The organism is Spirosoma montaniterrae, assembly GCF_001988955.1.
Classification (GTDB): Bacteria; Bacteroidota; Bacteroidia; order Cytophagales; family Spirosomataceae; genus Spirosoma; species Spirosoma montaniterrae.
On sequence record NZ_CP014263.1, the window covers coordinates 2,707,874 to 2,765,544 of the forward strand.

At 54.1% G+C, this 57,671-nt stretch carries 46 protein-coding genes and 2 pseudogenes (2 of these 48 running past the window's edge); 23 read left to right on the plus strand and 25 right to left on the minus strand.

Annotation, left to right across the window (positions count from 1 at the left end; genetic code table 11):
* The 5 genes and pseudogenes from AWR27_RS11775 to AWR27_RS11800 form a co-directional block, all read right to left on the minus strand.
* Positions 1 to 284: the beginning of a glutathione peroxidase gene (locus AWR27_RS11775; protein ID WP_077131352.1), read on the minus strand. The gene continues 337 nt to the left of window position 1, outside the view; only the first 284 of its 621 coding nucleotides appear in the window; it begins with the start codon at positions 282 to 284; its stop codon lies off the left edge, out of view.
* 1 nt (position 285) lies between these two features.
* Complete coding sequence (gene argS, locus AWR27_RS11780) at positions 286 to 2,088, minus strand: arginine--tRNA ligase (protein ID WP_077131353.1); 1,803 nt, start codon at positions 2,086 to 2,088, stop codon at positions 286 to 288.
* Positions 2,089 to 2,162: 74 nt separating this feature from the next.
* Complete coding sequence (locus AWR27_RS11785) at positions 2,163 to 3,272, minus strand: aldose epimerase family protein (protein ID WP_077131354.1); 1,110 nt, start codon at positions 3,270 to 3,272, stop codon at positions 2,163 to 2,165.
* Between the two features lie 14 nt (positions 3,273 to 3,286).
* Positions 3,287 to 5,733 (minus strand): annotated as a pseudogene (locus AWR27_RS11790) (penicillin acylase family protein).
* A gap of 1 nt (position 5,734) precedes the next feature.
* Entirely contained in the window at positions 5,735 to 7,276 is a 1,542-nt protein-coding gene (locus tag AWR27_RS11800) for a serine hydrolase domain-containing protein (protein ID WP_077131356.1), read from the minus strand.
* Between the two features lie 151 nt (positions 7,277 to 7,427).
* Between AWR27_RS11800 and AWR27_RS11805 the strand changes: the two genes are divergently transcribed.
* Complete coding sequence (locus AWR27_RS11805; protein WP_077131357.1) at positions 7,428 to 7,949, plus strand: hypothetical protein; 522 nt, start codon at positions 7,428 to 7,430, stop codon at positions 7,947 to 7,949.
* Here AWR27_RS11805 and AWR27_RS11810 read toward each other — a convergent pair.
* A complete protein-coding gene (locus AWR27_RS11810) occupies positions 7,932 to 8,741 on the minus strand; it encodes a peptidoglycan-binding domain-containing protein (protein WP_077131358.1) in 810 nt (269 codons plus the stop codon). The genes AWR27_RS11805 and AWR27_RS11810 overlap by 18 nt on opposite strands.
* 112 nt (positions 8,742 to 8,853) lie before the next feature.
* Here AWR27_RS11810 and AWR27_RS11815 point away from each other — a divergent pair, with 112 nt between their 5' ends.
* Positions 8,854 to 11,163 (plus strand): alpha-L-rhamnosidase-related protein, encoded by a 2,310-nt coding sequence (locus tag AWR27_RS11815; protein WP_077131359.1) that lies wholly within the window; start codon positions 8,854 to 8,856, stop codon positions 11,161 to 11,163.
* A gap of 105 nt (positions 11,164 to 11,268) precedes the next feature.
* Here AWR27_RS11815 and AWR27_RS11820 read toward each other — a convergent pair whose 3' ends face one another.
* A complete protein-coding gene (locus AWR27_RS11820; RefSeq protein ID WP_077131360.1) occupies positions 11,269 to 13,677 on the minus strand; it encodes a bifunctional YncE family protein/alkaline phosphatase family protein in 2,409 nt (802 codons plus the stop codon).
* A 343-nt stretch (positions 13,678 to 14,020) separates the two neighbouring features.
* Here AWR27_RS11820 and AWR27_RS11825 point away from each other — a divergent pair, with 343 nt between their 5' ends.
* Positions 14,021 to 14,776: a DUF6733 family protein gene (locus AWR27_RS11825; protein ID WP_077131361.1), complete on the plus strand. Its 756-nt coding sequence runs from the start codon at positions 14,021 to 14,023 to the stop codon at positions 14,774 to 14,776.
* Positions 14,777 to 14,892: 116 nt separating this feature from the next.
* Positions 14,893 to 15,225 (plus strand): hypothetical protein, encoded by a 333-nt coding sequence (locus AWR27_RS11830; protein WP_077131362.1) that lies wholly within the window; start codon positions 14,893 to 14,895, stop codon positions 15,223 to 15,225.
* A gap of 1 nt (position 15,226) precedes the next feature.
* Here AWR27_RS11830 and AWR27_RS11835 read toward each other — a convergent pair whose 3' ends face one another.
* The 3 genes from AWR27_RS11835 to AWR27_RS11845 are packed head-to-tail and all read right to left on the minus strand — an operon-like array spanning position 15,227 to position 18,519.
* A complete protein-coding gene (locus AWR27_RS11835) occupies positions 15,227 to 16,738 on the minus strand; it encodes an ATP-binding protein (protein WP_077131363.1) in 1,512 nt (503 codons plus the stop codon).
* A gap of 7 nt (positions 16,739 to 16,745) precedes the next feature.
* Positions 16,746 to 17,543 carry a hypothetical protein gene (locus tag AWR27_RS11840; protein WP_077131364.1) on the minus strand — a complete coding sequence of 266 codons (798 nt, stop codon included), beginning with the start codon at positions 17,541 to 17,543 and terminating at the stop codon, positions 16,746 to 16,748.
* 25 nt (positions 17,544 to 17,568) lie between these two features.
* Positions 17,569 to 18,519: a DNA-methyltransferase gene (locus tag AWR27_RS11845; RefSeq protein WP_077131365.1), complete on the minus strand. Its 951-nt coding sequence runs from the start codon at positions 18,517 to 18,519 to the stop codon at positions 17,569 to 17,571.
* A 137-nt stretch (positions 18,520 to 18,656) separates the two neighbouring features.
* Here AWR27_RS11845 and AWR27_RS11850 point away from each other — a divergent pair, with 137 nt between their 5' ends.
* The 5 genes and pseudogenes from AWR27_RS11850 (at position 18,657) to AWR27_RS11870 (ending at position 27,893) form a co-directional block, all read left to right on the plus strand.
* Positions 18,657 to 20,126, plus strand: a complete 1,470-nt coding sequence (locus AWR27_RS11850) for an amidohydrolase (protein WP_077131366.1) — start codon at positions 18,657 to 18,659, stop codon at positions 20,124 to 20,126.
* A gap of 146 nt (positions 20,127 to 20,272) precedes the next feature.
* Entirely contained in the window at positions 20,273 to 21,301 is a 1,029-nt protein-coding gene (locus AWR27_RS11855) for a bifunctional heptose 7-phosphate kinase/heptose 1-phosphate adenyltransferase (protein WP_077131367.1), read from the plus strand.
* 78 nt (positions 21,302 to 21,379) lie between these two features.
* Positions 21,380 to 22,651 (plus strand): AGE family epimerase/isomerase, encoded by a 1,272-nt coding sequence (locus AWR27_RS11860; protein WP_077131368.1) that lies wholly within the window; start codon positions 21,380 to 21,382, stop codon positions 22,649 to 22,651.
* Between the two features lie 188 nt (positions 22,652 to 22,839).
* Positions 22,840 to 24,653, plus strand: a pseudogene (aspS, locus tag AWR27_RS11865) (aspartate--tRNA ligase).
* A 267-nt stretch (positions 24,654 to 24,920) separates the two neighbouring features.
* On the plus strand, positions 24,921 to 27,893 hold the full coding sequence (locus AWR27_RS11870; RefSeq protein ID WP_077131369.1) for a sialate O-acetylesterase: 2,973 nt from the start codon (positions 24,921 to 24,923) through the stop codon (positions 27,891 to 27,893).
* A gap of 10 nt (positions 27,894 to 27,903) precedes the next feature.
* On the opposite strand, the gene galU is transcribed toward AWR27_RS11870, so the two are convergent.
* The 5 genes from galU to AWR27_RS11895 all read right to left on the minus strand — a co-directional run bounded on the left by galU (position 27,904) and on the right by AWR27_RS11895 (position 32,982).
* Positions 27,904 to 28,770, minus strand: coding sequence for a UTP--glucose-1-phosphate uridylyltransferase GalU (galU, locus tag AWR27_RS11875; RefSeq protein WP_077131370.1), 867 nt, complete (start codon positions 28,768 to 28,770; stop codon positions 27,904 to 27,906).
* Between the two features lie 123 nt (positions 28,771 to 28,893).
* Positions 28,894 to 29,889: a mevalonate kinase family protein gene (locus AWR27_RS11880; RefSeq protein ID WP_077131371.1), complete on the minus strand. Its 996-nt coding sequence runs from the start codon at positions 29,887 to 29,889 to the stop codon at positions 28,894 to 28,896.
* A gap of 154 nt (positions 29,890 to 30,043) precedes the next feature.
* Complete coding sequence (locus AWR27_RS11885; protein WP_077131372.1) at positions 30,044 to 30,520, minus strand: hypothetical protein; 477 nt, start codon at positions 30,518 to 30,520, stop codon at positions 30,044 to 30,046.
* Positions 30,521 to 30,585: 65 nt separating this feature from the next.
* Positions 30,586 to 32,532, minus strand: coding sequence for a heparinase II/III domain-containing protein (locus AWR27_RS11890; protein ID WP_077131373.1), 1,947 nt, complete (start codon positions 32,530 to 32,532; stop codon positions 30,586 to 30,588).
* A gap of 81 nt (positions 32,533 to 32,613) precedes the next feature.
* The gene (locus AWR27_RS11895; RefSeq protein ID WP_077131374.1) at positions 32,614 to 32,982 is read right to left on the minus strand and encodes a helix-turn-helix transcriptional regulator; all 369 of its coding nucleotides are present in this window, start codon (positions 32,980 to 32,982) and stop codon (positions 32,614 to 32,616) included.
* Between the two features lie 283 nt (positions 32,983 to 33,265).
* Between AWR27_RS11895 and AWR27_RS11900 the strand changes: the two genes are divergently transcribed.
* The 4 genes from AWR27_RS11900 (at position 33,266) to AWR27_RS11915 (ending at position 36,399) form a co-directional block, all read left to right on the plus strand.
* Positions 33,266 to 33,904 (plus strand): hypothetical protein, encoded by a 639-nt coding sequence (locus AWR27_RS11900; RefSeq protein WP_077131375.1) that lies wholly within the window; start codon positions 33,266 to 33,268, stop codon positions 33,902 to 33,904.
* Between the two features lie 12 nt (positions 33,905 to 33,916).
* Positions 33,917 to 34,663: a PD-(D/E)XK nuclease-like domain-containing protein gene (locus tag AWR27_RS11905; RefSeq protein ID WP_077131376.1), complete on the plus strand. Its 747-nt coding sequence runs from the start codon at positions 33,917 to 33,919 to the stop codon at positions 34,661 to 34,663.
* A 74-nt stretch (positions 34,664 to 34,737) separates the two neighbouring features.
* Positions 34,738 to 35,085 (plus strand): hypothetical protein, encoded by a 348-nt coding sequence (locus tag AWR27_RS11910; protein WP_077131377.1) that lies wholly within the window; start codon positions 34,738 to 34,740, stop codon positions 35,083 to 35,085.
* Between the two features lie 126 nt (positions 35,086 to 35,211).
* Complete coding sequence (locus tag AWR27_RS11915) at positions 35,212 to 36,399, plus strand: DUF748 domain-containing protein (protein ID WP_077131378.1); 1,188 nt, start codon at positions 35,212 to 35,214, stop codon at positions 36,397 to 36,399.
* A gap of 9 nt (positions 36,400 to 36,408) precedes the next feature.
* Here AWR27_RS11915 and AWR27_RS11920 read toward each other — a convergent pair whose 3' ends face one another.
* Both AWR27_RS11920 and AWR27_RS11925 read right to left on the minus strand, forming a co-directional pair.
* Positions 36,409 to 36,714 carry a hypothetical protein gene (locus tag AWR27_RS11920; protein ID WP_077131379.1) on the minus strand — a complete coding sequence of 102 codons (306 nt, stop codon included), beginning with the start codon at positions 36,712 to 36,714 and terminating at the stop codon, positions 36,409 to 36,411.
* A 128-nt stretch (positions 36,715 to 36,842) separates the two neighbouring features.
* Positions 36,843 to 38,003, minus strand: a complete 1,161-nt coding sequence (locus tag AWR27_RS11925; RefSeq protein ID WP_077131380.1) for a CaiB/BaiF CoA transferase family protein — start codon at positions 38,001 to 38,003, stop codon at positions 36,843 to 36,845.
* A gap of 52 nt (positions 38,004 to 38,055) precedes the next feature.
* Here AWR27_RS11925 and AWR27_RS11930 point away from each other — a divergent pair, with 52 nt between their 5' ends.
* Both AWR27_RS11930 and AWR27_RS11935 read left to right on the plus strand, forming a co-directional pair.
* Complete coding sequence (locus tag AWR27_RS11930) at positions 38,056 to 38,640, plus strand: RNA polymerase sigma factor (protein WP_077131381.1); 585 nt, start codon at positions 38,056 to 38,058, stop codon at positions 38,638 to 38,640.
* Entirely contained in the window at positions 38,637 to 39,035 is a 399-nt protein-coding gene (locus AWR27_RS11935; RefSeq protein ID WP_077131382.1) for a hypothetical protein, read from the plus strand. The genes AWR27_RS11930 and AWR27_RS11935 overlap by 4 nt, the downstream gene beginning before the upstream one ends.
* On the opposite strand, the gene AWR27_RS11940 is transcribed toward AWR27_RS11935, so the two are convergent.
* From AWR27_RS11940 to rbsK, 3 genes are read right to left on the minus strand one after another with little or no spacing between them, the layout of a single operon-like run.
* On the minus strand, positions 39,032 to 40,039 hold the full coding sequence (locus tag AWR27_RS11940; RefSeq protein ID WP_077131383.1) for a nucleoside hydrolase: 1,008 nt from the start codon (positions 40,037 to 40,039) through the stop codon (positions 39,032 to 39,034). The genes AWR27_RS11935 and AWR27_RS11940 overlap by 4 nt on opposite strands.
* A 54-nt stretch (positions 40,040 to 40,093) precedes the next feature.
* On the minus strand, positions 40,094 to 41,104 hold the full coding sequence (locus tag AWR27_RS11945; protein ID WP_077131384.1) for a multidrug DMT transporter permease: 1,011 nt from the start codon (positions 41,102 to 41,104) through the stop codon (positions 40,094 to 40,096).
* Between the two features lie 13 nt (positions 41,105 to 41,117).
* The gene (rbsK, locus tag AWR27_RS11950; protein ID WP_077131385.1) at positions 41,118 to 42,056 is read right to left on the minus strand and encodes a ribokinase; all 939 of its coding nucleotides are present in this window, start codon (positions 42,054 to 42,056) and stop codon (positions 41,118 to 41,120) included.
* Positions 42,057 to 42,098: 42 nt separating this feature from the next.
* Between rbsK and AWR27_RS11955 the strand changes: the two genes are divergently transcribed.
* Positions 42,099 to 42,446: a hypothetical protein gene (locus AWR27_RS11955; protein WP_077131386.1), complete on the plus strand. Its 348-nt coding sequence runs from the start codon at positions 42,099 to 42,101 to the stop codon at positions 42,444 to 42,446.
* On the opposite strand, the gene AWR27_RS11960 is transcribed toward AWR27_RS11955, so the two are convergent.
* Positions 42,437 to 43,624, minus strand: a complete 1,188-nt coding sequence (locus AWR27_RS11960; protein ID WP_232326045.1) for an acyl-CoA dehydrogenase family protein — start codon at positions 43,622 to 43,624, stop codon at positions 42,437 to 42,439. The two genes, AWR27_RS11955 and AWR27_RS11960, sit on opposite strands and share 10 nt — an antisense overlap.
* A 203-nt stretch (positions 43,625 to 43,827) precedes the next feature.
* Here AWR27_RS11960 and AWR27_RS11965 point away from each other — a divergent pair, with 203 nt between their 5' ends.
* From AWR27_RS11965 to AWR27_RS11980, 4 genes are all read left to right on the plus strand, one after another.
* Complete coding sequence (locus AWR27_RS11965; RefSeq protein ID WP_232326046.1) at positions 43,828 to 44,475, plus strand: porin family protein; 648 nt, start codon at positions 43,828 to 43,830, stop codon at positions 44,473 to 44,475.
* A 173-nt stretch (positions 44,476 to 44,648) separates the two neighbouring features.
* On the plus strand, positions 44,649 to 47,672 hold the full coding sequence (locus tag AWR27_RS11970) for a glycoside hydrolase family 3 N-terminal domain-containing protein (protein ID WP_077131389.1): 3,024 nt from the start codon (positions 44,649 to 44,651) through the stop codon (positions 47,670 to 47,672).
* Complete coding sequence (locus AWR27_RS11975) at positions 47,669 to 48,124, plus strand: DinB family protein (RefSeq protein WP_077131390.1); 456 nt, start codon at positions 47,669 to 47,671, stop codon at positions 48,122 to 48,124. The genes AWR27_RS11970 and AWR27_RS11975 overlap by 4 nt, the downstream gene beginning before the upstream one ends.
* Before the next feature lie 38 nt (positions 48,125 to 48,162).
* The gene (locus AWR27_RS11980) at positions 48,163 to 48,600 is read left to right on the plus strand and encodes a copper resistance protein NlpE (RefSeq protein ID WP_077133948.1); all 438 of its coding nucleotides are present in this window, start codon (positions 48,163 to 48,165) and stop codon (positions 48,598 to 48,600) included.
* A 117-nt stretch (positions 48,601 to 48,717) separates the two neighbouring features.
* On the opposite strand, the gene AWR27_RS11985 is transcribed toward AWR27_RS11980, so the two are convergent.
* Together AWR27_RS11985 and AWR27_RS11990 are read right to left on the minus strand one after the other, a co-directional pair.
* Positions 48,718 to 50,067 (minus strand): sensor histidine kinase, encoded by a 1,350-nt coding sequence (locus AWR27_RS11985; RefSeq protein WP_077131391.1) that lies wholly within the window; start codon positions 50,065 to 50,067, stop codon positions 48,718 to 48,720.
* A gap of 5 nt (positions 50,068 to 50,072) precedes the next feature.
* Complete coding sequence (locus tag AWR27_RS11990) at positions 50,073 to 51,017, minus strand: acyl-ACP desaturase (protein ID WP_077133949.1); 945 nt, start codon at positions 51,015 to 51,017, stop codon at positions 50,073 to 50,075.
* A 198-nt stretch (positions 51,018 to 51,215) separates the two neighbouring features.
* Between AWR27_RS11990 and AWR27_RS11995 the strand changes: the two genes are divergently transcribed.
* From AWR27_RS11995 to AWR27_RS12005, 3 genes are read left to right on the plus strand one after another with little or no spacing between them, the layout of a single operon-like run.
* Positions 51,216 to 51,950: a lysophospholipid acyltransferase family protein gene (locus tag AWR27_RS11995; RefSeq protein ID WP_077131392.1), complete on the plus strand. Its 735-nt coding sequence runs from the start codon at positions 51,216 to 51,218 to the stop codon at positions 51,948 to 51,950.
* Positions 51,951 to 52,003: 53 nt separating this feature from the next.
* A complete protein-coding gene (locus tag AWR27_RS12000; protein WP_077131393.1) occupies positions 52,004 to 52,228 on the plus strand; it encodes a hypothetical protein in 225 nt (74 codons plus the stop codon).
* Positions 52,225 to 52,533 carry a type II toxin-antitoxin system RelE/ParE family toxin gene (locus AWR27_RS12005; RefSeq protein WP_077131394.1) on the plus strand — a complete coding sequence of 103 codons (309 nt, stop codon included), beginning with the start codon at positions 52,225 to 52,227 and terminating at the stop codon, positions 52,531 to 52,533. The genes AWR27_RS12000 and AWR27_RS12005 overlap by 4 nt, the downstream gene beginning before the upstream one ends.
* A gap of 11 nt (positions 52,534 to 52,544) precedes the next feature.
* On the opposite strand, the gene AWR27_RS12010 is transcribed toward AWR27_RS12005, so the two are convergent.
* Together AWR27_RS12010 and AWR27_RS12015 are read right to left on the minus strand one after the other, a co-directional pair.
* A complete protein-coding gene (locus AWR27_RS12010) occupies positions 52,545 to 53,912 on the minus strand; it encodes a sigma-54-dependent transcriptional regulator (protein ID WP_077133950.1) in 1,368 nt (455 codons plus the stop codon).
* 50 nt (positions 53,913 to 53,962) lie between these two features.
* Positions 53,963 to 57,671, minus strand: the 3' portion of a protein-coding gene (locus AWR27_RS12015; RefSeq protein WP_083732827.1) for an RICIN domain-containing protein. 107 nt of this gene lie beyond the right edge of the window; only the last 3,709 of its 3,816 coding nucleotides appear in the window; its start codon lies beyond the right edge, outside the window — the gene reads right to left on this strand; it ends in the stop codon at positions 53,963 to 53,965.

Below are 57,671 nucleotides of genomic sequence, written 5' to 3' on the forward strand. Positions count from 1 at the left end.
TTTTCCCAGTCGGCGTATTGGGGCGTGAAACCGCACTTGGAGGCTACGTTCAGCACAACCACTTTTTTACCTTTGAAACCACTCAGGGCTACGGGTTTTCCGTCAATGCTTTTTACGGTGAAATCGTACAGCGATTTGGTGGGAGCTTCTGCATTGGCCGGGGCCGCAGCCGAGGCTTTTTTGTCGCTGAAAATACCTTTAACGAGGGTTGATAATGACATAAAGCTGGTGAGCGCAACCACAACGGCCACGCCAGTTAGGGTGAGAATGAGGGGCTTTTTCATATTACATTTTCTCCGGGACTTCGATACCCAGTAAACCCATTGTTTGCTGAATAGTTTTCGCCACCAAATCCGACAGAACCAGGCGGGTTATCAATTTATCCGCATCAGTTTCTTTCAGAATCGGTAGTTTATCATAAAACTGATTGAACGTTTTTGCCAGGTCATACGCATACTGTGCCATGTATGAGGGTGCATAATCTGTACCCGCTTCGCGCAATCGCTGAGGATATTGGCTCAGCAGAAAAATCAGTTGCTGCTCAATCGGGTCAAGCGAGGTTGCCAACTGTCCACTGCCGACTGCCCACTGCCCACTTTCCTGGGCCTTTCGCAGCACCGACCGAATCCGGGCGTGAACGTATTGAATGTACGGGCCGGTATTACCATGCAGATCGACCGACTCGGCGGGGTTGAACTGCATTCGTTTCTGCGGGTCTACTTTCAGCAAATAATACTTCAACGCGCCTAAGCCCAGCATATGAAACAGGTTCGCTTTTTCGGCAGCACTAAACTCATCGAGTTTGCCTTTGGCAGCTTCATCGGCGGCAGTGGCGGCTGCTTCGGTGGTTTCGGCAATCAAATCATCGGCATCGACCACCGTACCCTCGCGCGATTTCATCTTGCCCGTTGGCAAATCGACCATGCCGTAGCTGAGGTGATACAGCCCACCAGCGTAGGGCCGACCCAACCGTGCCAGGATGGCAAACAGCACGTTGAAATGGTAATCCTGCTCGTTGCCCACGACCCATATTTGCCGGTCGGTGCCGAAGTCGGCGTACTTCATGTCGGTGGTGCCGAGGTCCTGCGTCATGTACACCGACGTACCATCGGAGCGTAGCACGAGTTTCTGGTCGAGGCCCGCGTCGGTCAGGTCAATCCAGACCGAACCCCGACCGGATGGTCCGTCGTCTTTGCGGAAGAATACGCCCTTTTCCAGCCCTTCGTCTACCACTTCTTTACCAAGCAGGTAGGTTTGCGACTCGTAATACGTTTTATCAAAGCTGACGCCGATGGCCTTGTATGTCTGGTCGAAACCGGCGTAGACCCAATTATTGAGCTTTTGCCAGAGGGCTACCGTTTCGGGGTCGCCCTGTTCCCAGAGCCGAAGCATCTGCTGTACTTCCTGCATAAGCGGAGCCGTTTTCTCTGCTTCTTCCTTCGGCTGACCGGCGGCCACCATCTCCTCAACCTGCGCTTTATACGCCTTGTCGAACAGTACGTAATACTTGCCAATCAGGTGATCGCCCTTCATACCCGACGACTCCGGCGTTTCATCACTACCGAACATCCGGTACGCCAGCATTGATTTGCAGATGTGAACGCCCCGGTCGTTGACGATGCAGGTTTTAACCACGTCGTAACCGTTGGCGTTCAGAATCCGGCTCATCGAGTCGCCTAAGAAATTATTGCGTAAATGGCCGAGATGCAGCGGCTTATTGGTATTGGGCGACGAAAACTCAACCATCACCGACTCACCCCGTTTCGGCAGCGTTCCGAAATTGGGGTTTTGGGCCATGTCGTTCAGTACGGTAAGCCAGGCGGCATCGGCAATGCTGATGTTCAGAAACCCCTGCACCACGTTGAAGCCACTCACCACTTCGCTGTTTTCAACCAACCACGCGCCAATAGCCTGCCCGATTTGCGCGGGCGGTTGCCGCAACGTTTTCGTGAGCGGGAATGTAACGAACGTGTACAACCCGTCGAACTCTTTTTTGGTGGGTTGCAGCGTTACCTCGCTGATTTCCTGTTGGTATAACTCGGCGATGGCCCGCTGAATGGCACTACTAACGGCTTCCTGAATATCCATGAACGACTGTTACCGCGCATACGGGCGGTTTTGCGGGGGCAAAGGTACGAAAACTCGCCAAACGCGGTTTGCTACTACCGCGCCGAGAATTTATATACCGTCGTTGACTGAAACGTTTGGCCGGGGCGGAGTACCGTTGTTGGGAAATTGGGTTGATTGGGCGAGTCGGGGAAGTGCTGCGTTTCTAAACAAAACCCGAACCGACGCCCGTAGGCAATACCTTCTTTACCAGTGAATTTGCCGTTCAGGTGATTGCCCGTGTACAGTTGTACGCCCGGCTCGGTGGTGTACATCTCCAGCACACGCCCGCTCGTAGGTTCGTAGGCCACCGCGCCTAATTTCAGCGACTTGTCATTATCAGCAAACACCCAGCAATGATCGTAGCCGTAACCGTATTTGATCTGCACATCGGTAGTATCATTAATGCGATTGCCGATGGGCGTCGGCCTGCGAAAATCGAACGGTGTTCCGGCTACGGGGCGCAGTTCGCCGGTCGGGATTTGTTTGGGCGTGGTGGGCAGGTAGCGGTCGGCGTTGATTTGCAGTTCGGTATTCAGCACGTCGCGTTTCATGCCACTCAGGTTGAAATAGGCGTGATTGGTCAGGTTGAGTACAGTCGGTTTGTCGGTGGTAGCGCGGTAGCCGATACGGAGGGCATTGTCGCGCTGAAGTGTGTAGCTGACCTCTACCGACAGATTGCCGGGATACCCTTCTTCACCATCGGGCGAGGTATATTGCAGTTTCAGCGTTGGTTCCTCACCGTCGATGACAGAGACCGACCAGTGTTTTTTGTCGAATCCGCCGGGGCCACCGTGAATGTGGTTGGTGCCATTGTTAGCGGCCAGCGTGTAGGTTTTGCCATCGAGCGTAAACGACGCGTTGGCGATGCGGTTGCCGTAGCGGCCAATCACCGGCCCAAAACTGGGCGTACCTTTCAGATAATCGGCAAACGTCGGCACGCCGAGCGTAACAGCTTCGAGTTTGCCGGTTCGGTCCGGCGTCCGTATCGCGACGATGTAGGCTCCGTAGTTCGTAATTTGTACTTCCATGCCCGATGCGTTGCGGAGCGTAAATAGGTCAACGGGCCGACCGTCGGGCATCTGACCGAACGGTGTTTTTTCGATGCCCGGTTTGAGCGGAGCAGGTACTTGAACTAAGAGCATAATGAGTAAGAGCGTTTGCATAGTTTTCGGAGGGTTTACTTTAACACCGTCGTGCTTTCAGCTACGGCGCGGATTTTCTCTTTCGAGAAAAAGACTGGAAAATAACCGTTTTCGGCCCAGAGCGGAAACAGGTCGGCGTAATGGGGGCCATCGGGATTGCCCGACTGGCCGGGGCTGTTGATACCGAGCGTTTTATCCCAGTCTTCGGTATCGACCAGAATACGAAACGATGCCCCATGGGTCTGGTTGAGGTCGTTGGCCGTGGCATTCACGGTTTCGCCGTAGCCACCCCGCGCCACCGGGCCGAGGTTGATGCGCTGCTGCATAGCCTTATCGACCAGCTTGCTGAGCGGGTGCGTGATGGTGATGTGTTTGTTTTTACGCTGCCCGTAGCTCCAGTCGTCCATGTCATTGCCGAGCCGTTCAGTTAGTTCCGCTACGGCCCGGTCGAGGCAGGTTAGCAATAGCTCGTCGCGGAGGGTGGTGCCGCCCTGTGGCGTTACTAACCAGTCGATTACCCGTTTGCTGGGTAGGCTTCGGAGGTAAGGCCGGGCGTTTTGCGGCACGTTGGTTTCATACAGTGCCTTCTTCAACTGCCCTTCCCAGGCGACGTAAATAGCTGCCGCCACCGATTCGGGTTTAAGCTGAAAATTCCACCGGCGCAGGTAGGTCAACGCCTGTTCCGTGCGGCTGTTGGGCGACGACAGATTTTGCAGCAACGGCACAAGCGTTCGCGCCGGAATGCTCAGATAGTCGGTCTGCAAGGCCATGAAATCGACTAAATTTTTGCGTGTCCCATCCGACAATACTTCTTCGATGCGGTGCGCCCGGCTTGGCCCGGCCCAGGTCCAGCCGATGGCGTTGCGGTTTGGAAAATTACTGGGCGTGAGGTTGTTATTGGCTGTTACGACATAGCCTTCGGGCGGATTCAGTTTGCTGGGCAGTTGCTGGATGGGCAGGTAGCCGCCCCACTCGAACCGCCCATCGCCCGGCACCGGCACCAAGCCCGAAAAATTCTTTCGGATAGGTGAAATGCCTACTGCCTGCCAGCCGATGGTGCCGGTTTTATCCGCCCACACCATGTTCTCGCCCGGAATCCGGCTGAACGAACATGCCTGCCGGAACTCGGCCCAGTTGCGGGCCTGATTCATCCGCAAACTGGCTAAATACGGCGCACAGCCCGTTTCGAGCCAGCCCGCCCGCACGGCGTAAGCTTTGTGATTCGGGGCGTCTTCAAACACCACCGGCCCGTGGTGGGTGTATTTCAACGTTGCCCGAACGGGTTGCCCGCCCTTTACCACAATCGTCTCGGCCAGTACGCGCATCGGCACCCAACGGCCTTTATACCGGTATTGATTCGGGTTTTTCGGGTTGGTATCATATACCAGCAGGTCTTCATTGTCGGTCTCGAAAATCGTCAGCCCCCACGCGCCGTAGTCGTTGTGCCCGATAGAAATACCCGGCAGCGTCGGTTCACCCGCGCCGACCACGTTCCAGCCGGGCGCGTTCAAATGCACCCAATACCGCAGCGAGGGCGTACTCTGCGCCCGGTGCGGGTCGTTTGCCAGCATGGGGTAGCCGCTGCTGGTTTTCCGACTCGACAGCACCCAGTTGTTCGAGCCTTCGTCTTCTGCGTTCGCCCTCACCCCCGGCCCCTCTCCCAAAACGGGAGAGGGTGCAGTGTACCCGGATGGCTCTCCCCTCTCCCCGTTTTGGGAGAGGGGCTGGGGGTGAGGGAAGGGCCGGGGCGGTTCGGCGTTCCCATGAAGGCCGCTTCGTCTTCATCGGCTTTGGTGGCCTGGCCCTGAAATTTGAGCGGCAACCGGAATGCTTCGTACAGGTCAAGAATGGGTTGAAACAGTTGGTCGCCGTTGACGTGCAGTGTCAGATCGGGTTCGGTGGGCTTCGTGGTCGGATGAAACCAGCTTAGCTCGCGGAGTTTTTCGGGACCGATGAGTTTCACCAACCGCCCGTAGTTCAGTTCGTCGCGGACATTGCCGAGCAAACCCTGATGGCGGCTGATAACGACGTCGGGCGTCCAGAAACCCGGCTTCATGTCGAGCACCCGAAACTCGAACGGTAGGTTTTCGGGTGTTTTCAGAATCTCGGCGATGTAGGCGTTGATGCCCTCCACAAACGCCCGCACAATCTGCGGCCCACGTGGGTGATAGTGCAGCAATTCTTTGTTCAGGTTGCCACGGAAGCGAAACAGCCGCGTCCCCACGTCGCGCTTCACTTCCTGCGGACCGAGCAGTTCGGCAACGGTGCCGGTGGCCTGCCTGCGCCAGATTTCCAACTGAAACAGCCGGTCCTGCGCGGCCTGATAGCCCTGCGCCCAGAACAAATCGTGTTCGTTTTTGGCGTAGATATGATTCACCCCCCACTGGTCGCGAATGACCTCAACGGGCTGTTGCAGCCGCTGGGCGGTAATGGAGTGAAAAATTAAAAGTGAAAAGTTAAGAGTAAGGGCGAGTTGGCGCATATTAGTGCGGTTCGGGGTGTTCGAGGGTGAACGTTACGGCTGGCAAACGCCCGCCGTTGGCTTGCCGGGCACGGCTATAGGCCCGAGCTACGAACGTGGTAATATCGGTGCCGTCGTTGCTCGGAAACCGGCCCGTTTGGCGGTGCAGCGCGTTGGTAAACAGCACAACGGTCATATTATCAGGCAGTTTCATCCAGATGGTGCGGAAGCCGTAATACGGCACGATATTATTGAAATACCACCAGCCGTCGTGATACGCGAAGTTGCCGAGATTAGATGATATGCGAAAACAGCCCATGTTGTTGAGCAGCAATGAATCTTTAAACGCCGTTGACAATACCGACTGATCGGGCGACGATAGCACGGTGGCGTAGAGCGTTCCGGCTTCGCGGGGCGTCATGTACCAGCCGTAGGCCCCAACAGTCGAAGAGAAATTGCCTGGATTCCAGCCTGCTGCCCCCGTGTGCGGATACGAATAGCCGTAAGTAATGTTGCCCGATGGGAACGTAGGTACAATATTCGTTAGCCCCACTTTTTCCAGTACGTTTTGCTGAATGTAGGCTACGTACCGTTGTTGCGTCTGCTGATCGTCGGTAGCGTCGGTGCCCGTGAAGGTATAGCCCGTCAGAGCCGGAATCAGCACCCGAAACAATCCGACGTTGGCGTTCTGGTAGCAATATTGCCCCCGGTTGGCTGCGGTTACTCCTTTGGCAATCAGTTGCTTCAGGCCCGTATAAATATTTTCTGAAAAGGCTCCATTCACGCAGTTGTTGCCCAATCCTATGATACCACTGCGGTGAGTCAGCAACTCGCGAAACGTAATCTGGTCGACGTTCGGGCCTTTAGGCCAGGAGGGCGGCAGATAGGCCGCAATCCGGTCGGTTGAGCGAATGCCTTTCTGCGCCATCAGTTGCACAAACGCCATAGCAGTCAGTGTCTTACTCATACTGGCCATGTGCATTTTCGAGTCGATTGTGTAAGGTCGTTGTCCTTCGGGGTCAGTCGTCCGCGACTGAAAACCGCCCGTACCCGATGCGGCCAGTGTATTGCCCTGAAAAATGGTAAAACCGTAGCCAATGTCTTTGTTTTGAAGCGAATCGGTCAGAGCCTGTGCAAAGAGCCTCGCCAGCGTTATATTCATCTGAAACGATACCACCGGGCCGTAAGTCGTGTTGCTACCAACCGTGACGTAGGCGCGGGCATAGTAGGTCGCGCCGTTGTCGAGACCCGTAAGCGTGGTTGTCAAACTCGCAGGCAGAGCCGTCAGGCTGAGCGTCTGCGTCGTTTTGTTATCGGTTAGCGTTGGCTGTGCATTCATTTTCGACCAGACGTATCCGACCGTAAGGGCCTGCCCCGTCGGTGCCGAGGTTAGCGTTGACGACACAAACGCCGTGGTCGTACTGCGCGGTTCGCCGATGGCCGACGGGCCGAATGTGATTATCACGGGTGGGGCGGGTTCGTCCTGTTCGCGCTTACAGCTATAAATAAGCAACAGACATACGCTTAACAGGGCGAGGTACGTAGTAAAACGTGCTAAATTCATACGAGTCAGGTCCAGGATGCCGGAATATAGTATAAATACGGCTGATTAGTCGTTTTTAATGCGTTTCTAACAAAGTCTAATCGCCTTTTAATGAACGGAATCTTTTCTATTTTTTATTTAGAGCTATCAAGCTAATCCCAACTCAATCGCCATGAAACCGCTCTTACTCCTTCTTTGCTGTGCGCTGCTCGGCACTGGCTGCGTTAATATGCAGTCGAACGTAAAACGCGATGCTGTTCCGCAATTCAAGCGCATTCTGGTTGTCACCAAAAGCCGGAAGGCTTTGGATACATACGCACGTTCATTTCTGCGGGTTTTTCCAAGCAACTACGAAGTATGCTCAGTAGCCGTCAGTCAGCTTGCGTTCGATGAGAAAGAGACCATTCGCAAACAGGCCGATTTATGCCAGAGTGACGTAGTTTTATTGGTCGATGTTGTTCACGCTGGCGACGCTTTACCGTGGAATCCTACGGGCGATGGCATGTCACAGTTGAATCTGGAAATGCGCCCGGTCAACTCCGATCAGCCGTTCTGGAAAGCTATCGTGTCTATGTCGCGTACTTTGGGCGAACGGGTGCCACCCGAGCGGGTTGCCCGTCAGTTAGCCAAAGATGGCATCATCTCCGGTCAACTCCCATCAGCCGCGCAATCGGAACTACAGGCTCTCAATTGAGTACAAATCAATTGTCGTATTCTGGAAGTTGCGGACGCGGGCAAACACCGCCGTGCCGTTGTTGCTACCCCGCGAGTCGGTGTTGCCCTCGATGGTCTCGATTACGTCGCCCGACCGGCTGATGATTAGCCCCGCATGAAACCAGTCGTTATTGGCCGGATTGCGGATCAGAAACACATCGCCGGGTTTGATACGGCCCGGATTGTTCCGCAGCGTAGCCGAGCGGGTGAGTCGACCGTTGGCCTGCCCGCCCTGCGCCAGTATGTCGCAACTGAGCGTCTGGGGCATGATGTCTGTAAACCGACGCCCAAACACCGACGCCACCTGATCGAGTACGGCCTGCAAAAAACCCACACACCATTTGAACGGCGAACCGTCGTTACTGTCGCAGTAGGCCCGCACCCAGGGACCGAGGTTCTGGGCATCGTCGGTCTGGAGTTCGGCGGCCCGTTGTTTCAGATGAAGCTGAGCAATTTGTACAACTGCCTTCCGAACGTCGGTGCCGGTAGGTGCGGTCTGAAACGCCGTAGCCATCGGTCGGCAAAGTTCGGCGAAGAGAGCGGGCGTAACGATACCCGTTCGCGGCACCCGAATAGCCCGCTGAAAATTACGAACAGCCTGCTGCGTAGCGGGGCCAAAATCGCTGTCGAGGGCGGTAATCAGCGATGCGTTCGGGAAGCGGAGAGCGTTCAGACACAACCACTCCTGCACCCGCCGAACGTTGGGGCCAACGTCGCCCCGCTGCACGGTGGTGGTAAAACGCAGTTCGGTTTGAAAGTCGTTTTTAAGCATGGCCAACAGGTTAGCTGAATTAGTTAAGTTGCCATCTGGCGCGAGCCTTACGAAGGTCTGAAAACTGAGTCAACATTGCTATCTTCCGGCCCGGATTCTTCCCCCCGCACACATGCCTTTGATTATTCGGTTCACTCTCTTCCTGTTTCTGACAATACCAGCCACCGCACAGCCATTTCAGGCACTCTGGCTTTCGACCTCGCCCGGCCCCACCACGCCCAATAGCTGGCATTGTTTCCGGCACAGCACCACGCTCACCGCCCTACCCAAACGTGCTTTGGCCCGCATCGCTGTCGATAGCAAATACTGGCTCTGGGTCAACGGCAAACAGGTGGTGTATGAGGGCGGGCTGAAACGAGGCCCCAACCCACGCGATACGTACTACGACGAAGTTGACCTCGCGCCCTACCTGCAACCGGGCCGTAACAGCGTAGCCGTGCTGGTGTGGTTCTGGGGCGGCAAAGGGTTTTCGCACAACAACAGCGGACAGGCGGGGCTGATCTTTGACTGCGAAACCGACAGCGGGCCGCTGTTTCCGAAGTTTGGCTGGAAGGCTCAGCCGCACCCGGCCTACGAACCGTCGCAGCTACCCAAACCCAACTTCCGACTTTCAGAACCCAACATCCGATTCAACGCCCAGCATGATGTACCCGGCTGGCAAACCGCCACTTACGACGATAATGCCTGGCCCCGTGCGCTGATTGTAGGCCGGGCCGGAACCGCGCCCTGGGGCCTGCTTGCCCCGCGCCCGATTCCGCTTTTCAGGAATTACGGTCTGAAAAACTATGTCCGCACCGTTCGCAAATCAGGGCAGGCCGGTAAACCCGATACGCTGGTAGCCACGCTGCCGTATGATTGCCACGCATCGCCCGTGCTAACGGTGAAAGCCGCTGCCGGTCAGCGGATTACAATTGGCTCCGATACGTATTACATGGGGGCTATGGGGCAGGATTCGCTGTACACCAACGGGGCCGAGTACATTACGCGGGCGGGGTTGCAAACCTACGAATCGCTCGGCTGGCTGTCGGGGCACGAAATCCGGTACGCGCTGCCAAAAGGCGTAGAGGTCGTGAACGTGCAGTACCGCGAAACAGGCTACAATGCCGCCTTTGCCGGGTCGTTTCGGTGCAACGACCCGCTGCTGAACCGGTTGTGGCAGAAAGCGCAACGGACGCTCTACCTCAATATGCGCGACAATTTTATGGACTGCCCCGACCGCGAACGGGCGCAGTGGGCGGGCGACGCGGCCCTGCAAATGGGGCAGACGTTTTACGCCCTCGACAGCAACGCCACCGCCTTAGGCCGCAAGCTGTATCTGAACCTCGCCGACTGGCAGCGGCCCGACAGTGTGATCTACAACCCCGTACCCGAATCCGACTGGAAAAACGAACTGCCCGTTCATTCGCTTATGCCACTATTTGAAAGCTGGCGGTATTTCCGGCACACCCGCGACACGGCCACGCTGCGGCATATTTATCCCGCCATGCGCCGGTATCTGGCCCTCTGGAAACCCGACTCGACCGGACGGCTCAACTACCGCAAAGGTGGCTGGGACTGGGGCGACTGGGGAACCAATCAGGATATGGTGCTGATTCAGCATGGCTGGTACGTACTGGCTCTGCAAACGGCCATGCACACAGCAGACCTGCTTCGCCAACCCACCCACCGCGCCGAATACCAGCAAAAGCACGACCGCATCGTAACGTTCCTGAACAGCCCCGCCTGCTGGAACGGACAAGCCTACCGCGACTCGGCCAGTCGCCAACCCACCGACGACCGCGCCAACGCGCTGATGGTTCTGGCGGGCGTGGCCGACTCTGCGAAGTACAGTGCTCTGAGTCGCGTATTTGCCACACAGCAGTATGCCAGTCCCTACATGGAAAAATTTGTACTCGAAAGCCTGATTCAGATGAACCGGCTCCCGCAGGCCATCGCCCGCATGAAGGCGCGTTACAAAGCCATGACTAACAGCCGATTAAGCACACTTTGGGAGCTTTGGGAATACGATGACCGACCCGGCGTGGCCCACGGCAACAGCGGCTACAACCACGGCTGGTCGGGCGGGCCGCTGCTGTTGCTGTCGGAGTACGTGGCCGGTCTCTCGCCTGGCGAGCGTTTGGGAACGTACCGAATTTTCCCGCAGCTTGGTGGCCTGACGAGCGTTTCGGCGTCCATGCCCGCCACTTCGGGGCTGCTTGCTATGCAACTCAACAAAACGCCAGCGGCTCTGACCATGACCGTGACGGTTCCGGCGCGGGTTTCGGCTACCGTTGGCGTACCGCTGTCGGGTCTGGCAGGCAAACGGGTGCTGTGTAACGGCAAGCCCCTCGCGGAAACGCCCGCCGTTCGGTTTGTCGAAAAAAACAGCCGGTACTACATCGTCGAAGTACCGGCTGGAACGTATCGGTTTGGGGTAATGTAGATTGGAACACAGATTGTACGGATGCTACGGATGAACACGATTTTCCTTCGTACACAAAAAGAAATCCGTGTTCATCCGTAGCATCCGTACAATCTGTGTTCCCCTTTAATCGTCCGTGTCCATTACATTCAGGAATGCACCCCGGCGCGGGGCAGGCATCACGGCGTTTTCGCCTTTCACAGCTTTCCAGATGATTTCGCTGAACAGCCGGTCGTCAATTTTGTCGGCGTAACGCAGGTCGAGTTTTTCCGACTGCCGGGCGGGTTCGGTCATGGCCGTGTTTTTGGTCTCAAGGTCGATGTTGGCCGGAATGTGGGTGTAGGGCGTCAGATCGGCTTTATTCGTAAAGCAGGCGTACATGGGCCGCGCCCCAGCGTCGTATTGACTCATCGGCGGTAAACCCAGAATCAACTCCATCGTGCGCAACATCCCCGACGTCGAATACATGGTATGGTCCACGTGCCGCCGTTTGGTGTAGGGGCTGATAACGAGCGCGGGCGACCGGTGTGCATCGACGTGGTCGGGGCCGTTCTGGGCGTCGTCTTCGAGTACAAACACCGCCGATTCTTTCCAGATGGGGCTTTTCGACAGGTATTCAACGAACCGACCAACGGCTAAGTCGTTATCGGCAACGTGGGCGGCTGGCGTGGGCGCACCGATGCGGGCACCGCTCGTGTGGTCGTTGCCGAGCCGGATGCTGCTGAAATGTGGCACAGCCTCGCGGGTAATGAGCGAATCGAGGTCTTTTTTCCAGATTTCAACCCGGTCGATGTCTTTCACGTTCAGGTCATAATCGGGGTAGTTGGGCGCAAACCGACCGTCGAGGGCCGAACCTTTGCGTCGGGCGTAGGCTTCAAACTCGCCGTAGCTGCGGTAGCGCAGGCCCGCCCGCTGGCAATAGTCCCAGATGAATCCTTTTTTGGGATACGCCACAGGCCGCGAGCCTTCGTAATCGTAGCTGCCGCCCCGACCGCCGTAGCTGGTGGGCCAGGTTTTTTCGACGTAATCGTTAGCGTAGGCTGCCATGCTCCAGTTATGCCCGTCGGCACTCACCTCGGCATCGACGTAGAAGTTATCCAACAGCACAAACTCGCGGGCCAGTGCGTGCTGATTGGGCGTAATTTTTTCGGGAAACAAACACAGCGACGTGTCGCCGTTACCACCGGGCATATCGCCAAACACCTGATCGTAGGTACGGTTTTCCTTGATGATGTAAAAGACATATTTAATCTGCGCTGACTTCTGCCCTACCTGCTTCGGAATGGGCGAATCGGCGGGCCAATCGGTGCCAATGGCCGTTTTTTCGCGTTCTTTCGTGTAAGGTGTATTGCCGTACACCAATTTCGTCAGGCTGGCAAGTTCAGCCGCTTTGGGCATCTCGAACACCGACAGCGTACCCTTGAACAAACCGCCTATATACTCCGTACCAACTTCGCGACGCTTGTAGGGATTTGGCCCTTTCGGGTTGGCTTTTGATGAGAACCCTTTGCCATTGGCAACCATCACTTTCCGGTCAGCTATCTTCACTGACGTTGGATACCAGCCCGTTGGAATGAACCCCAGCGAACGGCTTTTGGGCGGTTTGCCCGCCGTTACTGCCGACACGTCGAACACCGCTAAACAGTTATTATCGGCGTTGGCAACGAGCAGTGTTTTGGCGTCGGCAGTCAGGGCGAGGCCGTTGGGCGTGCTGCCCGCCGGAGCGTCGGGATAGAGGGCCGTATTCAGCGTTTCAGTTACTTTTCTGGCCCTTACGTCAATGACCGACACGGCGTTTTCGTTGGCGCACGCCACGAACAGGTATCGCCCGTTTGGGGTGAATACCAGATCATTCGGATGGTCTGCCGTAGCAATTTCACCGCTAAGCTTTTGTTGCTTCGGATCGTAAACAACTACTTTTGCGCCACCCCAAACGGTGATAAAAAGCTCGTCGCCCACCGGCGAACGCAGGCAGGTATAGGGTTCGGCAGGCAGTTTGATACGCTGCGAAACCTGCTTCGTAGTCAGGTCGCACACGTAAAGCGAACTATCGTCTTTGGTTACGGCGTAGAGCGTTTGCCCGCTGCGGTCGGTCTCGACGCCCGCCACCGATATACGCGGAGTCATGGCCTTGCCCAGCACGACCGAATCGATTTTTACCAACTTATCGCCCGACACGTCGTAAATCAGCACCCGGTTATCGTTGCCACCTGAGGCCAGCAGCCGTTTGCCATCGGGCATGAAGCGCAGCCCCACCCACGATTTTTTGATTTCAACCTCATCCAATACACCGCCCGACACGTCGATCAGTTGAATCGACTGGGTGCTTTGGCCGTTGTTGGTTACGGCGAGCCGGGTGTTTTTGGGGTTGAGTGCCATGTTGAGCGGCAAATCGCCGAGGGGTAGCGACCGGCCCGTGGGCGTCAGGCTCCAGCCGTTGGGCAGAGTAACGCGCGGGGCTGTTTGGGGCGTTTGGGCAACTGACGCTGCACAGCAAACGAGCGTGAAAAAGGCAAGGATTTTGAGGAAGCGCATAAAGAGAAACGTTTTTAGCAAATGTACGCCCGTTTCAGATGCCCGGTGTTACGGGGGTATTAAGACCGAAGGGATATTTGGGAGCCGTTGCAGGCAGTTGGGGTTCTGTAATGCGTTACCCGAAAGCCTACATCATATAAAAACCTATTTTCTTAAAAAATTTATCTTTTTTCCTAAAACAGGTCTATTTCACGACTAATCTGTTAGAAAATAGTAAGAATTGAATTAGAATTGGATTAGAATCAATAGTGGTTGAAAACTAAGTTTTTCCGAATAAAGTTTGGCTTTATGACTCAACTGCATGAGTCTCAACCGTATTTTTTAATTTTTACAATATTTTATTATGAAAAAGTTCAATTATCTACCACTTGTATTTTTTGTTGTGGTTTCGCTATCAGCGCAGGCTCAGACGCCCCGTAAGTCGAACTACAGCATCAGCCTGAATCAGGACAGCTTCTTCGGGTTTTACCCCACCATCAACGGTAGCCTGCAACTGAACAGCAAAACTGACTGGACATTCTACGGCATTTTCTGGACAACGCCTTCCTTTGGCACGGGCGGGGGTGGTGGTCTCTGGACGGAGGTAGGCACGGGCATTAATGTCAACACGCTGAACGGTGCGCTGAAAATTAACCCGCAGATTGGCTTCACCAACGGCAAGTTGCTCTCGAACGGTGCTTTCCCGATGTTTGCCGAAGGACTTGTGCCCAGCCTGACTGCCAATCTGAACACCAAGCGGCTGGAGGGTCAGTATTACCTCGGCTACTACGCAGCCATCCGCAAAGGGCAGATACCATCTCCCGACCAAAGCCAGCGGCTAATTAATGCACCTTCGCAGAACAACTTCCTGCACTGGTGGGTAAACGCAGGCTACAAAGTCTCGTCGGTAGTATCGCTGGGCGCACATTACGAACACCTGCGCTCGAACCCCAGCGTGGGCAATTCGAGCAACGTCTACAAATGGGCCGGGCCATACGTACAGGCCGCATTGCCCAACGGTCTGACACTCCGCTTCACGGGTGGCTCAAACGTGCTCGACCGCCCGGCAACCGACGGTAACAACTCATTCTACAAAATGACGGCTTCTTTCGGGTTTTAATTTTTCTCTCCTGTACACCTCTTTTCAGGGCTGCTTCGGTAACGGAGCGGCCCTGTTGACTTTTATCGGTATCTTCAATCAATTTTGTGAACCCAATCATCCAAATTATAACCCACATGACCAAACAAATACTTCTCTTCGCGCTGCTGCTACCGAATCTGCTTCTGGCGCAAAAAGCCAAAAAAGCGGCCACACCCGCGCCCGACAAAGACAAACAAACGGCCATTGCCAGCCTCGACAGCCGCTTTTCGGACTACGCGGGCATCTCGAAACAAATCTGGGATTTCGCCGAACTCGGCTACATGGAAGAAAAAAGTTCGGCCCTGTTGCAGGAGCAGCTTCGCAAAGAAGGCTTCACCGTGTCGGCGGGCGTGGCGGGCATTCCAACGGCGTTTGTCGCTACGTTGTCAGTTAAGATCCCTATATGCTTTATAATAAATGTGTGGTAGGCTAATCTACTTTGTAAGATAATCTTAGCAAATTATCTTTTATTAATTTGATAGTGTCAGGATCAAATTTATGAGTGACAGAATATGCTTTCCACTCGGCTACTCCGTCATAAGCACACTGTCTAATAAATTGCACTATTTCACTTACTCCGCTGAGTTGTGACCAATAGGGATGCGATCTGTTCAGTATCACTATGACTTTATCTAAGTAAGCTGTTGACTGAATCAATACATATGGCTCGTAAGGAGACATATTTTCATCTATATATAGTTTTACTCTGAGGCCACCTATCATTATGTCGAAGGTTGGTTCAGTTCTTTTCTCTACAGACTTTATTACAATTTCATTGGCACCTTTTATAACTTCCTCATCAGGTATCTCGAACGTATTAAGGAATGTTTCAACATAGGTTGAACTCAATTCCTCCTCAACAGTTTGTATAGCTACTTTAAAGTCAACATTTGATGGTTGCCTTTCATCAACATTGCGATTAGAATTTTTTGGCCGTAGAGCCAAAGCCCTCAAATCTCCACATTGCTCTTGCAGCTTAGCTTCTAATAATTCTTGTTCATCTCCTTTAAAGAGTACCTCATCTTTAGTATGACTAACATCGAAGCCATCTAAATACAGTTCTCCAACTAACCTTTGGTTTACCAAATCATTCGATCCTCCCTCCTGCGGGCCAAATAACGTTTCGGGACGATAAGATGAAGGCCAACCTTTTATCACTCTATCAGCTTGAATAATTGAGAAGCCAGCATCTGCCCGGCTGCCTTTTGCGAGAACTCCTGCCCAACCCGTGACTCGTTTGTCGTCCACAGAGAAATCTATGTTTCTAATCAATGGCTCTCCTTCTTGCTTAATCAGACGATTAAACAGCTCTTGACTGCTCCAAGTTAATTTTTCCTCCGACCAAAATAAAGAAAGAATACCTTTGTCTATATCTTTCCTATACATTGATCTCAAATATCTCTTTGTTTTATCTATTGTTCTGCCGTAAAATTTTTGGTTTAACTTCTGAATTTGAATAATAGTGTAGTGTTCCTCGGTTGGCAAATCCTTTTTTACAGTATAGTAAAGGGCCTTGTCCCCATTGGCTATTTTTTCTGCATTCACTTCCACAAAGTGTTCCTCAGTTTCCCCAAGTTTTTTTGTTCTAATACTCCAAAAATTGCCCAACCAAAAAGAAGCCGTTTTCATACCGAGACCGTATTTGGAGCGGCCCGATGTAATAATTGGAGGACGGCCAATTATTACAGAATTCTGTAACTCTTCATATGTCATTCCAATTGAATTATCAGAAACGGTAATCAATCCATCTGGGTAAGTACTATCGTAATTAATTTTGACAATTAACTCCTGGCCATTCTTCTCGAAAATGGCGTCTAACAATTCTCGATTATTATAATACGCTTGGGTAGAGTTATCAACAAACTCCGCAAGGGCATACCAAAGCGTATATGAAAGACGCTTGTATGAGCTAATTATTTCAAGGCCAAGTTGTAACTCCATCTCGATTTTAGTTAAATTCGATATGATACCTATCGAAGGAATCTTTTCGAATTATATAATCTTTTCCCACAGGAAGTTTATTAACGGACATCCCAACGCTCTTCAGATGCATTTTACCTTTAGCGAAAAAAACCTCCCACTTGGTCATTTGCTCTTTAAAAACCAATTCCAACTCATCGCCGGAAACGAAAGAGTCAAGTATTTCGGGGTTTATTACTTCAAGAGTATTAACCATACCACTTACCATTCTGCAATGGGCATCTCCTGTATATATATACGGATATTCTCCGTTTATTCTATATAATTCTAAACCATGATTATTTTTAAACACTTGAAAAACACATAGCTTGGTATTATAGTTAGCGAGATCACGTTTCCAACTGTCTTTAGGTTGGTCTACGATTACAAGCACTTTAGGCCTTTCGTTTCTGATTAAATTTAAAACTTTTTTTTCGTCCAGTGAGGAGTTTTGCTGAATAATATATTTCGATGTCTCGATAGCGTTCAATTCAGCATTGCTAAATACCTCAACTTGGCCCAAAACATGTTCGATCGGATGATCAGCTTTCTCAACTTCGACCACCCACCAATCTTCGTAGCTTTTCCTTACCATAACTAAATCAGGCGTGGAAGTTTTTCCATGAGCTGTATGCATCACTTTTTTGTATTTCATAACATAATAATCAGGAAATACAAACGCAGCATGGGATATAACTTTATGTTCAAACTGGCTCTCATAATAATATGATACTAACGACAGTTCTTCATACCAAGTAGAATCAACAGTTGCTAAAATTCTTGCCATACACCCGAATATATACGTTTGATATTTACTTGAATCGAAGAGTAGATTGATATGCATAATCTTCACTAATTTCAATACTAAACCATCTACGATTCATCATTTCAGCAATATATCCAGTTGTGTTGCTACCTGCAAAGGGATCGAGTATTAAATCGCCTTTGTTTGTCAAAAAATCGACAAAAAAACTTATCAAACCTCCTGACATTCGCGCTGGATGAGGGACAATACCTTCCTCGCGGCATTTTTGCGAGAATACATCATTAGAAGAAGTATTGGAGAAGCTTAGAACATTATGAGGTAAACGCACCTCTCTATTATGTTCAATCTGTTCCACTTCAAATAAATTGTGTGCTATACTGCCTCCATGATTCTTGAAAAACCCATTAGCACTTATATTATGCTCAGAGGGCCTCTTGCCAGCGTTATACTTCTGCTTTTTTAATAGTTGGAGCATACTCTTGCTATAGGGTCTCAGCACTTTTGAGTTGTCAGCTTTCGGATAATCGGATTTAGCCATCCACCAAACATGTGTATAGCTATCAACTGTTCTTATTCTATTGACAGTAACCCATTGGGCCGGAGAAGGCAGACGCGAAGGGTTGTAACAAATAAACTCTTGAATTAAACGCAAGTCAGCGTCTGAGTTTTTCACAAAACCTAAAAGACTTTCGAGATGTAATAACGATTGAACAGGCCTATCAGGCTCCCATGAATTACCAATTTCTATTACAAGGGAGCCAGTTGGGGATAGGAGGTCAGAAAACAGAGGAGCAAGGCTTGTAAACCAATCTTTATACTTGTCTCCTGTCAAGTTTCCATATTTTTTCTTCGCGTTTAGTGGAAAAGGGGGGGAAGTTATAATAAGGTCGAACTTTCCCTTTAAGACATCAATATTATTAGACAAAACTTCTTCTGTTTTGCCTATAATTAATTGACCTAAATCGGTGGAAAAATAAGTCTCAGCTACAAGAGGCATTATATCTTAGATTGATTTTATTAACACGCTCTGCAATTATAGACAATGTAACAGCAATAGCATAATAGATGTAAAAACTTTCTTCTACAATCATAAATTTGTCTCATCACAACACGACCCAATCACATACCGAACCAATGCGAATACTATTCCTTGCCCTCACGCTACTCCTGCCCGGGCTGACTCTCGCACAAAAGCCTAAAAAAACCGCTACCCCCGCGCCCGACAAAGACAAACAAACGGCCATTGCCAGCCTCGACAGCCGCTTTTCGGACTACGCAGGCATCTCAAAACAAATCTGGGATTTCGCCGAACTCGGCTACATGGAAGAAAAAAGTTCGGCCCTGTTGCAGGAGCAGCTTCGTAAAGAAGGTTTCACTGTGTCGGCGGGCGTGGCGGGCATTCCAACGGCGTTTGTCGCTACTTACGGCACCGGAAAACCCGTGATCGGCATTCTGGGCGAGTACGACGCGCTGCCCGGCCTTGCCACCGAAGCCAAACCCGATTTCACACCCATTGCCGGGCAGAAAGGCGGTCATGGATGCGGGCATAACCTGTTCGGCACGGCGTCGATGGCGGCTGCGGTCGAGGTTAAAAACTGGCTGAAAGCGTCGGGGAGGCCCGGCACGGTCAAGATTTACGGCTGTCCGGCTGAAGAGGGCGGCTCCGGCAAAGTGTACATGGTGCGCGAAGGACTCTTTAACGACACCGACGTAGTGCTGCACTGGCACCCCGGTTCGCAGAATGGTGCCGACGCCGGTACGTCGCTGGCAAACAAGAACGCCAAATTCCGGTTTCGGGGTATTGCCGCCCACGCAGCAGCCTCGCCCGAACGGGGTCGGTCGGCTCTGGATGGCGTAGAAGCCATGAACTACATGGTGAACATGATGCGCGAACACGTCCCGTCGGACACGCGCATTCACTACGTGATTACGAAAGGGGGCGACGCACCAAATGTGGTGCCGGCCTTTGCGGAGGTATATTATTACGCCCGTCACAAAGACCGCGAGGTGCTGCAAAGCGTCTGGAAGCGCATCGAAAATGCGGCTGAGGGCGCGGCCAAAGGCACTGGCACAAAGGTAGAATGGGAAGTGCTGGGCGGGGTGTACAACATTCTGCCCAACGTGTCGCTGGCCGAGGTCATGCACCAGAATCTGAAACTTGTTGGGGGTGTGACCTACACCGCCGACGAAACCGCCTTTGCCGAAAAAATCAGCCAGACTTTTGGCGAGGGGCAGAAAGTACCCATTACCAACGCGGCCCTTGTAAAAGACTTCCGCGATCAGAGCGATAGCCCGACGAGTGGCGGCTCGACCGACGTGGGCGACGTAAGCTGGGCCGTTCCAACGGTGGGTTTGCAGACCGCTACGTGGGTGCCGGGTTCATCGGCGCATAGCTGGCAATCGACGGCGGCAAGCGGCATGAGCATCGGGCAGAAAGGCATGATGGTGGCGGCTAAGACGCTGACATGCACCGCGCTCGACCTCTACAAAAACCCCGCGCTCATCGAAAAAGCCCGCGCCGAATGGCTGCAAAAACGAGGGGCCGATTTCAAGTACGAAGCCCTGCTCGGCGACCGCAAACCGGCATTGGATTACCGGAAATAAGAGGGGTTATGACATAAAAGGGTTATGACACAGAGACACGCAGAGATAGCACTGAGATACACTGAGACTATTGTGAGCTAATAAAAACTCTGTGTATCTCCGTATTTCCTCCGAGTATCTCTGTGTCACAACCTTTCAACAACCTTATGCTCAAAATCACAACGCTTTTCAGTCGCATCGCCAACCTCCGCGTGGCCGTTATCGGCGATTTCGCGCTGGATTTATACGCAACCGTAGAGACACAAACCGGCGAACGGTCGATAGAAACCGGGCAGACAGTGTTCTGGGGTCGTCGGCCACGGGCGTCGCTGGGGGGCGCGGGCAATGTGGTGCAGAATCTCGCTACGCTGGGCGTTGGGGACATACGGGTTGCTGGCTGCGTAGGCGATGATTTGTTCGGGCGCGAAATGCGGCAGTTGTTCGGGCGGGCGGGCGTCGACACCACCCATTTGCACACGCCCGAAGGCTGGGATACCTGCGTGTATGCCAAGCCATTCGTGAACGGGCAGGAAGCCAACCGCCTGGACTTCGGCACCCATAATGCGCTGGCAGACGCTGATTTTCAGAAGCTTTTAGATGCGCTGGCAAGCAACCTGCCCAATCTTGACCTGCTGATTATCAACCAGCAATTTCCCAACCCACTGCTTACGGCATCGCGCACCGAGCAGCTAAACAGCCTGCTCGAACGCTTTCCAACCGTTTGCTGCGTGGCCGACATGCGCGACATGGGCCACCACATCAGCCACGCTACCCTGAAAGTGAACACCGCCGAACTGGCCCGGCTGCTACACACCGACCTGCCCGCGCAACCCGACTACGACTGGTGCGTTCGAGCCGGTCAACAACTCAGCCAACACCGTAACGGGCCGGTTGTGCTAACGCGGGGCGAAGCGGGCATTTTGTACGTGAACGGTGAGCAGACCGAATCGGTAGAAGCCGTGCCACTGCGGGCCGAAATTGATACCGTTGGCGCGGGCGATACGGTCGTGGCCGCGTTCGGGGCCTGCGTGGGGACTGGTGCCTCGCCCGCCGATGCCATCGACGTGGCGAATCTGGCCGCTGCCGTTACGGTGCAAAAACTCCGGCAAACCGGCACGGCGAGTCTGGAGGAGATTTTAGCTTTACTTTATGACACAGAGATGCACGGAGGAGACACAGAGATACACAGAGGTTAATGTATTTCTCTGCGTATCTCTGTGTCTCCTCCGTGCATCTCTGTGTCATAACTTACCTCCATGTGTAACAACTCACCCATGAACCGCGAAATCTTCCAACACCACCGGCAGGAACTGCATACGCACCTGACCGCCGAACTACTACCCTTCTGGACAAGCCGAACCGCCGACCGCGAACACGGCGGATTTATCACCCATTTCGACCAGTACGGCCATGATTCGGGGGAGGACGAAAAATCGCTTATTGCCCAGACCCGGTCGATTTATACCTACTCGTCAGCGCACCGGGCGGGCTATGGCAACGGCGCGTTGGCCGATTTGGCGCGGCATGGGGTCGATTATTTGCTGAGTCGGCTGTGGGACGAGGAGCATGGCGGTTTTTACTGGATGACCAATCGCCGGGGCGAGGTGCGCAACGACCAGAAAATTGTGTACGGCCAGAGTTTCGCCATCTACTGCCTGAGCGAATACACCCTGGCAACCGGCGACCCGCGTGGCCTCGACTACGCCCAGCGCACGTTTGACCTGCTCCAGAAACACGCGACCGACACGCGGCACGGCGGCTATTTCGAGATGTTCGGGCGCGACTGGTCGCTGAAGGGGCCGGGCGCAGCCGGGGGCGACCGCAAAACACTCGACGCGCACATGCACCTGATGGAAGCATTCACGAGTCTTTACGAAGCCAGTCAGCATCCGCTCCACCGCCGTAAACTGCTCGAAATCATCGACTTGTTAGTTACCAAAATCATGCACCCGGAGTTCGGCACCGGCATTCCGCAGTTCTGGGCCGACTGGCGCGTGGCTCCGCAAATCAAGTTTGACGTAATCTGGGGCTGGGACCGCTTCACCGAAGACGGCGTAAAACGAGCCGCCGAAGACAATACCAGCTACGGCCACAACGCCGAATTCGCCCACCTCCTGCTCCACGCCCTCGACGTGCTGGGTCTCCCGGCTGAAACCTACCGCGAACAATTCCAGAAATCGTTCGGTCATGCTGTGCAGTATGGCGTCGATTGGGAGTTTGGGGGCGTGTTTGTCGAAGGGTCGCACGGGGGCGAGGTGTACGACCGCGAGAAAGAGTTCTGGCAGCAGGCCGAGGTCTTGATCGGCTTTTTGGATGCATACCGGCTCTTTGGCGACGAACGCTACTGGCGGGCTTATGCGAATGTGCATCGGTTTGTGATGGACAAGATGATAAACCACCCCGTTGGCGAGTGGTGGCCGCTGATGACCCGGCAAGGCGTACCCATCTGGACACACATGAGCCACTCATGGAAAATCAATTACCACACAGTCCGGGCCGTAGTGCAGTCCATCCGGCGGTTAGACAAGTTGATGGCAGGCGGGTGATAGTTTTGTACGCAAACCATCTATTTTTGCGATTCAAACGTTGTGACACAGAAAAGTTATAACACAGAGATGCACAGAGGAGAAAAAGAGACACACAGAGTCTGGCTTTTTCTTCTGTGTATCTCTTTTTCTCCGTGTATCTCTGTGTTATAACTTTTCTGTGTCACAACCAACTCACTCAATAGTCCATGCTTCGAACGCACACCTGCGGGCAACTCCGCCTTTCCGACGCCAACACAACCACCACACTCTGCGGCTGGGTGCAAACCATCCGCGATAAAGGGGGCGTTCTCTGGATCGACCTCCGCGACCGCTACGGCCTTATTCAACTCATTCTGGAAGAGGGCGTTACCCCCGCCGACCTGTTTGCAACGGCCCGCACGCTGGGCCGCGAGTTTGTGCTTCAGGCTACCGGTGCGGTGGTCGAACGCAAATCGAAAAACCCCAATATTCCGACCGGCGACATTGAAGTACGGGTGTCGGCCCTGACGGTGCTGAACCCCGCCAAACTGCCGCCCTTCCTCATCGACGACGAAACCGACGGGGGCGACGACCTGCGGATGAAGTACCGCTACTTAGACCTGCGCCGGAATCCGGTTCGCAGAAACCTCGAACTACGGCACAAAATGGCTCAGCAAACCCGACTGTATATGGACGGGCAGCAGTTTATTGAGGTCGAAACGCCGGTACTGATTAAATCGACACCCGAAGGCGCACGCGATTTTGTGGTGCCGAGCCGCATGAATCCTGGCGAGTTTTACGCCCTGCCGCAGTCGCCACAAACGTTCAAGCAATTGCTGATGGTATCGGGCTTTGACCGGTACTATCAGATTGTCAAGTGTTTCCGTGACGAAGACCTGCGGGCCGACCGCCAACCGGAGTTTACACAGATCGACTGCGAGATGTCGTTTGTGGAGCAGGAAGATATTTTGCAGATGTTCGAGGGTTTGGTGCGGCACCTGTTCAAGGCCGTAAAAGGCATCGACCTGGCCGACGTGCCACGCATGACCTACGCCGACGCCATGCGGCTCTACGGCTCCGACAAGCCCGATACCCGCTTCGGCATGCAGTTTGTCGAATTAAAAGCCCCTCCCCTTAAAACAAGGGGAGAGGTTGGGGTGGGGTGAACGGCATTGACCTCACTTCCGGCAAAAATTTCCCGGTTTTCGACGGGGCCGAACTCGTGGTGGGTATCAACGCCAAAGGCTGTGCCGACTACACCCGCAAGCAACTCGACGAGTTGACCGAGTGGGTAAAACGTCCGCAAATCGGCGCGAAAGGGCTGATTTACGTTCGCTGCAATCAGGACGGCGTATTAAAATCGTCGGTCGATAAATTCTATTCCGAAGCCGACCTGAAAACCTGGGCCGACCGCTTCGACGCGCAACCCGGCGATTTGATGCTGATTATGTCGGGCGAGGCTAACAAAGCGCGTAAGCAACTGAACGAGTTGCGGTTAGAGATAGGAAACCGGCTCGGCCTGCGCGATCCGAACACGTTCAGCAGCCTGTGGGTGCTCGATTTCCCGCTGCTCGAATACGGCGAAGAAGAGGGCAATCCAGCCCGGCAACGCTGGTTCGCCATGCACCACCCGTTCACGTCGCCCAAACCCGAAGACATCCCGCTACTCGACACCGATCCTGGCGCGGTGCGGGCCAATGCTTACGATATGGTTATTAATGGCACGGAAGTTGGGGGCGGCTCCATCCGTATTTTTAACCGCGACTTACAGGCCCGCATGTTCAGTCTGCTCGGTTTTTCGGACGAAGAAGCCAAAGCGCAATTCGGCTTCCTGATGGACGCTTTCGAGTATGGCGCACCCCCACACGGTGGTATTGCTTTTGGCTTCGACCGGCTGTGTTCGCTCTTTGGTGGGGCCGATTCGATTCGTGATTTTATCGCATTCCCCAAGAACAATTCGGGTCGCGATGTCATGATCGATTCGCCTTCTACCATTGCTGACAAGCAATTAGACGAACTGAAAATCAAATCAGTAGCTTAACTGTTGCTCCGATAGTCTTCTCTAATGGCAACGCCGAAGTCAATTTGGCGTTGCCATTTTTTATTACGTAGCCCTCAACACAATACTGCATAGGCGTACAAAACACCTCATTCAACATTGTACAAACAGTTTCTTGTGTACGAATAGCATAAAACTATAAACACCATATAGTAAATATAAAATTTATCGATACGTATAAGGCATGGGGTTTGATATAGGTTGTTCTGGTGTATAAAACACCACACAACTATCCTACCCTCTACAAAAATGACCTTTCGTATTTTATTATGTGGGCTGTTGTGGCAACTGCTCCCATCGTTTTCGTTCGCTCAACTCACCCTAACCACGCCTGTCACACGCATGGTTATTCAGCGCAATGCCACCAACCGGGCAAACGTGCTGGTAGCGGGGCTTGCCCCGGCGTCGGCTACGTTGGTAGAAGCCCGAATGGTGCCGCTGACGCTGGGTCAGGGGAGTGCTACCGCCTGGACGTCGCTGCCTTTTCTATCTAATTCTAAGGCTTTTCGGGGCTGGATATCAACTACAGGCGGCTGGTATCGGCTCGACGTGCGGGCCAAAGTTACTACCACCGTTCTCGACCAGACCAGCGTTAACCGGGTGGGTGTGGGCGAAGTCTTTGTTGTAGCCGGGCAATCGAACGTAGCCGGTGGGTTTCAAACCGTAGTGGGTGCCACCGACGACCGGGTGTCGTGCGTCGATTTCCGGCAGGATAGCCTCAGCGAACAACTTCTACCGCTTCGCTTCAACCGCGTCAGCAGCGGCACCAACATTGGTCCCGGACAGCCCTATCACCTCTGGGGTATGCTGGGCGATTCGCTCACCCGACGGCTCAACGTACCCGTTTTGTTTCTGGGTGCGGCTTTGGGCGGCACCAGCAGCGATCAGTGGCAGCAGTCGGCGGCAGGTAACTTCAGTAGTTCGCTCAATGCGTCGGTCTATCGGCGGTTGGGCGTAGCCCTGCTGCACTATGTTCGGCGTACAGGAGCACGGGCCGTGTTGTGGCATCAGGGCGAAAGTGATCTGTATACGAGTCAGCAAACGTATTACGATAATATCCGGTACGTGATCGAGAAAAGCCGGCAGCAGGTAAACAACGCCCCGCTGCCCTGGGTAGTTTCGCGGGTCAGTTTCATCAACGGCAACACAAACCCGGCTGTTATTGCCGCACAGAATCAACTGATTAGCAACTTACCTGCCACATTTCCCGGCCCCGCCACCGACAGCATCGTTGGCCCCACCAACCGACCTGATGGCATTCATTTTTCGGGCGCAGGCTTAGTCCGATTCGTGAATAGCTGGGTGCAGGCTTTAGACGCTAACTTTTTTACCGTCTCAACCCCCTACACGCCCGCCGACGAATCGGCTTTGCTTACCAGCGGCTACACGCTGCCCATCCGCCGAAAACCCGGCGAAACGCTTTTCTTTAGCTCGCTACGTAGCTCGCCTGTTGAGACCAATAACCAGTATAAGGTACAGATTTTGCGGGCTGACGACGGTACAACGGTACTGGAATCAGCCGCCAGTTCAGCCAATCCGATCCAATTAACCCTACCCGGCAATTTCCCCGATGGCGAGTATCGGTTTCGAACCCTTACCACCAACCCGGCCACTACCGGTGCTTTGAGCGAACCGTTTCGGGTCGATTATTTTGCCCCGACAACCGGGGTGCCATTGATTTTGCAAACTGCCGTTCAGGGCGGCACTGCCGATGCGGTAATTCGACGCGTAGGGTATCGGTACGAACGGGGTAGCCACGGTTTTTTTGCGATGGTAGATGCCAGCCAGCCCGTTGAAGTTCGGATGCAACGCATCGACGGTGGCTCCTTTTCCGACAGCAACTGGTATTTGATGCCGCCCGTATCGCAGGCCCCCAACTACCCACAATTTGCCGATTTTTCCTATGTTCGATTCTACCCACCCATTGCGTCGGGCGTGGGGGGTGTAGAGCCGGGGCGGTATCGGCTTTCAGTTCGGCGGCAGGGCGACACAGGGGCCGGGCTTTGGTTTGAGCAGTCACTACTCAACAACACGCGTTACATTCTCTACTATACGCAGGAGTCGGTCAGCAATGTTCCGCCGGTGCTTACCACCAGCCAGGCCACTCCGGCACCCGTATGTCTGAGCGGGCAAATTCCTGTTTATGTGAGCGTTGAAGGCGGATCTATGTCGGCGGGGAATGTCTACAGCGTTCGGCTATCGGATGGCAGCGGCTCGTTTACCAGCGAAACGGTGATTGGCACCGGCACCAGCAGCCCGGTAGTTGTCACCTTACCAGCGTCGTTGTCGGTTGCCAGCAACTACCGAATACGCGTTGTTGCGAGCAATCCGGCGGTCAGCAGTGCGCCCAGCGACCCGCTCACGTTCTGCGCTGATTTATCGCTTGGCATGCAACTCGGTAGCCGCACGCCTAAGGTCGGCCAGCCCGTTACGGTTACGCTGACAGTAAGCAACAGCGGACCGCTGCCTGCTCATAACATACGGGCAATGAGCCTGTTACCCGACAACTTGATTTTTGTGAACGCCCTTACCTCGTCGGTAAGTGCCGCAGCCGGAACGGTTATTGTTGGCGTCGATAGTGTTGCGGCAGGTGGCTCAGTCGCGGTATTGTACCGGCTTCAGGCTAATCAGGCGGGTACGTTTCTGACTACGGCGCAACTTACGGCCACCGATCAGGCCGACCCCGACAGCCAGCCAAATTCCGGCACTGGCGACGGACAAGACGATATGGCCGTGGCCGACCTGCGCACACTTGATGGCAGCGGCCCCATCAGGGTATCTCCCAACCCGAACCAAACACCCTTACCCGCCTTACAAGCTAATCAGCCCGCTACCGATCCCGCCAAAGCCGATCTTGCTCTTAGGCTGACCAGCAGCTCGTTGACACCCAATAGCGGTCAGCCATTTATGCTTAGTGTAATTGTAACCAACCGGGGCGGAGCCACAGCCACGGGCGTCAGTATGCAACTGGTGTTGCCAACGGGCTGGAGTCTGGCCGTTACCGACGGTTTGAGCGTGAATGGGCAAATCATAACGGGCAACATAGCCAACATACCCGTCGATGCGTCGAATACACTGGCAGTGCATCTGATAGCACTTCAGGCAGGAACCCTACGGGCTCAGGTACAGACGGCCAGCCCCTCCGACCCCGACAGCACACCGGGCAACGGCTTCACCAACGGCGAAGACGATACGGCCAGCCTGACGCTGCGTGTGCGGTGAGCCAAACTGGCTATCCGTTCCGAACAATCTCTTCCAGAAACGCCCGGAATTTGTCGGCGAACTCGGGGCGTTTCAGCGCGAATTCGACGGTTGTTTTCAGAAAATCGAGTTTATTACCGATGTCATGGCGTTTGCCTTCGATGTGGTGGGCGTACAGATTTTCGCGCCGGAGCAGCAGCAGCAGCGCGTCGGTAAGCTGAATCTCGTTGTTTTTACCAACGGGCGTTTGCTCCAGCATCAGAAAAATGTCGGGCGTCAATATATACCGGCCCGCAATTGCCAGATTAGACGGAGCTTCGGCCAAAGCCGGTTTTTCGACCAGCGTATCCAGGGCCAGAATGCGGTCGCTAACGGGTTTGCCGCCCACAATGCCGTAGCGGTTTACCTTGTCGTGCGGCACCTCTTCCACGGCAATCACCGAGCCACCATACTGTGCATACGTGTCGATAAGCTGCTGCGTTACTGGAATCACCGAGTCCATGATGGTATCGCCAAGCAACACCGCAAATGGCTCATTACCAACGTGATGCCTGGCATACCGAATGGCATCGCCCAGCCCGTTGAGTTCGCGCTGCCGCACGTAATGCAGATTCGCCATGTCTGATAGCCGACGCATTTCATCGAGCAGCAGTTGGTCTTCTTTTTCTTCGAGCCGGGTTTCGAGTTCGTAGTTCCGGTCGAAGTGGTCTTCGATGGCTCGTTTGCCTTTGCCGGTTATAATCAGGATGTCTTCGATACCCGAATCAACGGCTTCCTGCACCACGTACTGAATCGTAGGCCGGTCAATAATAGGCAGCATTTCTTTGGGTTGCGCCTTCGTGGCAGGCAAAAACCGGGTACCAAGCCCGGCAGCAGGAATAACGGCTTTTTTTATCATAGAAGATGAATGACTGGTTGAATGATGGAATGAATGACTGGTTGAATGATTGAATGATTGAATGATTGAATTAATCTTTGCCCGACACATTCAATCATTCAATCATTCAACCAGTCATTCATTTTACAAAACATATGGCTTAATCACTCTGGCATTGATTTTTCGGAGTTCAACGAACAGGCGGTTCAGCATGGCGTCGTCGCGGTACAGGCCAATAATCGACCCGCCAGAGCCGGTAAACGAAGCCGATGCGCCACAGGCCCGCGCCAGTTCGATCAGGCTCCGGTTGCGGTCGCTGATGGCGTAGATACGGCTGCGCAGGTCGAAATTCTGGTTCACGAGATCGTTCAGAGCGTCGTTGTCGCGCCGGAGCAGGGCGTCGCGGCCCTGTCGCGCTACGTCGGCAATGGCGTTCATTGTGTCGAGGACGAGCGGTTCACCCTGAAGCCACCGCGCCCGCACGTCGTTATGCACCCGCCCCGACTGTTTGCCGAGGTCGGTGTTATAGGCGATGTAGAGTTTCGGCAGCAGGTGCGGATCGAGCGGTTCGTAGTCGCCGTGGCCCTGCTGCTCCATAATCGGGCGGTCGAAATTCATGTACACGCAGCCTTCATAGCACTGAATCACGCGGTCCTGCAAACCAGCGGCAATGCCCAGCTCGTCGGTTTCGGTTGCCAGAATTAGATTGGGCAGAATGGGCTGCGGAATCTCGACGTTGTAGAACTGCATCAGTGCCCGAAACGTCGCCACAATAATGGCACTCGACCCCGACAAACCCACCTGCCGTGGAATCGACGTGCTGTAGCGAATCGAAAAGTTCTGATTGGGCAGCCGGATACCTTCCTTATCGCAGTATTCGGCGAATTTTTTGATGGACGCTTTCAGCAATGGAACGCCCCCATGATAACCAAGCATGCCAACCGAATCGCGCAGGTGGTGCAGACTGCGGAACACATTGGTATCCTGCACCTGCGGTTCAATAGTCAGTTCGGGCGATGGGTAGAGCGTAACCGAGGCTCCAAAATTACGAACGCTGATGGCAATGGTTTTGCCGAAGAATCCGTCGGACGGGTTGCCAAACAGGCCCGCCCGCGCATAGGCACGAGTTTCAATTAGCAAAGCAAAAAGCGGGTAGCATCACCCACAGGCTTAAGTTTCGGTACTAAAACAGCAAATCGGTTTGGTGAAAAGCAAGCAGTTAGGTCTTATTACTCACAAAAAAGAGCCGAAACGCACGTTTCGGCTCTTTTTTATACATATTCTACAGAAAGAGTCACTTCGGATTCTCTTTGTCTTTATTGTCGTACCCTTTGTTGTGAGGATCATAACCCTGATTTGGGTCATCGCCTTCCTCAAGGTATGTGGCGTCAGCCCGGTGAAACAGCGCATCGTCCGAGGGGTTTTCGGCTACCGAATCCAACTTGGCAGCGGCTTCATCGCTGATCATGCGGCTTGGTTCGCTCGTGTCGTCGTTTTTCACGGCCTCAGGATTCACGTCCCATTCCTGCGTGGTCCCCAAACTTTCGCCTTTGGGCGTGTCTACACTGCCTTCGCCTACGTTTGCTTCGCGGGTTTCGGCAACCATGTTACGCGTGTTCGTGTCCTGGTCCATGCCCGACGTGGTGCCGGTTTGCTGATTTCCAACCCCTTCCGATTCCCGACCGTAGTCAGAATCGCCATGTTGGCTGGGGTCTTGCGAATAAAATTCGGGGTCTACCTTGTTAGGGTCGAATGGTGATACAGTAGCCATAACGTTGCTCTTTTTTTGTGTATAACCACAGATAAACCGGTTTGTTTGGCGAAAGCATGTTTCGGTCAGCGGAGCGAAAACGTGAAAACGCTCTGCCCATTTGCGCCGGGTTGCCGGGCCGTGAGCAAAACGCGCTGAATGGTCTGATTAGGCCATTTGTTGATAAATCCTTCGTCGTCGGGCATCGTCAGCGTTACCGGAGCCACCGCCACCGACCAGCGTTTGGGGTCGTATTGGAGCCGAACCGTTGTGGAGCGGTCGGGCGTGGTTAGCAGCAATTGGCCGGGCGTATTGGTATCGGTGGTGCAGGTGGTCAGAAATGCCTGTTGCAGCGACGACGGCCCGGTTTTGAGCACGTAAGCGTCGGTTAGGGTCAGGCTCTCGGCTACCCGGTTAAGCGCAATAGTCCGATTCCACGACTGTATGCCTGCTTCGGCAGGATAGGCGCGGGTCAAGTCCATGCTCAGCGTGGCTTTGCGGGCATCGGCGGCATACCGAACGTTCCGGGCTTCACAAGCCCGGCCTACCGGTTGCCCTACGCCGTTGATAATGGGCAGGTTATGATATTGCGACTGCGTCCACCAGAGTTCGTAGCGTTTCGACGAAAACGTTTTAGCCGTGTAGGTTCCCCGGCCTGCGTCGATGATAACGGGCTTTCCATTGGCGTACAGAATAAAATCACCCACGTCGTTATGGTTGTGGCTTTCAGCATTATGTCCCCCGTGCGCGGCCACGTACAGCCCCCTCGGCGAACGGGCCGTCATGACCTGTACGTCGGGAAACCACACGTCGCGTACTGGTTCAAAAAAGTCATCTCCCGCTTTCATTTGCCTGATTGTAAGCAGGTTGTTTATTTTCCGCTGCCGATGAAAGCCCCGACTACGGTGGGTATTACTGCTCGACTCCGAATAGCCAAACGTGCGATACGCCCACCGCCCGAAGCGGCTGAGGGTGTCGTCCTGAATCTGTTGCCCGAAGCGATACAGCATCAGACCATCGGGCGTAAGGGTTGGGTCGGCGTCGGCGAAGGGCACGAAATAGGCTCCGGCAATGTGCATTTTGTAGACATACGAGGCTATGTTTCGGATGAGCGGTTCGCGGTACATATTCACCTTGCCGTCAGTGGCACTGTGTAGCAGTTCGAGGGCGTCGAACACGCAGGCACCAGCCGCAAACCAGTAGCTTGGCCCTTCGTCGCAGCCGCCGTTCTCGCCCAGCCCGTTCAGGTAAATATCGAGACCCTTCATAGCCGCGAAAGTCATTTGCTGACGACAGCTTTCATCGGGGTCGAGCAACAGCGTGGCCGTGAGCCAGTTCGCCATAATCCACGGATTCCAGTTGTTCACTTTGGCAGCAGGATTCAGCCAGCCGTAGCGATTCGATTCCTGAATGGGTTTGAAAAGCCGCTCATTGGTTTCCAGGTAGATACGGGGCCGCACCAACGGCGAAGCTTTGGCAAGTTGGTCGCCCACGAAATAATCGGTCAGGGCCAGCACGGCGGCTGTTTCGGCTCCGAACAAATCGACCGTCCGGTCTTCGACATTGAACAGGCCGTTGCCGGTTTTCTGCCCGCCGAGGTGCGCCGGAACGCCCCAGCCGCTTTCTTCGCAAATGGCCCAGACCATGTTCAGAATTGCGTCTGTAAATCGCCCCTGCCCTTCTACCGACTCGGCCAGCACCAGATCCATCAGCGTGTGCCGACGCCCGAACGAAACGGCCTCGTAGCGCGTCCGGTTGGTGTTGCGCACATAATCGAGTGTGAGTGTGGCCGTAAGGGGCGTAAAGGGTTCGTTCGCGGCCCGTTCGCCCGCCCGGACAAGTCCCGTCCGAACCGAATCGGGCAGTGCCTGCCGCCAGGCTTCGGGCGTGTTGGGATAAGGTTTCCAGTTGGCGCGAGGCATCAACGCTGCCTGCACCGACGAGACCGGATAGCGGGTAGCCAGCAGATTACGGGGCGTTAACTGCGCCCAACCGGTGGTGGTCGTAATCAGGAGAAAAATGAGAAGTTTCATGGCAGATAGTCGACCCCAGGTCGCATCCACACGACCCAACGGTTGGCTTATAAAGCTGGAACCAGGCCGCTGATACTGCCTTTATCGGCTCTCGCGCAGCCGGGCGACTTCAACCCGCAGCAGGTCGTTGGTTTCCTGAAGCAGTGCCATGCGTTCGTTGAGTTGAAACAGCAGAAACTCCATGTTGCGCAGGCGTTCTTCAGTATTCATTGCCGCCGAGGGCGAACCGAGCTGCTTGAACATCAGCCCCTCGCCCCGCAATAGCCAGTCGGCATTGACCTGCGGGTAAACAGCCACAATTTTTTCGAGCGTATCGTAGCGTGGTTTCAGCCGACCGTGCAAAATATGATATACTTTTTCGCCCCGCCGTTCGCCCAACTGCCGGGCAAATTCCAGTACGCTGATGTCTAAGGCATCGATGAGTTGCTGTAGCCGAACGTGAATGGTCATGATGCAGGTTTTTACCTAAAATTATGTAAAATCTTAAAAGGGAACACGGATTGAACGGATGGGGCAGATAAACACAGATTTCTTTGTTGCTGACGTAAAAACCAAAAATTCGTGTTTATCCGTCCCATCCGTTTAATCCGTGTTCCCCGTATAAAAACATTTTTTTGTGGCTTTGTGAATTACACAAAACTGTGTATATTTAAAGCTGTAAACAAGCCCTCTGTAAAAGGCAAAAGGGAGCGCAATGCGGCCCCCCTGCTTGAACAGTAAACAACAAATACTAATGAACACACAAAACAAAACCCAACTTTTGACAATTCAAAATGAAAGCCCGTTAAAGCCGTATCAAAAGCTGCATGAGCAGACGGGCGAGGTTGTCAATAAATACAAATACCTCGAAGGCCACCCGCGTCAGTACCGCTTCGATGCCAAAGAGGGTGTGTTTAATATCAACGGCACTGAAAAGCTGGGCCGCACACTCACTTTCCAGCCTGTTGCGTGGCGCATCTTCACGGACAATATCCTGAACATGGGCACCAAAAACTGGGCAGAAATTTTCTTCATCGACGACAAAAACTGCGTCTCGGCGGTACTGTTTCATGGCTACAGCGTCGATAACATTTTCCGACTGATCGAACCGCTTTATTACGACGACCTCACCCTGGCCGACGTGGTGATTACTGCCGTAGCTGAGAAAAAAGAGAACACCAAAATTCAGCCGAAGGGCGTGTATTACATCGCCACGTTCGCCTACAAAATGGCGAATGCCGAACAAACCGTCGAGTTGAAGCAGTTTGCGCAGGATGTGAAGATTTTCCGTCAGGAAACGCTCACCGACATTGCCAATATCAAAACGGCGATGAACTACTACAATCCCTTCATTCAGGCCGCCGACGAACCCGAACTGCTGGCTGCTGGCTAATTTTAACTAAAAATGCCGTCATCCCTTTCTATTGAGTTGCCTGACAATGAGTACCGTGCGCTGATGCGCGTGTCGAACTCCGACCTGACGCGGCTGAAAGAAGAGCATTTGGGCTACAGTCTGGGTCAGGATATTCCGCCGAAGCAGTTTGAGCAGGCAAAGGTGTTTGGCCGGGCCTTCCACCAGCATCTGCTTGAGCCTGAAACTATTGGCACGGTGCTGGCGCAGCTACTGCCCGACTTAGCCCCAAAGCAATCTGACCAACTGAATACTCTGACGAAACAGATTCGGCAGGATGCATTTTGTCGGCGGTATCTGCGGCAGTCGGAGCGCGAACGGGTGGTGCTGTTTACAGACCCAACCATGGGCGTCGATTGCAAGGCTCGGTTAGATATGGTCTACACCAGCCCGAAACGACGCAACGCACTTATCATCGATATTAAAACAACCTCGGCCCGCACCCAGGCGCAGTTTCTGGAATCGTGCTATACTTACGATTACGACCGGCAGGCGGCTTTTTATCTCGACAGTCTACGCTATGCCGATGGGTTTGAATGGGCCAGTACGCGGCAGTTTCGGTTTGTGTTCGTAGGCGTGATGAAGCAGCCACCACACAGACTCTTTGCCGTTGAAGCCACATCGATTCCCGGCTTTGTCGACTATGGTCGCAAGAAATACCGCTTTTGGCTACGCAAATGGCGCGAGTCAGTGAACATCGAACAGCCAACAACCAACAGTGCGTGGTTGCAAGTTGCTTAAGCTAAGCGTAGTCATCAAGCCACCGTTACGTTTCCCTACTGTTGGTTGATGACTGTTGCCTGTTAACTGAAAACATGAACGCATCGATAATAACTCTTACGCCCACCCCGCTCCATTTCGATTGGGGCACGGATGGGCTGGTGTTGTGGATTGAAGAATTGGACGGAGCCGACAGCCTGACCGGGCAGATGGATGAGGTGCTAAATCGTATTGGCTTCGCCATTGAACTGCAAACCGGCTGGGACCACCGCTCCGACGCGGCCACACTGCACCCACTGTATGGGTATCGGTTGTTGCTCCGCGACGCATCGGGTCGCTGGAACGCCGTAAAAACCGATGAAACGGGTCGTTTCGCCGGGTTGATTCCGCTCGAAGAAATGGATTACGAAGTGGCTTACGAAAAGGTGATGTGGTTAGAGTAGGGATGGAACACGGATTGGACGGATAAAACGGATTAACACGGATTTCTTTCTTCGATTTTAAATCAAAAATCTGTTTGAATCCGTTTTATCCGTTAAATCTGTGTTCCCCTTTATAGACTCAACGTTTTGAAACGCACAACAAAAATTCTCATCGCATTAGTCGTGCTGCTGGTAGTGGCGCGGCTGTTGCTGCCTTACTTCGTTCTTCGATATGTCAATAAAACACTGGCCGACATGGGTAGCTATACCGGCCACGTTGAAGACATCGATATTCAGTTGCTGCGCGGTGCCTATCAAATTGACGACCTGCGCATCCGCAAGATTAACGGCAAAATCAAGGAACCATTCCTATACATGCCCAAAACCGACCTGTCGGTCGAGTGGGCATCGTTGTTCAAGGGCGAATTAGTGAGCGAGGTAGAAGCCTACAAACCCGAACTCAACTTTGCCTTCAGCGAAGATGAAGCCAGTAGCCAAACCGGGGCTGAAGTCGACTGGACAGCGTATTTGAAAAAGCTGCTGCCCATCAGTATCAACCGCTTTGCCGTTATCAACGGGCGGATTGATCTCACCAGTTTGGTAACACAGCCCCGCGCCGATTTGTCGCTTCAGAACTTCAATGCTGAACTTCGCAACATCCGCAATGTTGACGATAAGGCCAACAAGTTGCCTTCGCCCGTAAGAGCCACCGCCGACGCTCCCGGTTACGGCGGCAAGTTAGATTTCTCGGCCAATATGAATCTGCTGAAGGTGATGCCCGACTTTGATTATAACCTGCGCTTCACCGACGTGCAACTTCCCAAAATCAACAATCTGGCCCGCGAATATGCCAACATTGATTTCGAGAAGGGCACGGTAAGCATTTACAGCGAAATGGCGATGTACGACGGGCGGTTCAACGGCTATATTAAACCGCTGACCAAAGACATGAAAATCTTTAAGCTGAACGAACGCGAAAACCGTTCGGTGGGCAAGTTTTTCACGGAATTGCTGGCGCAGGCAGGAACGACTCTGCTCACTAACCCGCGCCAGGATCAGGTAGCTACGCGCATTCCGCTATCGGGTACTACCGAGAACGTAACTACCGCTGTGTGGCCTACTATTTTTGGGTTATTGCGCAATGCCTACATCGAAGCATTCAAAGGGCAACTCGACAACAACATCACCTTTGGCGACGCGCTGAAGAGCGTAAAAGATAACCTCAAAGAGGCCCGCGCCGAAAACAAAGCCGAACGGAAAGAAAAGCGCGAAGAGCGAAAGGCTGAACGCAAAGCCAAACGCGAAGAACGAAAACGCGAACGTCAGCGAACCTGACGTTCCTTCCTATCGCACCGTATCCAAGCGCGTGGCTCCACCCCGGCGCAGCGAATCGGGTCGAAGCCGTCGTTGTTTTCGATTACGATTCGGTTGCGAAGGCCGGTTTTTAGGTAGTGTAGTGTCTAAACCGGTTTCCATCCGTTGCCGCTGCTTCGGGGTTGTTTTTTGCAGTTCGGGCCGGGGTTGGGTAGCCGGGCGGCTCGTCTCGGTTGAGGTCGACTGCTGCATGGCTGGTGCCTGATTGCTTTGCGCGTAAACACCGCCCGACAGACCGGCAATTGATACGCTTATCAGAAATAAGAAGGGTTTCATAACGTCGTTGTGATTTGTTTAGTCGCTACGCGACGGTAGGCTCCCAACATTTCGCTTGTTACTACAAACATTGGGTCGCCATGCGACGAAGAATCAACGTAGATAGACGCGCTAAGTTTAGTACCAGATCATTTTCCGAGCGAGTGACCCAGCACCCCGGAGGTATCTTCGCCGGGTTTTGGCGCGGGCCAGGCCGGTTGGGCGGGGGTAGTTGAAAACTTCAGCGGTACGCCGATACTCTGAAATGGCCCCGCTACGGGGTGCTGTTGCGTCACGACCATCTGCCGGGCCGACAGATGCGGGTCGGTTTCCAGATCGGCCAGTTCATTGACGGGCGTAATGAGCATGTCGCTTTCCAGACCGAATCGAACCCAGTCAGCGCGGTCTTTTTCTACGAATAATTCCTGAATTATCGCTTTGAACGCAGCCAGTTGCGCCGGGTTTTGCGGTAGAATAAAGCCTAACCAGTCGGGTTTGTCGACGAGGGTGCAAAACTTTTGCCAGAACTTCGGTTCGAGCGTACCGAGGGCTACGTATTTTCCGTCGCGGCACTGGTAAATGCCGTAATTGGGCAGGCCACCCGCCAATGGCATCTGCCCGCGCTCGGTAGGTAGTCCGCCCGCATAGGTCGCATAAGCTACCGAAAGTAAAGGCATTACGGCATCGGTCATCGACACGTCAACGTGCTGCCCTTCGCCAGTGCGTTCGCGGGCGTAGAGAGCCGCCAGCGTACCCATCACGCAACCGTAAGAGCCACCTGCAATATCGGCTACCTGAACGCCGGGGATTACGGGAGCATCGGTTGGGTCGGTACCAGTCAGGCCCAGCACGCCCGCCAGTGCAATGTAGTTGAGGTCATGCCCGGCCAGATGCGCGTAGGGGCCGGTTTGGCCGTAGCCCGTTACGGATACGTAGATAATGCGCGGATTCACGGCGCGAGCGGCAGCATAGCCAATGCCCAGCCGGTCGAGATGGCCGGGCCGGAACTGTTCTACCACCACGTCGGCGGTTTTAACCAATTCAAGAAACTGCGTTTGGCCGTCGGGCGTTTGGTAATCTAAAAAAATGCTTCGTTTCGAGCGGTTATAAGCCATATAATTAGCCGATTCGCCGTTGATATAGGGCGGAAACGCGCGAACGTAATCGGGGGCATTTGGCAGTTCGATCTTGATTACGTCGGCACCCATATCGGCCATGAGCATCGTGCCGAGCGGGCCGGGCAGCAAACGCGTCAAATCCAGGATGCGAAGGCCCAGAAGCGGGCCGGTGGTGGGGTTTCGGACAGGCATGTATGGAATTTTGTTAGTCAATGCATCTATTCAACAAGCAGCGCGGCATTCAATGTTTTTAAAACGTTTTCGTAAACCCCGTCCAACCACCGACGCCGAGTTTGTAGCGACGTACCGCACTACGGGCGACGTGGCCGTATTGGGCGAGTTATACGAACGGCACATGGAATTGGTATATGCCGTGTGTTTCAACTACCTGCGCGACGAAGACGAAGCCAAAGACGCCGTAATGCACTTGTTTGAGCAGTTAGTGACCGACCTGCGCCGTCACGACGTGCAGCAGTTTCAGTCATGGCTGCACACCGTGGCACGAAATTACTGTTTAATGCAGCTTCGCAAACGACAGTCGCAGCCCGTGATAACCTCGCTGTTGCCCAATGAATTGGATGAAGACACTGAGGAAGACCACTCGCTGATCGATTTTAGTGAATCTGATCACGAAGAAGACCTCTCGCGCATGGAAGCCTGCCTTCAAACATTGCCAGCCGAACAGCGTATTTGCCTGACATTGTTCTATTTGGAACAGAAAAGTTATGCCGACGTGGCCCAGCAAACGGGCTATGGCCTGAAGCAGGTAAAAAGCCACTTGCAAAATGGGCGAAGAATGTTGAAACTTTGTATGCAAAAACAGCCATGAACGACCACCTGACTTTCGATGACCTGCGGGCTTATCAGGCCGGACGACTCAGCGGACCGGCACGGCACCGCGTGGAGCGGCTGTTGCTCGAAGACCCATTCTACGCCGACGCACTGTCGGGTCTGGAAGCCATGCAGCAGGCGGCCACGCCAACATCGGAGCAACTGGCCGATCTGCGTAATGCACTCAAGGATCGTATTCACGCGTCGGCCACCAAAAAACGGCTGTGGCCGCTCTGGATCGCTACCACCACAGCCGCTATTCTGTTTATGCTGGCAATGGCAATTTACTTTATCTTTTTCGCTCCCAAGCAGCCACCTCAGCCCTTAAAACCTGCCCGCCCGGCAACCACGCAGTCGACGCATCAGGTTTCTATGGATCAATTCCGGGGTTAACGCCGAACGGGTTGGTGCAGCATCAGTTGATCGATAACAGCCTGTACCTGAGCAGCCGGCATTTTCTCAACCAGGTAAGCATGGCCCCGGCCCGCAGGGTCCCAGCCGTTGCTGCCATCAGCTTTAGGGATAATCCGCCCTTCGACTATCGAGTAATAGGGTTCATAGCCTTTGATAGCCACCAGCACGGCGGTCTGATCCCAGCTCATGCGGCCATTTTTATCGTTTTTGTCCATTGGAATCGACCGGGCAAATACATCTTTACCCGGCGAGTTCTGGTAGCTGCTGGCTACTAAGGGCAGGCCCGTGAAAATGCGCGAACCAATCTCAAATCCACTGAAAAGAATAGGTGTCGGCCAGTTTTTGAATACGTAAACGGAAGCCAGCGCGTCTTTCTCGACATTGAACTCGCGATGCTTGCCCATATCGGGGCCAAAGTTGGCAGCCATGCTTACTACTTGTTTCACCTTCCTGCGCACCAGTGCAGCACCATCGAGCGAAGAATACCGGTCGGGTTTCGATTCGAGCAGGTTCGCCATATTGGTAAAAAACCCGACCGTCACAATGGTCATGCTATTGTCGGGTTGGTCGGCCAGCAGCCTGCGGTACAGTACGGTAGCATCCTCGGCTTGCTGGTTGGTCTTCAGGTCGTGCGGGTAGCGGGCTACCAGCAGCGAATCCCAGCCCTGCGACGCCTGCAACTCGACAGCCCGGCCCCGCACTACGCCAACGGGCAGATTGGGTCGCCCAAAATAGGTATTCATCACATCGAGCGTGGGGCCGATGTACTTCGAGCTATTCGAGGCTACCGTAGCCAGGATACGTACCTGCCCCGAATCGGCCAGGGCGTGCAGCAGTGTAATGGCCCCTACGTCGTCGTAGTCGGGGCCGATGTCGGTATCAAAAATGAGGTTGACGGGTGCTTTGCGGGTCTGTCCCAAAAGCGTGGTGGTGTGTAGACAGCAAAAAACAAGCGGGAGAATCAGCAATTGTCGGATTTTCATGATGAAATAAGGGAGTGGGTTTTCGGGCTACCAACCCATGAACTGTGGTTTATCTTACCGGGCGGCAATAATCAGGCCCAGGCCAATGACGTAGCAAAGCAGCATGGCGTTAAGTAGGGTCGACGTACCACGCGGGGCACCCCGAAACTCGCGCCAGATGTAGATACCCCATAGCGCGGCTACCACCGTGGCCCCCTGCCCCAGCCCATAGCTGATGGCCGGACCAGCCTTTTCAGACGCCAGAATGCTGAGTGACATACCCAGCATCCAGACAAAGCCCCCCAGCAACCCCATGCCGTGGTCGCGCAGGCTACCCCGAAAGTAGGCCCGGTAGCTGGTTGGTTCGCCTACGAAAGGCCGGTAAATCAGGTACGTGTTGAACAGCAGGTTGCTCAACAGAATCCCCAGCGCAAAAAAGACGAGAGCCGTATAAGGCGTAAGTTTACCCACTTCGGGCTGGGCAAAATCAGTGGTCATTGAGGCTGCCACGTACTTGTAGAAAAAGCCCATCAGTACCCCAGCCACTACGCTCAATACCAGCCCTTTGGTCGATACGCCGGAGCGACCCCCGGCAGCGGTGGCCCCGGCCAGTTTGCGGTAAGCACCGGCATTGAACAGCACAGCCCCCATCACCAGCGCGACCCCGCCAAACAGCAAGCCCGCGTTGCCCACCGGGGCATCGAGGTAGTTAACGACCACGCCGATTACCAACGCCAGGCCGATGCCCACCGGGAAGGCCACTGACATCCCTGCAATGGCAATAGCTGCTCCCAGCAGAATATTGGCCGCGTTGAACAGCACCCCGCCCCAGATGGCTAATCCCAGATTCGCTGTGTTGGCCTGCCCAAGATCGGCCAGAAACGAGCGACCGTCGGCACCGGTGCTACCCAGCGTAAAGGCCAGCAGCAGGGCCGTGAGCACAATGCCCAGCACATAATCGACATAGAACAGTTCGAACCGCCAGTTGGCCTGAGCCAGTTTCTGAGTGTTGGCCCACGACCCCCAGCAGAGCATCGTGATCAGGCAGCAAAACACGGCAGTGCCGTAGGTAGAAACGATAAACACAACCAGTTGTGAGTTAAAGAGTTAAGGGCAGCTCATTCAGTTCTTTTCGGTAAGGTAGCGAGGCTTGTGCTCCCATGCGTGTCACGGAAATGGCAGCCGCCCGGCAGGCAAACGCCACCGCATCGGGCAGGGGGCTGGCTTCGGCCAGTGCCACCACCAACGCGCCGTTGAAACAATCACCAGCGGCTGTGGTGTCGAGGGCCGTTACGGGTGCGGCTGCAATAAGCTGGCCTTCAGTCGCATCGGCTTCGAGCAGATACGCACCTTTACTACCCAGCGTGATCACCACATTGGCGACCCCGGCCTGTTGCAGGTACGTGGCGGCCCGATGCGCCGAAGCCATATCCGTGACGCGCATACCGGTGAGCAATTCAGCCTCCGATTCGTTGGGGGTAATCATAAATAGCTGGGCCAACAGGTCGGCAGGCAACAATTGCGCCGGGGCCGGGTTGAGCACTACGCGCAGTCCACGCTCACGACCCGCCCGAACGGCAGCTTCGACCGTTGGCAGTGGCGATTCTAATTGCAGCAGCAGGAGACTACCGGCGGGGGCCTGCTCCAGTGCATCGAGCACCTCGGCGGGCCGAAGCTGATGGTTGGCACCGGGAGCTACGGCAATGCAGTTTTCGCCTTTGGCATCAACGTTGATGAGCGCGACGCCGGAGGGATGCTGCGGGTCGGTCAGCACGTGGGTACTGTCGATGCCTTCCTGCCGAAACTGCTCCACAGCCTGATGACCAAACACGTCGTTGCCCACCTTCGCCACGAACCGGATGGCCGGGCTTCCGGGTTCCGACAGGCGGGCCGCTGCCACAGCCTGATTGGCACCTTTCCCACCCGGATTCATCAAAAACAGGTCGCCCATGACCGTTTCGCCGGGGGCAGGTAATTTGTGTGCTTTCACTACCATATCGGTATTAGAGCTACCGACCACAAAAACAGACATTGCCATAGTAGATAATCGCCGAACGACGAACTGTTTTAATGCGGATATGTGCAAACATTTGCTCAGGTTCACCCTGTCATTACGCAAATAAAGGAAACAGGGCACAACAACTACCTCGTTTTTGAAACCCTGCCTCTCGGCGTCCTTTCCTTTTCTTTCACGTATCCCGCCATTATCGAAAGTAACGCTGCTCAGCATACGGTTTTTATGCAGGCAACCGTATTCAAGCTAATCCACATCGACATGCTTTTTACGCTGAAGCCAGACAACGATTTCACAATTGTCAGCGAAGAAATACGCTTCAGATCAGCATTGCCAGTGCAAATTATTTTAGAACGCGTTTTCAGAAAGCAACACGAAAAGCTATTCGAAAACATTGAGCTATTTTACTCATAAACAGGCTTATACGCTACAGCGTCGACTACGATTTTGGCGATGATTTCGCGCATGATTTCGGAGGAGCCGCCCGCAATGGTGCCTACGCGGGCGTCGCGGTAGGCGCGGGCAATGGGGTAATCTTCGATGTAGCCGTAGCCGCCGAAAAATTGCAGACAGGTATCTACCACGCGCTTTTGCATTTCTGACGTTGCCAGTTTCGCCATCGAGCATTCTTTCACCACCACTTCGCCCTGCGTGAAGAGCCAGCAAGTGTGATAGACAAACTGCCGGGCCATTTCGATTTCAGTGGCAACGTCGGCAATTTTGTGGCGAATGGCCTGAAACTTACCAATTTTCTTGCCGAAAGCTTCGCGCTCGTTGAGGTATTGCAGCGTCCAGTCGAGGGCGAGTTGCGCACCCGATACGGCCATTACGGCAGCTACCAACCGTTCGAGTTGCAGGCTCTCCATGAGGTAATAAAAACCCATATTTTCCTGCCCAATCAGGTTTTCGACCGGCACCCGCACGTCGTCGAAGCGGATTTCAGCCGTATCGGACGAGTGCCAGCCTATTTTGTTGAGTTTTGTGCGCGTGATGCCGGGGCTGTCTAAATCGACCACCACAAGGCTGATGCCATTCATGCCAGCCTCTGCTTTTGTCTTCACTACGAGCGTTACGAAATCGCCGTAGGTGCCGTTGCTGATAAAGGTTTTTGCGCCGTTAATAATAAACTCATCGCCCGTGTCGGTGCGGAGCGCGGTAGTCCGGATAGCCGACACGTCGGAACCGGCGTCGGGTTCGGTAATGGCGAGGGCGGCCACTTTTTCGCCCGCAATGGCCGGGCGCAAGTACTTCTCTTTCAGCAGGTTGCTACCTGTTTTAAAGATATGATTCACGGCCATGTACTCATGTACGCTGACGGCGGTAGTAAAGCCACCCATGCCGCAGCGGGCCAGTTCTTCCAGAAAAACGACCGAGTACCAGAAATCGGCTCCGGTGCCGCCAACGGCTTCGGGAAAAGGCAAGCCGAGGTAGCCCAACTCGCCCATGCGCTGAAAAATAGAAACTGGAATTCGCCGATTGGCCTCCCACTCTTCCGTATGCGGCACCACCTCTTTTTGAATAAACTGCCGGACGCTCTGCCGAAACAATTCATGTTCGTCCGTAAAGTACAAGGAGGGCCTGTTCATAGTCATAGTTTGTTATCAAAATTACCTAAAGACAATTACATCAAAAAATAAATCTATTTCATTGCTAACAAAGCTCATGCTATTACCTAAAAGTTAGTTACCGAAGTAAAACATTTCAGAGCGGCACAGCGTTAACCGGGCAAATCATTCTATCTTAACAGTCTATGTTCCGTACAATTTCACTACGTGTTTTAACGCTCTCAACGTTTTTGTTCACAGTCTCAGTATCAGCCGCTTCGGCACAGCAACGCTTCAGCGCGGGGCCACGTTTGGGCCTGAATTTGTCTAACTACTGGGGTAACTCCGATGGCATGAGCATGAAACCCGGTCTGGCTGCTGGTGTTGGCTTAATGTATAGTTCGCTAAATCATTTTGGTCTCGGAGTCGATGTGCTGTACTCGCAGCGGGGAGCGCGTTATCGGGGTAATAATCTGGAATTTACGCAGCGCGTCAATTACCTCGAAATTCCAGTGGTAGCGAAATATTTCCTGACGCTCAACGGCAATTTCCGGCCTAACGTATACATTGGCCCCTCGCTCGGCGTCCGGCTCAATGCCAAACGCGTCAACGGCGAATACCTGCAAGGCTCCGGCCCGGTTATCAACGGCGATAACAACAATGATTTCAACAGCTTGGACCTCGGTGCTACGGGCGGTTTCCAACTCAACTGGCGCGGTGCAGGTGAGCGGCAGCGGTTTCTGATCGATGCCCGCTATACGCTCGGTCTGAGCGAAGTGCAGGCGGGTTTGCCTAACCTATGGGGTCGGCGCAACTCGCTGCAAAACTCAACCATCACGCTCACGCTGGGCTACAGTTTCGGTGTTGGTCCTGAATACCGCAGCCGCTATCGGCGGTAGTTTTTTTAAGGGGAACACGAGAAGTAACCCCACCCCAACCCCTCCCCGTTAGGGAGGGGCTTCTAAAGAAGCTTACGAGAGTAAGCCCCTCCCTAACGGGGAGGGGTTGGGATGGGGTTTAATCCCCGGCTCTTCGTACTTTTGGGCTTTTAATGACCCAAAACCGTTTGCCCATGACCACCCGCCGGTCTCTGCCGATTCTATTACTCTTTGTTTTACTTGCCACACGCGCATTCTCGCAGGCTGTTACGCCCCAATTCCTGCAACTGACCGAAGCCAAAAACCGCTGGGCCGACTCGGTCTTTACCAGCCTCACGCCCGACGAGCGCATTGCCCAGCTCATCATGGTGGCGGCCTACAGTAACCGCAAACCGGTTTACGAAGATTCGCTCGTTACGCTTGTCAGGACAAACAAACTGGGCGGAGTGGTGTTTTTTCAGGGTGGCCCTATCCGGCAGGCTAAACTGACCAATCGGCTGCAAGCCCTTTCGGCAGTGCCACTGCTCGTGGCAATGGATGCCGAATGGGGCATTGCCATGCGGCTCGACAGCACCGTGCGCTACCCCTACCAGATGACGCTCGGTGCCATGCCCACAGGTAGCGATTCGCTCATCTACCAGATGGGGGCCAACCTCGCCCGGCAGTCGCGTCGGCTCGGTATGCATGTCAATTTTGCGCCCTCCGTCGATGTCAACAATAACCCCAACAACCCGGTTATCAACTTCCGCTCGTTTGGCGAAGATAAGTACGCGGTGGCCCGTAAAGCCCTGGCTTATCTGCGTGGTATGCAGGACAACCTGCTGTTAACCAGCATCAAACATTTTCCCGGACACGGCGATACGGGCACCGATTCGCACTACGACCTGCCGCTGATTGCCAAAAGCCGCGCCCAACTCGACTCGCTCGAACTGTATCCGTTTCGACAGCTTATCAATGCCGGGGCGGCAGGCGTTATGGTAGCCCACCTGAACATTCCAGCCCTCGACACCACCCGCAACCGCCCCTCTACCCTATCGCCCAATATCGTTACCAACTTACTGAAAAACGAACTCGGCTTTCAGGGGCTTGTCTTCTCCGACGCCATGAACATGAAAGGCGTGACAAAGTATTTCCCGTCGGGGCAGGCCGACCGGATGGGCATTGAAGCGGGTATGGACGTACTCGAATTTACCGAAGACATTCCGGCAGCACTGGCGCAAATCAAACAGGCTGTTGTGGATGGGCGCATCTCGCAGGAGTCGATTGATGAACGCTGCCGGAAGGTGCTGCGGGCTAAAGCATGGGTTGGGCTGGATCAGTACAAACCCGTTGTGCTCGACAATTTAGTGCGCGATCTGAATCCGGTGCAGGACGAACTGCTGAATCGCCGAATGGCCGAAGCAAGCCTGACCGTACTCAAAAACGAAGCCAATCTGCTACCCCTGCAACGGCTCGACACACTACGGATTGCGTCGGTATCCGTTGAAAGCGAGAGCATTACGGCTTTTCAGAAAATGGCCGCCAACTACACGCAGGTCGATCATTTTAATATCAGTTCCAAAACGCCCGACTCTACGCTGGCGCAGGTGCACGAATCGCTCAAAAATTATAATCTGCTGCTGGTCGACGTACACCTGAACAACATCAGGCCGGGTGCCCGCTACGGATTGCAAGCCAAAACCGCTGGTTTGGTGAGTGAACTGGTGGCGACAGGCAAAGCCGTTGTGACGGTATTTGGCAATGCTTACGTACTGGACAAACTCACCTTCCCCGCCGACACGGCCCAGCTAAACTACAGCATCGAACGGGCGCGGGCCATTGTGCTGCCCTATCAGTTAACCAACTACACCGAAGAGCTATCGGCCCAGTTGATTTTCGGAGCCATTGGCGCACAGGGCAAACTGCCCGTTACGGTAAATCAGCGGTTTCGGACGGGCGACGGTATTATGCTGCAACCCATCGGACGGATGAAATACACTATCCCCGAAGAAGTGGGCATCGACGGGCAGTTCCTGACCCGGCAGGTCGATTCGTTAGTGAATGTAGGGCTTAGTCAGCGGGCGTTTCCGGGCTGTGTGGTGCAGATGGCGAAGGACGGTAAAGTGATTTTCCGTAAAGCCTACGGCACACATGTCTATGATGCGTCGTTAGGTGTTGAACCAAAACCCGTACAACCCGACGACCTGTTCGACATGGCCTCGGTCACGAAAGTCAGCACCTCCACGCCCGCGCTGATGCGGTTGGTCGACGAAGGCAAGTTCAACCTCGACGGCACCATGGACGATTACCTGCCGTTCCTGAAAAAATCGAACAAAGCCAACCTCCGCTGGCGCGACGTGCTGACGCATCAGGCCGGCCTGAAAGCCTGGATTCCGTTCTGGCGCGACGCGCTCACGGGCGAAGCCGGGCAACCGGGCGTAACCTGGAAGCCCCGAACCTTCCGCGCCAAACGCTCGAAACGCTATTCGATAGAAGTGACCGACAGCCTCTTCCTGAACCGGAAATACGTAAAAACCATCTACAAAGCCATCAAGGAATCGCCCGTTAGTGATAAGAAGGAGTACGTTTATTCCGACCTGTCGTTTATTTTGTATCCGCAGGTCGTGAAAAACCTGACAGGCGAGGAGTTTGAAGGTTATCTGAAAACCAACTTTTACGGTCCGCTCGGTGCTGCTACGCTCACCTACAACCCGCGTCGGTTTTACAGCCTGAGTCGGATTGTGCCAACTGAATATGATTCGCTGTTCCGCAAAACGCTCATTTGGGGTCGTGTTCATGACGAAGGCGCGGCCATGCTAAACGGACTGTCGGGACACGCCGGGCTGTTCGGCACAGCCAACGATCTGATGAAATTGGTGGAGATGTACCGGCAGCGCGGGCAGTATGCCGGGCAGCGGTTTATTTCCGAAAAAACCATCGGCGAGTTTACGCGCTACCAGTTCAGGGAGTTGGGCAACCGGCGCGGGCTGGGCTTTGAGAAGCCATCGTTCACCTACAGCGGCAACGCGCCACGGTCGGCAACACCCGCCAGTTTCGGGCATTCGGGCTTTACGGGCACGTTCACGTGGGTCGATCCTGATCCGGCATATAACCTGACGTATGTCTTTCTAAGCAATCGCGTCTACCCCACCCGAAACAACAACCGCATCAGTCAGTTAAATACACGAACCAATGTAGGTGAAGCTCTGTATCAGGCTATTAAGCGCGGTATTCAATGAAAAACTACCTTCTGCATTTGCTCGATTACGAACTGTGGGCCAATCAGCGCGTGATTATGGCCTTGGAAACGCTCGATAATCCTCCGGCGCGGGCCGTGGCCGTGATGGGTCATATTCTGGCGGCTCAACAGGTTTGGTTCGGGCGGGTGCTGCATGAAACCACGTTCGTGTCGATTTGGGAAGATACACCCGTGAGCTGGATGGAAGAAACCGCCCAACGGCAGCACCGCCGAATTACCAGCTACGTGACGAGCCTACCGGAAACTAATCTGCTCGAACCCATCGATTACATGAGTTCCAAAGGCGAACCGTATAAAAGTACGTTGCTCGATATTCTGACGCACATGAGCCACCACGCGGCTTATCACCGGGGGCAGGTGGTGCAACTCATCCGGCCTATGCTGCCCGAAGCTCCCGTTACCGACTTTATTGTTTGGACGCGGGACGTTTGATGCCCGCTTTGCAAGCTGACTATAACCGACTCGTTTATATGAAAACGCTTATTATCACCCTCTGTACTGCGGTTCTGCTCTGGAACTGCCAGTCGAAAACCGAGACAAAAGAACAGACTGCTGTTGTTGAGCGGGATACGCTCGTTGATGGCAGCACTTCACGCACCGCTCTCGATTATGCGGGTACGTATAAAGGTACGCTTCCCTGCGCCGATTGCGAAGGCATTGAAACCGAAGTGCAGCTAACCGAAAACGGGGAGTTTGTAAAAAAAACCAAATACCTCGGCAAAGGCGATGGCAAGGTTTCTGAAAGCAAAGGAAAATTTGAGTGGAAGCCTGACGGAAACACCATTACGTTAACCGGTGTTGACATGCCAAACCAGTACGCCGTTGGCGAGAACACGCTGACGCATTTAGATATGGAAGGCAAAAAAATTACGGGCGAAAACGCCGACAAATACGTACTGCGGAAATAATGCCAATTTGACGTTGCATTGGCACATATCATCCGACGTAGAGACGCAACCCTTTGCGTCTCATTTCGCGCCAGCTATACTACCTGATTCTATTTCATACAAGTATCTCCAAAAACGTCAGAAAATCAGCCGAAATGTGCTGCCTTTACCCGGCGTCGACTCGGCGGTGAGTTGGCCCCCGTGAAGCTGCATAATCTGCCGCGACAGGCTTAGGCCGATGCCTGAGCCTGTCTTTTTAGTGGTATAAAACGGGATAAAAATCTGCTCCAACGCTTCGGGTTCGATGCCAGGCCCATTGTCTGATACCTCAATTACCACTTGCGCTCCGTGTAGAACTGCACTGAGTCGAATGCCGGGGTCGGGCGTGTTTTCGAGGCTTTCAACGGCATTCTTCAACAGATTCAGCACCACCATTTCAATCTGCCCGGCATCGGCCCGGATAGTCAGATTGGGCGACATGGTTTGTAGACTGACGCGGGCTTTTTGCAAATCGGGCTGAACCAACTGCACGACGCGCTGTAATAAATGCTCTGCCGAAACGTCGGCGAAAACGGGTTGCGGAATAGTCGTAAAGTGTCGGTAAGCGTCTACAAATCGCATCACGCCTTCGCCCCGCTGTTCAATAGTTTGGAGCGCGTCGCGCAGATCGGCCACGGCCTCACCAGCCTGTTGGGGCAAAGCCTCGGATTGTTTCGATAACGGCACCAGATCGGTTTCTACAATGTCGCGCATGGTGCCTGCCAATGACACGATGGGCGTAATGGAGTTCATGATCTCGTGGCGCAGCACTTTGGTCAGGTTCTGCCAGGCTTCGAGTTCGCGCTGTTGCAGTTCGGTACGGATATTTTGCAGCGATGCCACCGTAACGAGCCGCCCGCGTAACCGCACCGCCACACACCGCACCGACAGTTCGCCGTTTGTGCCGGTCTGATATGATACGGGCGTGGCCCGGCCCGACGAAGCCCGCAGCAACTGCGCCAGATCGGGATGCGTATTGGCAAGATCGCTTAGCGTGCGAAGCCGGTAGATGCCTAACAGCCGCAGAGCCGACTGATTGACTAATTCGACCTGCCCGGCACCGTCGAACGTCAGCAAGCCAACGCTGACATGCTGTACAATCGTGTTGACGTAATGCAGATTGGCTTCTTTCTCGGCCCGCGCCTGCCGAAACGCATCGAGAACTTCATTGAACTGCTCGTTCAGATTCTGAAACGAAGGGCCAAGATTACTATCGGAGCGAAACGCCACGGCAAAATCAGCGTAGCGCACCGACTCCAGAAAGCGGGTTAGCTTACGATTCAGGCCGGTTACGTATTGGTAGAGGTTAACGGATAACGAGCTATGAACAATGAGTAATGGCAAGAGCCACAACAGGTTAACCGAACGCATATAGAGCAGCACCATCGCGCCGGTCAGCACAACGATACCGGCAATGCGCCAGCCAATGCCGAGGGCAAAGCGGTCCATACGGCTTAGTCGATCCAGCTAAACTGGTATTCCAGCGTGGGAATGCGCGTGCGGTCGGCTACCCGGCGCAGGCGGTCGGGCAGAGCCATCAGGTAGTCGCGGGCGCGTTGGGCCTTGTCGTTCAGGTCGGTAACGGCGGCAATGTTCCACTCCTGAATGAGCGAGTCGGCAATATCGATGTAATCGTGGGTGGTATAGACGCCGAGCCGCTGAGCCGCGTCGGAAAAATGGCTGAACGTCTGTCCCATTTTTACGCCCGTTTCGCGCAGAAAATGAGCAGGCATCACAATCTTCTTCCGCATCATGTCTTCGAATGCCAGCATCATCTCCGACGGGTCGACGTCAAAAATCTGCTTTACGAATGCCTTATACGCTTTGGCATGACGCATTTCGTCGGACGCGATAACGCCACAAATTTTCGACAGTTGTGTGCAGCCCATTTGCTTGGCAAGCGTAGCCGTTCGGCGGTGCGAGACGTTGGTAGCCAACTCCTGAAACGACGTATAGACAAAATTACGGTAGGGATCGCGGCCCGTGCCGATGTCGAAGCCGTCGGCAATGAGGTACTGCGTCGACACTTCCATCGCCCGCATGTTCACCCGGCCTGATAAGTACAAAAACTTGTTGAGTAAATCGCCGTGGCGGTTTTCTTCGGCGGTCCAGCCGCGAATCCAGCGGCTCCAGCCATCGGCCTCGCCCTGATTAACGCCTTCCATGTCCATCAGCCACGATTCGTAGGTAGGCAGGGCCTCTTCGGTAATGGTATCGCCGATAAGCACGGCCACATAGTCGTAGGTCAGTTCGCGGGCGGCTTCGCGCAGTTGCCGAACCTCGTCCAGGAAATTCTCCTGCGTGGAATCGGGCAGCAAATCAGCCGGTTGCCAGTTGGTTTCGATAGGTTTCAGAAACTCGGCCAGCGATGTATTTATTTGTTCGCCCACAAAGCGCATCACTTCAAGGCGAGAACCAGTCAGCGTTATCATGTAACAAGAAACCGTTTTGAATAAGCACGGTAATTCCCGCAAGGTACGGCTTAATTGAAAAGCAATCTGCATTCTATTCTTAATTTCTGTACCGGCGCAAAACCAGAACCCGTATTTTTGCCCAAATCAATGATTCTTACTCATCTACGTGCTTCTCACCGCTCAATGAAACGCCTGCTCGACTACATACTTAGTTCTGTCTATATTCTGTATTTCTGGTTTCTGCTGGGCTTTTTTCACGTATTGCAGGTCGTTAGTTTTCACCTGTTTGGTCGCCCGGTTCAGAAAAAAATGGCCGACCTTATGAACGCCAGCATTGCTTACGGCTGGCTGCTGACGGGTAGCCGATTTACGTTTCATAACGTGCAGCACCTGCCCACCAACCGACCACTGATTTTCGTAGCCAACCACCAGAGCATGTTCGACATTTCGCCAATTGCGTGGTTTCTGCGTCGGCATACGCCCATCTTCGTTTCTAAAATCGAACTGGCTCACGGCCTGCCAAGCGTGTCGTATAACTTGCGAAAAAGTCAGGCCGCGCTTATCGACCGCAACAACCCCAAACAGGCCATTTCCGAAATTGGGCGGCTCGGCAAGCACATTCAGGAACACAATTACTCGGCGGTGATTTTCCCCGAAGGAACCCGCTCGGCATTGGGGCCGATGCGCCCGTTTGCGGCTGCTGGCGTGGCCGTTCTGCTCAAACGCGCTCCGTCGGCACTGGTAGTACCCATTGCTATTTCGGGTACGGGGCGGTTTAATCCCAAAGGCATGTTTCCGCTGCGGTCGTTCTCGCGTATGGCCTGGACCGTGCTGCCCGGCATCGAACCGGCGGGCCAAACGCCTGAAGCCGTTGTGCAACAGGCGCAGGAAGCCATTGCCATAGCATCAGGCAAGTGAAAAGGTGTGACAATTTGGCGATGAGTTAGTATATTTGGTTAAAATACCGAGTTATGAAAACAATAGAGGTGACGGTTTTAGCCGACAACGACGAGGCTTTTGTTGTGAATATTCTAAATGCGCTGGCGCAACGACAATTGATTGAGTTTGACCTCATCGAGTCGTTTCCAGCCGAAGGACCCATGCTCACAGATGATGAATTAACGAATCGCTTACAAAAAGCCGAGACCGGAAAAACTTATTCATACGAAGAAGCCCTTCGCCGGTTAAACCTATGACTGTCAATAACTGGGAGTTACTTTATTCCGACAATTTTCTTGAGGAATTAGCCGCCATTCAACAATACGTTAGCCAATTTTCCAGTGTTCGCGCCCGTAAACTTACAAGTGGTATAATGAGTTTTACCGTCAATAAGATACCACTAAATCCACATGCTTATGTCGAGTACACAATCATGAAAACACCAGACGCTATCTACCGACGCGCTTTGTATAAACATGATTATGCAATTGTCTACAAAATTCAGATGGATTCGCTTCTCTTTCTGGACGTATATCATACCAGCCGAAATAAAGATGTTTGAGCGTGGTATTTCTACAACCCATACTTTTCCAGCCGCCGATACAACGCCTGCCGGGATAGGCCCAACTCCCGCGCTACGTCGGTAATGCTGCCTTTGTGTTTTTGCATAGCCTGCTGAATGGCAACGCGTTCCATGTCTTCCAACTGCATCGTTTGCTGAACCGGCGACGTACCATTGGTCGGGCTGTCGGTTTTGCGAAACACAAAATCTCCCGGTTCGAGTACTGTGCCTGCGGCCAGAATAACGGCCCGTTCAACGGCGTGCTGCAACTCGCGGACGTTGCCCGGCCAGTTGTATTGTTTCATCTCGGTCAGCAGGGCCGGACTCAGGCCAGTTACAGGCCGGTTGTATTGCTTAGCGTATTTTTTCAGAAAATGTTCGGCCAGCGGTTTCAGGTCGTCGGGGCGTTGGCGCAGGGGCGGCAGAGCCAGTTCGATGGTGTTGATCCGATACAGCAAATCCTGCCGAAATCGAAGCGTAGCAACCCGCTCGGCCAGGTCGGCATTGGTGGCGCAAATCAACCGCACGTCGATAGTTCGGGCTTTGTTGCTGCCTACACGCGTCACCTGCCGTTGTTGTAGCACCGTGAGCAGCCGGGCCTGTTGTGCCAGTGTCAGGTTGCCGATTTCGTCTAAAAAAATAGTGCCGCCATTGGCTTCTTCAAACCGCCCGGCGCGGTCGTCGCGGGCGTCGGTAAAAGCTCCCTTTACATGACCGAATAACTCGCTTTCAAACAAACTTTCGGTCAGCGCACCCACGTCGACCGACACAAACGGTTTATCGCGCCGGTTCGACTGTTCATGAATAGCTCGCGCCACGAGGTCTTTTCCCGTGCCGTTTTCGCCCAGAATCAGCACGTTAGCGTCGGTAGGTGCCACCCGCGCCACCGTGTCGAGAATGGGGCGCATGGCCGAACCAATGAGCGAAAGAGTGATAGAATGATTGGCTGATTGACTGCTATTCCCCCGCTTCGTTGTTCCTGTTTCATCTAATCTGGTTCGACCGACTACGGCTCCCCGGACGGTTTCCACAAACTTGTCGTTCTGCCAGGGTTTCAGCACGAAATCGGCAGCACCGGCTTTCATAGCCCGAACGGCCATTTCCACGTCGCCATAAGCCGTAAACAGCACCACGCGGGCCTGCGGATCGATGTCGAGAATACGTTCGAGCCAGGCAAATCCTTCGCGCCCACTGCTTACGTCACGCTCGAAGTTCATGTCGAGTACAATGGCGTCGTAGCGGTTATTATTGAGCAGAAATGGTAGTTTTTCGGGGTTCTTTTCAATGTCGACCGAACCGGCGTGTCGTTTCAAAAGCAGCCGGGCGGCCAGCAGCACGTCGGGGTCGTCGTCAACGATGAGGAGTTTTGCATCTTGCATATCCTCAAAGATAACCGACGACCCCAAAAGTTGCACATCCTGTTGTAGCACTACCGGCTGATGAGCAACCGGCGGACTACGCGCTCCTGCCCGTTTGTCTCGATGTCAATCAAATACAAACCACTATTCAGGTGCGACACCGTCAGGCGATACGGCTGATTGTCAGGCTCGTTCACATCGGCTTGCTGAACCACTTTGCCAGCAGCATCGGTCAGACTCAGGCGAACGGGTTGCCCCTGCGCGGCCCGCAAATCAACATCGACGTATTGCTGCGCCGGGTTCGGAAAAACACGAAACGCCTGTTCGGTATCAAAAAACAGATCGTTTACCGATGCCAGATCGCCTACCCGCGCACCCGACAGGCAACCCACCGGTTCAATACGCCATTGCTGCGCCACGGTGCCATTCGGCATGTATTGAATGATGGGAATGCCTTCACCCGTTTCGCCGTTGCGAACATCGAGCATTTTCTGCGAATGCCGGGCCATGAGCGTGTAAAATCCATCGGCGTTAATTTGCGGTCGCCATTCCTGGTTTGTGCCGCTGTGAACGGGCCATTGAATAACCGTAGCCCAGTCGGCAGTGCTGGCCGCATTCACGTCAGCAGCTTTGCCCGAATGCACGGCCACTAATCGATAAAAACCGCTGCTGGTAGCTCTGAGTCGCCATTGCTGCCAGGCTTTATTGCTGTTAGTACGCTGCACCAATGCGGCTCCATTGCCGGTTGAGCCGTTGTTTACTTCGAGCACTTTCCCACTGACGCGGGCCGTGAGCCGATAACAGGTAGTGGCGTTGAAAACAAGCGAGTTCGAGGTGGGCGGGGCGGTTGTGGTGCAGCCTACTTCGTCGATGGTCCACTGCTGCGCCGACGTGCCGTTGGCCGTAAACTGCACCATTGCGGCTCCATCGGCGGTGCTATTGTTCTGTACCTGAAGGGCTTTGGCCGAATGCCGGGCAATCAGGCTGAAATACCCCTGATTATCGCCCTGTACTTTCCATTGCTGGTTTGCGTTCTGGTGCGGTGTCCACTGAATAATAGCCGCGCCGTCGCTGGTGCTGGCTCCGTTCACGTCTAATGCTTTGCCCGAATGCAGGGCCGTGAGCCGGTAAAACTGACTGCCCATATCCTGAAATTTCCACTGCTGCCAGGTTCTGGTGGCATACGTGCGCTGCCGCACAACGGCTCCGTCGGTGGTAGCTCCATTGTCGACTTCCAACGCCCGGCCACTGACGCGGGCCGTGAGCCGGTAGCATTTGGCGGGGTCGGGCACAAACGTCGGTACAGGCGGTGGCGGTGGGGGCGGTGGTGGAGTGGACGCGACGGGCGTGGTGCTGGTTTCGGTGCCGCCATTCCAGGCTGTTCCTTTCAGAGTGTACGCCCGAAAATAGTACGTTTTGCCATTGGTCAGGCCCGTTACCGTAACCGACGTACCCGTACCCCGATACACCACTTTGCCGCCTTCCTGTGCCGTTCCCGACCCGCCAAAATTGGCATCAGCTACGAAGTTAGTGCCGCTGGGTTTGTCTAAAAAACCACTGCCTTCTTTGGCGACAAGCATAATCTGATCGAAGGAAACCGCCGGATTCGTCCACGATACCGAAGCCGCCCGGTCCTGCGGAGTTGCCTTCAGATTAGCGACGGATAAATTACCCGACGAACAATCGGGGTTTATTCGCACCGAATCGCTGGCCGTTAATCCACCCTGGTCTGTAACTGTCAGTTTGATGACATAATAATACGTTTCGCCATCGCAACCTACGGGCGAGAGCGTCACCGTAGGCGATGTGTTGGTCAGTATAGGTTCGCGGTGTTCGTGGTTGTTGTGCCGCAAAGTCACCTGCCAGGCATAGGCAAGGCCGGTGGCATCGTCGTCGGTCACGGTGGCTGCGAGCGTGTACTGACTCTCGCGGTCGAGCGGGTAGGCACTGTTGTTGGCGGGGCTGGTGATTCTCACGACCGGCACGGCGTTGTTGACCGATACCGTTACCTGCTCCTGTGCCGTAAGCCCGCGCCCGTCGGATACGGTCAGCTTCACGGTAAAGCCGCGTGCGGTGGCCGACGTAAACGTTTTTACGGGATTTGCCTGGGTGCTGGTAGTACCATCGCCGAAATCCCAGAGGTACGTCAGCACGTCGCCATCGGGATCGGTCGAGGCATCGCCTTTGAAATTGACGGTCAGGGGCGAGTTGCCGGTCAGCTTATCGGCCACGATAGCCGCTACGGGCGGGCGGTTGCCGCCGTAACTAATCCGCATAATCTCACCCGAATTGATGTTGACATAATACAGCGACTCGTCAAGGGCATTGTATTCGATGTCGATAATCCCCCTGCCAAAGCCGTTCGGGGCAAAATCACGCACCTGCGTTACGCCGTTTGGCCCGAGCGTAGCGGCCCGAATCCAGTTGGCTCCGTAGTCGGCAAAATAATACGCATTTCGGTAGCCATCGGGGTAGCGGGTGCCGGTATAGCAGGCACCCGCCGTAGCGCAGTTGCCGCGAAACGAATTGCCCGGAACAGCCGCGCCCACGCTGCCGAGCGTTGTGGCAGTAGCCGTATTGCCGCTGAAGGTGGGGTAACGGGCTACGTCGGCCCCGTGTTTCCAGTCGAGGGCGGGTCGGCTATGGAAATAGCGTCGCTGCGGGCCGGGCAGCGGCTGCTGCGAGCAGGGATTCAACGCGCTGAGTGTGCCCTGTGCTTCGTTTTGCGCCTGTTTGAGCAAATCCTGAAACGTCAGAAACGGCTTGTTGCAGGTATTGGCGGGATTCGGTTCATCGAGATTCTGGAGCGTTTGCGCGGCCTGCATGTAGCCCGAATGCGGGTCTAAGCCCTCGAACATGGGCCAACCGGCATTTTCGGCGGGGCGGCTGATACGGTGAAAATCTTCCCACACGTTCCAGCCTACGTCGCCCACGAGCAGTGTGCCGGGATTGGCATCGGCGGGGTTCGTGCTGCCCGTATTTGGTTCGAGGGCCATTCGGCACGGATTGCGGAACCCCAGCGACCACACCCGCGACTGCGCCGAGCGGGCATTTCCAGTGTCGAAAAACGGGTTATTCGAAACGCCATCGCCCGTTTCGGGGTCGAGCCGCAGAATTTTGCCGCAGAGCGAACCCGTCATCTGCGACCGAAATGCGCCCACGTTTTCATTGGCCCGCATGATACCGTCGTCGATGGCCTGCTGGAAATACGTTTCGGTAGCACTACCCTTGTCGGTGCTGGCGTAGCTGGCATTGTCGCCGGTCGAGACGAGCAGCGTACCATCGCGCCCAAACAGCACCGTTCCGCCCGCGTGCGATTCGTGGGTGAGCGGAACGCCCGTGCTGCGGCTTTCGCCCAGCAGCACGAAGCGGCTGGCCGGGTCGGCAGTCAGCACATTACTGGCGGTGTTGACCCGGTAGCGCGTCAGGCGGCTGATGGTGGCGGCAAAATACTGGTTCGTTGCTGGATTGTACTGGGCCGTTCCGGCATTGAACAGGTGGTGCCGATCAACGACATAGAACAGATAAATCCGGCCATTCTGGGCAAAATTCGGGTCGAGACACAGACTGAGCAGCCCAAAATCGCGCCAGTTACCGACCTCGTCGCTGATGTCGAGTACGGGGGTCGACTGCCGAACATATTGTGAGCCGTTCCAGACAGAAACCCAAACCCGCCCTGCTTTATCCCAGACGAATAGCTGTCGGCTGTCGGTAGAAAACACCACGCCCATTGGGGTAGTGTAGCCATTTTGCACAACGGAATTATTGAATCCGGTGGGC

Coding starts and splice junctions, on each gene's coding strand:
- AWR27_RS11900 (WP_077131375.1), top strand. CDS start 33,266: ATGAACACACAAAACAAAACCCAACTTTTGACAATTCAAAATGAAAGC.
- AWR27_RS11825 (WP_077131361.1), top strand. CDS start 14,021: ATGAAAAAGTTCAATTATCTACCACTTGTATTTTTTGTTGTGGTTTCG.
- AWR27_RS11815 (WP_077131359.1), top strand. CDS start 8,854: ATGCCTTTGATTATTCGGTTCACTCTCTTCCTGTTTCTGACAATACCA.
- AWR27_RS11985 (WP_077131391.1), bottom strand. CDS start 50,067: ATGGACCGCTTTGCCCTCGGCATTGGCTGGCGCATTGCCGGTATCGTT.
- AWR27_RS11925 (WP_077131380.1), bottom strand. CDS start 38,003: ATGCCTGTCCGAAACCCCACCACCGGCCCGCTTCTGGGCCTTCGCATC.
- AWR27_RS11990 (WP_077133949.1), bottom strand. CDS start 51,017: ATGCGCTTTGTGGGCGAACAAATAAATACATCGCTGGCCGAGTTTCTG.
- galU (WP_077131370.1), bottom strand. CDS start 28,770: ATGATAAAAAAAGCCGTTATTCCTGCTGCCGGGCTTGGTACCCGGTTT.
- AWR27_RS11975 (WP_077131390.1), top strand. CDS start 47,669: ATGAAAAACTACCTTCTGCATTTGCTCGATTACGAACTGTGGGCCAAT.
- AWR27_RS11935 (WP_077131382.1), top strand. CDS start 38,637: ATGAACGACCACCTGACTTTCGATGACCTGCGGGCTTATCAGGCCGGA.
- AWR27_RS11920 (WP_077131379.1), bottom strand. CDS start 36,714: ATGAAACCCTTCTTATTTCTGATAAGCGTATCAATTGCCGGTCTGTCG.
- AWR27_RS11940 (WP_077131383.1), bottom strand. CDS start 40,039: ATGAAAATCCGACAATTGCTGATTCTCCCGCTTGTTTTTTGCTGTCTA.
- AWR27_RS11785 (WP_077131354.1), bottom strand. CDS start 3,272: ATGCAAACGCTCTTACTCATTATGCTCTTAGTTCAAGTACCTGCTCCG.
- AWR27_RS12010 (WP_077133950.1), bottom strand. CDS start 53,912: ATGCAAGATGCAAAACTCCTCATCGTTGACGACGACCCCGACGTGCTG.
- AWR27_RS11995 (WP_077131392.1), top strand. CDS start 51,216: ATGAAACGCCTGCTCGACTACATACTTAGTTCTGTCTATATTCTGTAT.
- AWR27_RS11830 (WP_077131362.1), top strand. CDS start 14,893: ATGACCAAACAAATACTTCTCTTCGCGCTGCTGCTACCGAATCTGCTT.
- AWR27_RS11820 (WP_077131360.1), bottom strand. CDS start 13,677: ATGCGCTTCCTCAAAATCCTTGCCTTTTTCACGCTCGTTTGCTGTGCA.
- AWR27_RS11890 (WP_077131373.1), bottom strand. CDS start 32,532: ATGAAACTTCTCATTTTTCTCCTGATTACGACCACCACCGGTTGGGCG.
- AWR27_RS11870 (WP_077131369.1), top strand. CDS start 24,921: ATGACCTTTCGTATTTTATTATGTGGGCTGTTGTGGCAACTGCTCCCA.
- AWR27_RS12005 (WP_077131394.1), top strand. CDS start 52,225: ATGACTGTCAATAACTGGGAGTTACTTTATTCCGACAATTTTCTTGAG.
- AWR27_RS11835 (WP_077131363.1), bottom strand. CDS start 16,738: ATGGAGTTACAACTTGGCCTTGAAATAATTAGCTCATACAAGCGTCTT.
- AWR27_RS11980 (WP_077133948.1), top strand. CDS start 48,163: ATGAAAACGCTTATTATCACCCTCTGTACTGCGGTTCTGCTCTGGAAC.
- AWR27_RS12000 (WP_077131393.1), top strand. CDS start 52,004: ATGAAAACAATAGAGGTGACGGTTTTAGCCGACAACGACGAGGCTTTT.
- rbsK (WP_077131385.1), bottom strand. CDS start 42,056: ATGGCAATGTCTGTTTTTGTGGTCGGTAGCTCTAATACCGATATGGTA.
- AWR27_RS11800 (WP_077131356.1), bottom strand. CDS start 7,276: ATGAATTTAGCACGTTTTACTACGTACCTCGCCCTGTTAAGCGTATGT.
- AWR27_RS11840 (WP_077131364.1), bottom strand. CDS start 17,543: ATGGCAAGAATTTTAGCAACTGTTGATTCTACTTGGTATGAAGAACTG.
- AWR27_RS11845 (WP_077131365.1), bottom strand. CDS start 18,519: ATGCCTCTTGTAGCTGAGACTTATTTTTCCACCGATTTAGGTCAATTA.
- AWR27_RS11970 (WP_077131389.1), top strand. CDS start 44,649: ATGACCACCCGCCGGTCTCTGCCGATTCTATTACTCTTTGTTTTACTT.
- AWR27_RS11895 (WP_077131374.1), bottom strand. CDS start 32,982: ATGACCATTCACGTTCGGCTACAGCAACTCATCGATGCCTTAGACATC.
- AWR27_RS11885 (WP_077131372.1), bottom strand. CDS start 30,520: ATGGCTACTGTATCACCATTCGACCCTAACAAGGTAGACCCCGAATTT.
- AWR27_RS11860 (WP_077131368.1), top strand. CDS start 21,380: ATGAACCGCGAAATCTTCCAACACCACCGGCAGGAACTGCATACGCAC.
- AWR27_RS11960 (WP_232326045.1), bottom strand. CDS start 43,624: ATGACTATGAACAGGCCCTCCTTGTACTTTACGGACGAACATGAATTG.
- AWR27_RS11810 (WP_077131358.1), bottom strand. CDS start 8,741: ATGCTTAAAAACGACTTTCAAACCGAACTGCGTTTTACCACCACCGTG.
- AWR27_RS11905 (WP_077131376.1), top strand. CDS start 33,917: ATGCCGTCATCCCTTTCTATTGAGTTGCCTGACAATGAGTACCGTGCG.
- AWR27_RS11910 (WP_077131377.1), top strand. CDS start 34,738: ATGAACGCATCGATAATAACTCTTACGCCCACCCCGCTCCATTTCGAT.
- AWR27_RS11855 (WP_077131367.1), top strand. CDS start 20,273: ATGCTCAAAATCACAACGCTTTTCAGTCGCATCGCCAACCTCCGCGTG.
- AWR27_RS11850 (WP_077131366.1), top strand. CDS start 18,657: ATGCGAATACTATTCCTTGCCCTCACGCTACTCCTGCCCGGGCTGACT.
- argS (WP_077131353.1), bottom strand. CDS start 2,088: ATGGATATTCAGGAAGCCGTTAGTAGTGCCATTCAGCGGGCCATCGCC.
- AWR27_RS11805 (WP_077131357.1), top strand. CDS start 7,428: ATGAAACCGCTCTTACTCCTTCTTTGCTGTGCGCTGCTCGGCACTGGC.
- AWR27_RS11930 (WP_077131381.1), top strand. CDS start 38,056: ATGTTTTTAAAACGTTTTCGTAAACCCCGTCCAACCACCGACGCCGAG.